Here is a 57,671-nt window from a genome sequence, read left to right on the forward strand (position 1 = left end):
GACTTCGTGGATGTAGAGCCGTTTGGTCTGCCGGTTCATGTCGTCGCCTCGGCGAATTCAGATCACGCCGCGCGCACGCCAGTCGGCGCGTGTCGCGGCGTCGATGCCGAGCGATTCGAGCACCGCGCCCGTATCGGCGCCGAGTGCCGGTGCCGGACGCTCGATGGATCCCGGCGTCGCGCCGAGCTTCGGCACGACGCCCGGCACGAGCACGGGCGTGCCGTCGGGCAGCGCGGCGTCGACGATCATGTCGCGCGCGCGGTAATGCGGGTCGGCCGCGATGTCGGCCACGTCGTAGATGCGCCCGGACGGGATGCGCGCGTCGTTCAGCGCGGCCAGTACGTCGTCGAGGTCGCGCCGCGCGCTCCATTCGCCGATCGCCGCATCGATGCGCGCGACCTGCGCGACACGCCCGTCGTTGTGGGCGAGCGCCGGGTCGTTGCCGAGATCGGGGCGCCCGATCACCTCCATCAGGCGCCGGAAGATGCTGTCGCCATTGCCCGCGATCAGCGCGTACCGGCCGTCCCGACACCGGTACGCGTTGCTCGGGGCGATGCCGGGCAGACTGCTGCCGGCCGCCTGGCGCACCGCGCCGAACGCCGCGTATTCGGGCAGCAGGCTTTCCATCATGTTGAACACCGATTCGTACAGCGCGACGTCGACGACCTGACCGTTGCCGCCCTGCAGATCGCGATGCCGCAGCGCGAGCAGGATGCCGATCACGCCGTGCAGCGCCGACAGCGAATCGCCGAGCGACACGCCGACGCGCACCGGCGTGCGGCCCGGTTCGCCGCTCAGGTGCCGCAGGCCGCCCATTGCCTCCGCGATCACGCCGAAGCCGGGCCGGTCGCGATACGGGCCGGTCTGGCCGAAACCGGACACGCGCAGCATCACCAGGCCGGGGTTGATGTCGGACAGCACGTCCCAGCCGAGCCCCCAGCCCTCCAGCGTGCCCGGGCGGAAATTCTCGATCAGCACGTCCGTTTCGGCGACGAGGCGCCGCACGACGTCCTGCCCTTCGGGCGTGCGCAGGTCGAGCGCGACCGAGCGCTTGTTGCGCGACTGCACAGCCCACCAGACCGACGTGCCGTCGTGCATCAGCCGCCATTTGCGCAGCGGGTCGCCGACGCCGGGCGGCTCGACCTTGATCACGTCCGCGCCGAATTCGGCGAGCATCCGGCCTGCGAACGGCCCGGCGATCAACTGGCCGAGTTCCAGTACGCGGATGCCGTCCAGCGGTCTCGTCATGGCTGTCTCCGATGAAAAAGCGTGTTGTCGATGACGGCGATCATGACGGCGTTCGGAGCCCGCGAAAATCGATCGATGCTCAACCAGCCTTTCCCGGGCGGAAAGGCATGGCGGTTTCACGCGGTCCGGTCGGTCTGTCGCATCCGGCGCTTACCGCGATGCCGCACGTCGTGCGGGCGACTGACGACGCAATGCGGGCGGCTCGATGTCGTCGCCGGAAGATTTGAGGGGCAGCGGCACGCCGGTACGCAGCGGGTGCAGACATGACGGCGTGCCGACGCGCTGCGGACAGGACGCGAGCCGCGATGGAATGGAGGAAAGCGCGGGAGACAGAGCTGGGGCGATGCGGGAGCGGTGCAGCGCTGCGCACCGATGCGCGAGGCGTGGCCCGCGCGAGCGCGGACGCAGGCCGCGCGCGGGGGCAAATCAGTGGTGAGTGGCCTGCGAGGCGGAGTTCAGTAGGCCGACATCTCGACGCAAGGATCGACCTTGGACGGCGAGCAAATGACCGAGTACTTGGCGCTTTCGCGCATCAGCGCTTCGCCTTCGTGCAACGCAATCTTGATCTCCGGGTGGCGCTCGTACGCAAGGAATGCGGAGCACGCGACCGCCGACATCACGACCAGGGAAAACACAAACTTTTCAAGGGATTGGAAACGTTCAGGCATGATTCGACCTTTCTGCTAGGCCGCCATTATACCCGCGAATAAGGGTTTTCCCTATCACCCCGTTCGCATACCGGCCATCACCTGTGGTCGCGCCCTTAAATCGCCGCCGGCCGCCCCGCCGCTGCGCTCGGCCTCAAGCCCGCTCGCGCGGTTCCGGCGCATCGACCGCCCGGAACGGAGTCCGGTGCGAGCCCAAGCGACCCGCGCCCACTCCGATCCCGTGGTTCGGCGAGTCGTGCTCGAATCGCTGGAACGATTCGACGATGTGCTTGTGCAGCAGCGCGACGTCCGATGGCTTGAACAGCAGCTTTTGGACCGGGTCGTCGCCACGGGCGTCGGCGATCGATTGCCCTTCTCCGCAGCTGGACAGCAAAAACCTCACGATGTCCGTGTAGCGCCTTTGCGCGCTGCAGCAGGCCGATTCCGGACACGCGCAGCAGATAGCGGATCCGGTAGCCCGGCAGCTTCCAGCGGATCGGCTCCGACACGAAATCGGTCGCGCCGGCGTCGAACGCACGGGCGATCGATGCGTCGTCGTCATTCCCCCGTGAGCATGACGATGGGCACGCGGTGCCCCTCCGGCAACGCACGCAGCGCGCGGCAACCGTCGAAGCCGTCGCCGCCGGGCATTTCGCGACATCGGGCAGCACGACCGCGGGGCGATGCCGCAGGAACGCGGCGATGCCTTCGTCCGGCTCCGTCGCTTCCTCGACGCGAAAGCCTTCGGGCTCCAGCGTTTTCCACCACCAGCATGCGCGTCATCGCATCGTCGTCGATGATCCGCATGGATGCGCGGAGCCGGCGAAAAATGCCGCCGGCGACTTTACTGCGGCGTCGACGCGCCGCGGGCCGCACTCCCCGGCCACGCGTTGCCGATCTTGTCGATCAGCGACTTCGCGGCACCGGTCGCGATGGCGGCGTCGACGCCGGACGTTTGCCACGACCCGTCGGCGCCCTGCACGAACGTGAGGTTCGCGCGCGACGGCGCATAGTCGGAATTGCGCCACGTGACCACGACGTCGCACGTGTACGTGCGTTCGCGAGCCTTTCGGCAGTCGCCGTCGGGCTTCGCCGAGATCACATCGGCCGATACGGGCAGCGGCTGGCCGAACAGCGCGTTCAGGCCGCCGTGGTTTTCCGCGTCGAGCGCACGGCGCACGGCGGCGTCGACGTCGCTCGAGGCGGGGCCATCGTGGATCAGGTTGCAGGCGGCGAGCAGCGTGGCGGCACAGCCGAGCGTCAGCAGCGTTTGAAGCTTCATGGAATTCCGTGAATCGGTGAACGTCGGGCGGCATGCGGCGATGCGAGGGCGTGCATTGCCAAGCCGGTACGCCGCGTAGTCTGCAACGTCCACGCGCGGTTCGCGGTATCCATTTGTAACCGATTGCACCGCCGGCTACTGCCGCTCCTGTTTCACCCGGCTGACGAGTTGCGTCGGGCTGACGAACTGCAGCGCGATCACGACCCACACGAGCGTGATCGCCATATAGATCATCGCCATCGCGTCGATCGACTGCGGCGCGCGCACGCCGGTCGAGAAGACCGCGTAATACAGCGCGACGACGAGCGTCTGCGTGCTCGGGCCCGCGGTGAAAAACGTCAACTCGAACATCCCGATCGTGCGCACGAGCACGAGCAGCCCCGCCGCGAGCATGCCGGGCACCAGCAACGGCAGCAGGACGTAGCGGAAATAGCGCCACGTGTTCGCGCCGAAGATGCGCGCGGCGGCCTCGAGATTCGGATCGATCTGCTCGATGAACGGCGTCATCACGAGGATCACGAACGGCAGCGCCGGCACGAGGTTTGCCAGGATCACGCCCGGCAGCGTGCCGGCGAGTCCGACCTTGTACATCACGGTCGCCATCGGAATGCCGTAGGTAACGGGCGGCACCATCAACGGCAGCAGGAACACCAGCAGCGCGAACCGCTTGCCGCGGAACTGCACGCGCGCGAGCGCATACGCGGCCGGCACACCGAGCGCGACCGACAGCAGCACCACCGCGCCGACCACCTCGACCGTCACCCACAGCACGCTCGCAAGCTGGAAGTCTTCCCACGCCTTCGCATACCAGTGCAGCGTGAAGCCCTGCGGCAGCGGCGTGCCGAACCAGCGCGTCGCGATCGAGTTCACCGCGACGGTCGCAATCAGCAGCATCACGTTCAGCAGGAAGAACGCCATCAGCCCCCATACGAGCGCCTTCCACGCACGGCCGGCCAAGTTGCCGCGCATCTTTTGCGGCTTCATCGCGTTGACGGGCTGGGCGCCGGGCGGGCTGTGCTTCGGCGGCCACGCCGGCGCTGCGTGATTGTCGGTCGCCATCAGCCCTTGCCTCCCGTGACCGGACCGGTATAGAAAAAGCGGCGTGCGCCGAGCATCGATGCGACCACCAGCAACTGCACGAAGCCCATCACGATCGCGATCGCCGACGCGAGCGAATAGTCGTAGCTCTCGAACGCGGCTTCGGCGGCTGCGATCGAAATCACGCGCGTCGGCCCGGCCGGCGCGCCGAGCAGTACGGCCGACGGGAACACCGAAAACGCCTGCACGAACGACAGGCAGGCGGCCATCGTGAGCCCCGGCACGAGCAGCGGCAAGTAAATCCGCCGGAACTGCTGCCATGGATTCGCACCGAGCGTGGCCGCGGCGCGCGCGAGCGTCGGGTCGATGCCGCTGATGTACGACAGCATCAGCAGGAATGCGAACGGAAACCCAGACACGATCAGTGACAACAGCACGCCCCAGTAGTTGTGCGTGAGGCGCACTTCGTCCGTGTACAGATGCAGCCCCTGCAGCGCTTGCGGGAACCAGCCGTTCGGGCCGAAGTACGTGAGCATCCCGTCCGCGACGAGCACCGTGCCAAGCGTGACCGGAATCACGAGCAATGTCGTCACGAACTTCTGGTACGGCGAATTGCGGCGCAGCGCGAACGCGACGGGCACCGAGATCCCGACGTTGATCAGCGTCGCCGGCACCGCGAGCTTCAGCGTGACGAGCACCGTCGGCCACATCGCGGTGTCGGTGAAGAACTGCACGTAGTTCGCTAGCGCGCCGCCGCCGTTCATCGGCTGGAACGACAGCACGAGACCGTATGCGAACGGGTAGATGAACAGCGCGACGATGAACGCGAGCGCGGGCGTGACGAGCCACGCCTTCGCGTCGCGCGGCGCGCCGCCGGTCGCGAGCGTGCTCATGCGGCCTCCGGGCCGTGCGCCGCCGCGCCCGCCGGGTGGCGCGGGCCGGTCATTGCCCGCCTCCCGGATAGACGAGCGTGCGCGCCGGCGCCACGCGCAGCCGCAGCGGCTCGCCTGGCGAGAATTCGCCAGCCATGCGGGCCCAGATCGCGCCGAACGGCGCGATCGCACGAACCAGCGAGTCGCGGCCGCCGTACTCCACCGTCTCGACGGTCGCATCGAACGCGTTGTCGGCGCCCGGTGCCGCACGCTCGATGTCGTCGGGGCGCAGCGCGACCAGCACGTCCTTGCCGTCGAAGCCGGCCATCGGCACACCGGCGATACGCACACCGGCCGAACCGACGTTCACGTAGTCGCCGGCCATTCCTTCCAGCGTGAACGGCAGCACGTTGCGATAGCCCATGAAGCGCGCGACGTGCAGGTTGTGCGGGCGCGTATATACGTCCTTCGGCGACGCGACCTGCTGTACGACGCCCTCCTTCATCACGACGATCCGGTCGGCCATCGACAGCGCCTCGTCCTGATCGTGCGTGACGTAGATCGTCGCGCGTTCGAGCTGCGTGTGGATGCGTCGGATCTCCGCGCGCATCTCGATGCGCAGCTTCGTGTCGAGGTTCGACAGCGGCTCGTCCATCAGCACCAGCGGCGGCTCGATGACGATCGCACGCGCGATCGCGACGCGCTGCTGCTGGCCGCCCGACAGTTGCCCGGGCAACTTGCCCTCATGGCCGACGAGCTGCACGAGTTCGAGCGCCTGCTGCGCGCGCCGCCGTGTCTCCTGCTTCGGCACGCCGCGCATCTTCAGGCCGAAGCCGACGTTGTCGAGCACCGACATGTGCGGAAACAGCGCGTAGTTCTGGAACACCATCCCGAAGCCGCGGCGCTCGGGCGGCAGCACGTCGATGCGCGTGTCGTCGAGCCAGATGCCGCCGCTCGTGAGCGGCTGCAGCCCGGCGATGCAGTTCAGCGCGGTCGACTTGCCGCAGCCCGACGGGCCGAGCAGCGCGATGAATTCGCCGCGGCGGATGTCGAGATCGAGCCCGTTCAGTGCGGCGACCTGCGCGCCCTCCGCGTTGGTGAAGCTGCGGCACACGCCATCGAGCCGCAACCGTTCGAAACTGTGCTTCATTACGCGAACTCCGTCGGCGCGGGCGCTCGCGCGCCCGCGGGTTCATCCGTCATTTCGACTTCTGCGAACCGATTTCGCGGTCCCACTTCTGGAATGCGGCGACCATCGCCTGCGCGCTGAGCGGTTGCACGTGCGGACGATCCGCGAGGAGTTTCGCGTACTCGGGGCGGCCGAATTTCCTGATCACTTCCTGGCTGTGCGCGGGCGCCATCTCGAGCGTCACGCCCTTCACTGCCGGGCCCGGGTAGAAATAACCGTCGTCGTAGGTCATCGCCTGCTGTGCCGGTTCGAGCAGGAAATTCATCAGCTTGAACAGCACGTCGAGCTTGTCCTTCGGCACGCCCTTCGGGATCACCATGTAGTGGGCGTCGTTGACCCATGTCATGTTGTCGAACGCCTGGACCCGGAAGTCGGCCGGCACGATGCCGAGCGCCCGCGGGTTCAGGTCCCAGCCGGTGACGGTGACGGTCATGTCGCGCGTGCCTTCGCCGAGCTCCTTCATCACCGCCGACGTGCCGCCCGGGTAGTACGGCACGCATTCGTTCAACTGTTTCAGGAACGCCCAGGTCTTGTCCCAGCCGTTGATCGGATCATGCGGATCCTTGTCGCCGAGCACGTATGGCAGCCCCATCAGGAACGTGCGTCCGGGGCCGGAGTTCGCCGGGCGCGCGTAAATGAGCTTGTTCGGATGCGCCTTGCACCACGCGAGCAGCTGGTCGGGCGTCTTCGGCGGATCGCTGACCTTCGCCGGGTTGTATTCGAGCAGCGGGCCGGCCGGCATGTAGGTCACTTCGAGGCCGAACCCCTGCGCGAGATCCTGCATCTTGCGCGGGCCCGGCGCGTACTTGTCGAGCACGCCGGGAAATGCGCTTGCGTTGTCGGGCAGCAGCTTCAGCCACAGGTTCTGTTCGATGCCGGCGGCCAGCGCGTCGGTGCCGGTCAGTACCAGATCGATGTCCGCGCGTCCCGCCGCCTGCATCGCCTTGATCTTGCCCGGCAGCTGCGGCGCGGGCGCGTTCGTGAACGTGACGTTCGCGACGAGATTCGGGTTCTTTTCCTTGAACGCGTCGATGGCCTTCTGCGTGAGCTGCAGGTTGCCCGCGACGTCGACGACGTTCAGCGACACCGACGCCGCGACGGCCGCCGCCGACAGCGTCAGGCCCAGCGCCAGCGCGATCCGGCGGGCGCGGCGCGCGATCGTGGTTGTGTTCATGTCTCCTCGCTTCGGTCGGTGGATGGGACCGTTCTTTCAGGAAATCATGACGGCGTTATACGATGTCGGTCAACAAAAAACCGAGCGGCGCGGGGCGGGAATTTCCCTAACAACAACCTTCCGATTGTCGACGGTTTGGACATCGCGCGATCCCATGGCACGTTCAGCCCGTAATGTGTTAGGACGTCGTATATCGGGGTGCGCCGCAATGCAATCGGTTCACGCGGGCGGCGCCGGCAGTCGTCACCTCCGTGCAGCGCAGTGCGCGCCCAGCATCACCGGTGCACCGGGCGCCGCGACGCCCGCACACGCGTGCATGGCGCCATGACACGACGCGTACACGGCCGCAGCCCGTGGCACGTATCGCCGCCGTCTGCAGCGATCACGGGGATCGGCTACAGTTGGCGTTTTCGGCGCGCCCCGCGTGCCTGCCCTCGCGGTCGCCCCGTCCGCGCTGCCGTCCTGGCCGCGGGCAGTATCGCGCGGCGAGCCGGCGGAGCGCGGATTCTTCACATTGACGAGCGAACCTTCATGCCCGATCTGTCCGCCTTCCCGATCACGAAAAAATGGCCGGCCCAGCATCCCGACCGTCTCCAGCTTTATTCGTTGCCGACGCCGAACGGCGTCAAGGTGTCGATCATGCTCGAGGAGACCGGCCTGCCGTACGAGCCGCACCTCGTGCGCTTCGACACGAACGACCAACTGTCGCCCGAATTCCTGTCGCTGAATCCGAACAACAAGATTCCGGCGATCATCGACCCGAACGGTCCCGACGGCCGGCCGCTGCCGCTGTTCGAATCGGGGGCGATCCTCATCTATCTCGCGGACAAGACTGGCCAGTTGATCCCGAAGGATCTGGCGGGCCGCTACGAGACGATCCAGTGGGTGATGTTCCAGATGGGCGGCATCGGCCCGATGTTCGGCCAGGTCGGCTTCTTCCATAAATTCGCGGGCCGCGACTACGAGGACAAGCGTCCGCGCGACCGCTACGTCGCCGAATCGAAGCGGCTGCTCGGCGTGCTCGACGCGCATCTCGCGAACCGCAACTGGGTGATGGGCGATACGTACACGATCGCCGACATCGCGATCTTCCCGTGGGTGCGCAACCTCGTCGGCTTCTACGAGGCGGGCGATCTCGTCGGCTTCAGCGAGTTCCGGCATGTCGCGCGAGCGCTCGACGCGTTCGTCGCGCGTCCGGCCGTTGCGCGCGGGCTCAATATCCCGGCACGCGACTGACGCGCGACTGTTTCGTGCAGCGGGCGCGGCCCGCTGCCTGCGTGCCCGCCGCATGGCCGTTCAGTGCGGGCCACGGGCGTTCGACGTTCATTCCACAGGCGGCCCGCTGCACCGCGCAGCGGGCCGCTTCCTTCCGTTTTCCGCGTTTTCCGGCGTTTTCCGCTTCTGGCCGCGCGCTGCGTTCGGCGTGATCAGGCGGCCCGGTCATCTTTCGGTCGTCGCCGACGCCGGTCCCGTCAATCCCGCCAGCAGCTTTTCCAGCAGCGCCGACAGTTGCACCTGTTCGGCTTCCGACAGCGAAGCCAGCATCGCGCGCTGATTGTCGACGTGCGCGACCACCGCATCGTCGATCAGCGCGCGGCCGGCGTCGGTCAGCGCGACCAGCGTGCCGCGACCGTCGTCCGGATTCGGCCGGCGTTCGACCCAGCCCGCCTTCTGCAACCGGTCGATGCGCGCGGTCATGCCGCCCGACGACATCATCAGCGCGTCGTATAGCGACGTCGGCGTCAGCGCGAACGGCGCACCGCTGCGCCGCAGCGTCGCCAGCACGTCGAATTCGCCCGGCTGCATCCCGTAGCGCGCGAACAGCGGATTCAGTCCGTCGCGCGCGATGACGAGCGCGGCCTCCTGCAGCCGTCCAATCACCAGCATCGACGATGCATCCAGATCCGGTCGCTCGACGCGCCATTGTGCGAGCGCATGTGCGGCTCGATCCATTAACCCTCCTCGGCCCGGTAGTTATCTTGACGTCGAGATAAATCGCGATTTATCTTGATGTCGAGATACTTTACCTGAAAACGCACTGCGACCGACGGGATGCCGTGCATCGATATCGAGGGCCACTCCAGATGATCTCCTTCACTTCTCCCGGATGGCGGCTTGCCGCGATTGTGCTGGTCGGGCTGAACCTGCGGCCGGCGCTGGCGGCAGTCGGCCCGCTGCTCGACATGATCCAGCGCGCGACGGGCATTGGCGACAGCGCGGCAAGCCTGCTGACTACCATTCCGATTCTGCTGATGGGACTCGGTGCATTGGGCGCGCGCCGGCTGCAACGGATGACGGGCATCGCAGGGGGTGTGTGGGTCGGCGTCGCGCTGATCGGACTTGCGTGCGTGTCGCGCGCCGGCGCGCAGCACGCGTGGCTGCTGCTTGCGAGCGCGTGCTGCGCGGGCCTCGGCATCGCGATGGTGCAGGCGTTACTGCCCGGCTTCGTGAAAGCGCATTTCGCGGCGCGGATCGGCGGCGCGATGGGGGTGTACTCGACGTCGATCATGGGCGGTGCGGTGCTCGCGAGCGTCGTCGCACCGTTGGTCGCGGCGCGCTGGGGCTGGCAGGTGGCGCTGGCGGGCTGGGCGCTGCCGGCCGCTATTGCGGCGGTTGCATGGTCGTTCGCCGGCCGCGGCGGCGACGCGTCGGCACCTACGGCGAGTTCGGCGCTGGCATCGGCGCCGGTGCCGCAGGTCGGGCCGTCACGCTCGCCGCGCGCATGGCGGCTCGCGCTGTTCTTCGGGATCGCGACCGGCGCGTACACGCTCGTGCTGGCATGGTTGCCGCCGTACTACATGCGGCTTGGCTGGTCCGCGACCGCGGCCGGCAGCCTGCTCGGCGGCGTGACGCTCGCGGAAGTCGTCGCGGGCCTGGCAATCTCGGCGACGATCGATCGCTTCCCCGATCGTCGGCCCGCGTTGCACGCGGCGATCGCATCGCTTCTCGCTGGATTGCTGGTGATGTTGGCCGCGCCGCAGGCGCTCGCGTTGCCGGCCGCGTTGCTGCTCGGAGCCGGCATCGGTGCGCTTTTTCCACTGTCGCTGATCGTCACGGTCGATCATGCGGCGACGCCCGCCGATGCGGCATCGCTGACGGGTTTCGTCCAGGGTGTCGGCTATCTGATCGCGGGACTGTTTCCGTTCGCGGCGGGCGTCGTGCGGCAGCAACTCGCTGATTTGTCGCCCGCCTGGATCGCGATGGCCTGCCTCTGTGTCGTACTGTTCGCACTCGCAGCAGGGTTTGCGCCGACGTTCGCGCGGCGCGTTGCGCGCGCGTAGGCAGCGGGCGTTGCGTCAGGCGCCCGCCGCCTGTGCGCCGCCGGTCGGACAGGCGCCGCGGCACACGTGCGCGACGTCGCCGGCGACACATACGCGGACATACGCAGATCGTCACGCGTTGCCGGTGTTTCTTCGGCGCACCGCCGACACGCGCCGGCCGTTCGCTGCTGACTGAACGGGTGACGCGCAGCTCGCGATGCGCTGCGGGGACTGGCCCGGCGTCAGCGCGGGGATGACGTCAACCCGCCTCGCATCCGGTTCCGTCGGTTCCGTTCGCGATCAGCCGGCGCTCGCATACAGCGTCGAATCCGCGAATCCTTGCGCATCCAGCACGCGCCCGATCAGGATCAGCGCGGTACGCTCGATCTGCGTGCCCTGCACCTTGTCGACGATATCGGCGAGCGTCCCGGTCACGCGTTCCTCATCTGGCCAGCTCGCGCGATAGATCACCGCGACCGGGCACTCGGGCCCGTAATGCGGCAGCACTTCGTCGACGATCCGCGCGAGATGCCGCACGCCGAGATGGACCGCGAGCGTCGCGCGATGCGCGGCGAGCGAACCGAGCGCTTCGCCTTCCGGCATCGTCGTCTTGCCTGCGAAGCGCGTGAGAATCACCGTCTGCGCGATGCCGGGCAGCGTCAGCTCGACGCCGAGCGCCGCCGCGCATGCGGCCGTGGCCGTCACGCCCGGCACGATTTCGTATGGAATCCCGAGCGTCTTGAGCCGGCGGATCTGTTCGCCGATCGCGCCATACAACGACGGGTCGCCCGAGTGCACGCGCGCGACGTCCTGCCCTTTCGCATGCGCGTCGGCGAGCAGTGCGACGATCGCATCGAGGTCGAGCTCGGCCGTATTGACGACCTGCTCCGCCCGATGCCCGTCGAGCACGGCGGGCGGCACGAGCGAACCCGCATACAGGATCACCGGGCACGTGCGCACGAGGCGCTGGCCCTTCACCGTGATCAACTCCGGGTCGCCGGGGCCGGCACCGATGAAATACACCGTCATCGAAAATTCTCCGTGAATTCTGGGGGCGGCCGTTCGCGTCGCATCACGCGCGCGCGGCCGGGTCGAGCGCAGCGAGCAGCTCGCTGGGCGAGTCGAATGTGCGATCGGCGTCGGGCAGCGGCGGCCGTTTCAGCATCACGACCGGCAGCCTGCGCTCGCGCGCGACGTCGAGCTTGGCCTCGGTCGCGGCGCCGCCGCTGTTCTTGCTGACGACGACGTCGATGCCCGCGAGCGCGAACAGCGCGCGTTCGCCGTCGAGCGTGAACGGCCCGCGCGCGGCGACGACTTGCGCACGCGCGTTGCCCGGATGCGAATCGAGGCAGCGCACGAGCCAGAACTGGTGCGGCGGGATCGCGTCGAGATGCGCGAGCGGTTCGCGCCCGAGCGTGAACAGCGGCCGCCGGAACGGCGCAAGCGCGGCCTCGATGCCGGCCCAGTCGTCGACCATTCGCCAGTCGTCGCCTGGGCGCGGCGTCCACGGCGCACGGCGCAGCGCCCACAACGGCACGCCCGCGTCGCGTGAGGCGGCCGCGGCGTTCGCGCTGATCCGGGCCGCGTACGGATGCGTTGCGTCGATCACGAGGCCGATGCCGGCGCTGCGCAGGTACGCGGCGAGCGCTGCCGCTCCGCCGAATCCGCCGACGCGTACGCCACAGCGCAAGTCGTCGGGCACCTTGCCGAGGCCCGCGAGGCTATATACGTCGTGCGGTTCGAGCGCACGCGCGACCTTCAGCGCGTCGCCGGTGCCGCCGAGCAACAGGATGCGCGCGCTCATCGTGCGCGTCCGACGAAACGGCCCTGCCGGTCGATCGCGAACATCTCGATCGCGACCGACGCCGGCACGATGTCGCGCGCGATCCGCAGCGCGTGTGCGCACACGATGTCGCCGAGCGGCACGTTTTCCGCGAGCGCGAGCTTCAGCGCTTCCTGGCTGGTGTTCGCCGCGCGCATCGCGGTCTGCAGCGCATCGTTCGCGCCAGCTTCTCCGGCCCACTGCGCGAGCAGCGGCAGGTCGATGCTCGAATGCCGGCTGTGCAGATCGAGATGCCCGGCCGCGAGCTTGCTCAGCTTGCCGAAGCCGCCGCACATCGATACGCGCCCAATCGGCGCCCGGCGCAGGTGCTTGAGCACCGCACCGGCGAAGTCGCCCATTTCGATCAGCGCGATGTCGGGCAGGCCGTAGTGCGCACGCATCGCATCCTCGCTCGCATTGCCGGTGCACGCGGCGATATGCGCGATGCCGTTCGCGCGCGCGACGTCGATGCCCTGGTGGATCGACGCGATATACGCGGAGCACGAGAACGGGCGCACGATGCCGGTCGTGCCGAGGATCGACAATCCGCCGACGATGCCCAGGCGCGGGTTCATCGTCTTCAACGCGAGCGCCTCGCCGCCGTCGACGCCGATCGTCACGTCGAAGCCGCCGCCATAGCCGCATTCGGCGGCGAGCGCGTCGAGGTGCGTGGTCATCATCTGGCGCGGCACCGGATTGATCGCGGGTTCGCCGACCGGCAGCGTGAGCCCCGCGCGCGTGACCGTGCCGACGCCCGGCCCCGCATGAAAACGCACGCCGGGCGCGGCGGCCAGCGCGACGCGCGCGAAAATCAGCGCGCCGTGCGTGACGTCCGGATCGTCGCCGGCATCCTTGATCGTGCCAGCCTCGGCGCCGCCGGCCGTGGTTCGGCAGAACTCGAGCCGCATCATCACGCGCTGCCCTTTCGGCAGTACGATCTCGACCGCATCGCCGGCGTGCCCCGTTAGCAGCAGGCGCGCAGCGGCGAGCGACGTCGCGGTTGCGCAGCTGCCGGTCGTGTAGCCGAAGCGCAGCGGCGCCGGTTGTTCGGGGGTTTCGTCGCGCATCACGCGAATTCCGCGAAGTCCGCTGCGCTGGAATCGGGCTTGCGCACGTCGTACAGCGTGACGGGCAACGGTTGCCGCCACGTGTCGAAGCGGCCGAGCGGCTCGGCATGCGCGAGCGACACGCGCGTGAGCGTGCCGCCGTGCGCATCGCGCCACGCGGCGAGTGCGAGCTCGCCCTGCAGCGTGACCGCATTCGCGACGAGCCTGCCGCCGGGTTTCAGCGCCGACCAGCATGCGTCTAGCACGCCGGCCGCGGTCGCGCCGCCGCCGATGAAGATCGCGTCGGGCGCGGCGAGGCCCGCGAGCGCATCGGGCGCGCGTCCGGCAACGAGTTGCAGGCCCGGCACGCCCAGCGCGTCGCGATTGTGCTCGATGAAGCGCTGCCGCTCCGCGTGCGATTCGATTGCGATTGCCTGGCACGATGGATGCGCACGCATCCATTCGATGCCGACCGAGCCGCTGCCGGCGCCGACGTCCCACAGCAGTTCGCCGGGTGCGGGCGCGAGCCGCCCGAGCGTCAGTGCGCGCATGTCGCGTTTGGTGAGCTGGCCGTCGTGGCGGTACGCGTCGTCGGGCAAGCCGGGCGTCAGCGCGCGGCGCGGCGCATCGGGGCCGGCCGCGCAGTCGAGCGCGACGAGATTGAGCGCGGCGGTCTCGTCGACGTTCCAGTCCTGCGCGAGGCCGTCGATCCGCCGCTCGAGCGGGCCGCCCAGATGTTCGAACACGCTGATGCGTGTCGGGCCGAAACCGCGTGCGGCGAGTTCGGCCGCGACCGTCGCCGGCGTGCGGCCGTCGGCGCTCAGCACGAACAGACGCCGGCCCGGCAGCAGATGCCGCGCGAGCGTCGCGAGCGGCCGGCCGACGAGCGATACCGCGCCGACGTCCTGCAGCGCCCAGCCGAGCCGCGCGGCCGCCAGCGACAGCGACGACGGTGCGGGCAGCACGCGCCATTCGTCCGGCGCAAGCGCGCGAGCGAGCGTCGCGCCGACGCCGAACAGCATCGGGTCGCCGCTCGCGAGCACGCACACGGGCGCGCCGCGGCGCGCGAGCAGGCCGGACACGTCGAACGGCGACGGCCACGCTTCGCGCTCGGCCCGCAACCGCGCGGGCAGCATGTCGAGGTGCCGGCTCGCGCCGACGACCCGCGTCGCATCGAGCAGCGCACGTCGCGCGCTGCGCCCGAGCCCCGCGTAACCGTCGTCGCCGATGCCCACTACCGTCAGCCACGCCGTCATGCACCGTTCCCCATCGTCCGTTTCCATCGAGTCGCGCGCGCCCGCCGTGCCGTGAAGCCGGCGCGGCGCTCCGCATTGCGAAAGTCGGCATGGTACCGTGTTCCCTCGCGCGTTTCATCTGCGGATCCGCCGCGGCCGAGCGGCGCCCCGCCGCGCTCGCGCTGCCCGCTCGACGGTCGCGGAGCGCCGGTGAAATCGGGTATGCTACGGCCGTTCGTTCGCCGGTGCCCTTCGGGGCCGAAGAGGGAACACAGGGCGCGCCGCGCGCCGCTGTGGCTGCCCCCGCAACTGTAGACAGCGAGCCGACTCCCCCTCATGCCACTGGTTTCACCGGGAAGGCCGGGAGCAGGCGTCGACCTGTCAGCCAGGAGACCTGCCGGCCTGAAAGTGCGTGCGTGCCAGTCTGCGTCGGGCGGGGTGTACCGAAGCGTTGGCCGCGGCGCGACACTGCCCCGGTATCCCGTTGAGATCCGCCCCCGATTCGAATCCTGCCTCGCCTGTCGTGCGCCCGTCGGCCTGTCCGGGCCTCGTGCGCGTCGTCGCGGCCGCTGACGGCGGGCTGTGCCGGATCAAGCTGCCCGGCGGCAGCGTCGACGCACGGCAGGCACGCGCGATCGCCGAAGCGGCCCGCATGTACGGCTCCGGCGCGATCGACGCGACCAATCGCGCGAATCTCCAGCTGCGCGGCATCCGGAACGGCGCGGCCGATGCGCTGGCCGACGCGTTGCTCGGTGCGGGGCTCGGCCCGCGTCCGGGCGGCGATGGCGCCGCCGCCAGCCGCGCCGCGCTCGCCGCGACCGACGACGTCCGCAACCTGATGCTCAGCCCGCTCGCGGGGCGCGATCCCCACGCACTGCTCGACACGCGCGCGGTCGCCGCGCCGTTGCTCGACATGCTCGCGCGCGAGCCGCGCCGAGGCGAGCTGTCGCCGAAATTCGCGATCCAGCTCGACGGCGGCGAATCGGTCGCCGCGCTCGACCATCCGCACGACATCTGGCTCGCCGCATGGCGCCGCGGCGACGGCGCGCTGCGACTGGCCGCGGGCCTGGCCGGCTGCCCGCCGGTCGCGCAGGGCGACCGGCCCGCTGCGCTGGACGTCGCGCCGGACCAGGCCGTTGCGCTCGTGCGCGCGTTGCTGCTTGCGTTCCTCGATCTGGCGCCGGCCGACGTGACGCGGATGCGCGCGCTGCTCGCGAGCCGCGCCGAACCGGCATTGCGCGAACGCGCGCAGCAGTACGCGCCCTTCCCGCTCGGAGCCGATCCCGCATTGGCAGGCTGGCGACGGCCGCATGCCGACGCCGCGCTGCGCTTCGGCGCGCGTCCGGTGCGCACCGCGGGCCGCTGCAGCGTCGGCGCGCAGTTCGTGCTCGGCCGGCTCGACGCGACGCAGCTTGAACGGCTCGCTGCACTCGCCGAAAGCGACGGCGACGGCACGCTGACGATGACGCCGTGGCAAGGCGTGTTCGTGCACGGCGTGCGGTGCGAACGCGCGCCAGCCGTGCTCGATGCGCTGGCGGCGCTCGGACTCGTGTGCACGCCGTCCGATCCGTTGGCGGCGCTGGTCGCCTGCACCGGCAGCGCCGGGTGCGCGAAGTCGCGCGCCGATACCAAGCGCGATGCGCTCGCACTGGCCGCGCGCGTCGGCCATCCGCTCGACGTGCACGTGACCGGCTGCGAGCGCCACTGCGCGCTGCCGCATCCCGCGACGCATACGCTCGTCGCGGTCGCGCCCGCGCACTACGACCTTTACCGGCGCGACGCCGGCGCGGGCCTCGGCGCCCCGCTCGCGCGCCATCTGACGATTGACCAGGCCGCGGCCCGACTGACCGGCACGCGGCACAGCCAGGACACCACCGATGCTTGACTACATTCGCGACGGGCAGGAAATCTACCGCCAGTCGTTCGCGACGATCCGCGCCGAGGCCGACCTGTCGCGCATTCCGCCCGATCTGGAGAAACTCGCGGTGCGCGTCATCCATGCGTCCGGGATGGTCGACGTCGTGTACGACCTGCGCTTCTCCGCCGGCGCCGGCACGGCGGGCCGCACCGCGCTCGCGGCCGGCGCGCCGATCCTGTGCGACGCGAAAATGGTCGCCGAAGGCATCACGCGCGCGCGGCTGCCGGCCGGCAATCGCGTGATCTGCACGCTTGGCGAACCGGACGTGCCCGACCTCGCCCGGCAACTCGGCAACACGCGCTCGGCCGCGGCGCTCGAACTGTGGCGGCCGTACCTGGCCGGCAGCGTCGTCGTGATCGGCAATGCACCGACCGCGCTGTTCCATCTGCTCGACATGATCGACGCCGGCGCGCCCCGCCCCGCGCTGATCCTCGGCTTCCCGGTCGGCTTCATCGGCGCGGCCGAGTCGAAGGCGATGCTCGACGCCGACAGCCGCGGCGTGCCGTACGTCGCGCTGCTCGGCCGCCGCGGCGGCAGCGCGATGGCCGCCGCCGCCGTCAACGCCCTCGCGACGGAGGTCGAATGAAAGCCGCGCGCGGACGTCTGTTCGGGGTCGGCGTCGGCCCCGGCGATCCAGAGCTGATGACGATCAAGGCTCTGCGCGTGCTGCAGGCGGCCCCGGTCGTCGCATATTTCGTCGCGAAAGGCAAAAAAGGCAATGCGTACGGGATCGTCGAGGCGCACCTGGCGGATACGCAGACGCAACTGCCGCTCGTCTATCCGGTGACGACCGAGGCGCTGGCGCCGCCGCTCTGCTACGAGACGGTGATCGCCGACTTCTACGACACGGCCGCCGAGATCGTCGCGTCGCACCTCGATGCGGGGCGCGACGTCGCGGTGATCTGCGAAGGCGATCCGTTCTTCTACGGGTCGTACATGTACCTGCACGACCGCCTCGCATCGCGCTACGACACCGAAGTGATTCCCGGCGTGTGCGCGATGCTCGGCGGCACCGCCGTGCTCGGTCAGCCGCTCGTCTATCGGAACCAGAGCCTGTCGGTGCTGTCGGGCGTGTTGCCCGAGCGCGAATTGCGCGCACGGCTCGCGCAGGCCGACGCGGCCGTCGTGATGAAGCTCGGCCGCAACTTCGACAAGGTGCGGCGCGTGCTCGACGAGCTCGGGCTCGCGAAGCGCGCGCTGTACGTCGAGCGCGCGACGATGGCGACCCAGCGCATCGTGCCGCTCGACGAAGTCGATCCGATGGCGTCGCCGTATTTCTCGCTGCTCGTCGTGCCGGGGGAAAAATGGCAAGGATGACGACTCCGCCGGCGATCGTGATTCTCGGCGCGAGCGCGCTTGATACCGCGCGGCGCATCCAGGCGCGCTATCCGGGCGCACTGGTGCACGGCCTCGCATCGCGCGTGGACGCCGACGTGCCGTTTGGCGAACTGGGCGCGCATCTGCGCGAACTCTATGCGCGCGGGCTGCCGATCGTCGCGCTGTGCGCGGCAGGGATCGTGATCCGCTGCATCGCACCCGCACTCGCCGACAAGGGTGTCGAGCCGCCGGTGCTCGCAGTCGCGGAAGACGGCTCGGCCGTCGTGCCGCTGCTCGGCGGATTGACTGGCGTGAACGCGATCGCACGTGAAATCGCCGCGTGCCTCGCGGTCGCACCGGCGATCACGACGAGCGGCGAGCTGCGCTTCGGCGCATGCGTGCTGAACCCGCCCGATGGCTATGCGCTCGCCGATCTGCAGCAAGGCAAGCGCTTCGTGTCGGATCTGCTCGCGGGCGCGGCCACGCGGGTCGACGGCGCGGCGTCGTGGCTCGACGACGTCGCGCTGCCGCGTGACGACGCGGCCGCGCACGCGATCCGCGTAACGCCCGACGCGTGGCGCGGCGCGCGCGACGAGCTCGTGATTCATCCTCGCAGCGTCGTGGTCGGCATCGACGCAAGCAGCGTGTCGGCCGACGCCGAATCATCGCTTGCCGAGCGTATCGGCGCATTGCTCGACGCGCACGGGCTCGCGCGGCTCGCGCTTGCCGCGCTCGTCGCACCGGCCGCGTTGCTCGGCGATCCGCACGTTGAAGCGGCCGCGCTGACGCTCGGCGTGCCGCTGCGGTTCGCCGATTTCGATCGCGATGCAGACGCCGGACACGATCTCGTTGGCGCGTGCGACGCCGCGACGCTGCTCGGCAGCACGTTGCGCATGGCGCACACACTGCACGCAACGTCCGGCGGTCTTGCCTGCGCGGTGGCTGCGCAGCCGGTCGATCCGGCCACCCTTGGCCGCGCGCGCGGCCGCCTGACGGTGCTCGGCCTCGGCCCGGGCGATGTCGCGTGGCTCACGCCCGCCGCGCGCAACGCGCTCGCGGACGCCACCGACATCCTCGGCTATACGACCTACGTGACGATGGCCGGCCCGTTCCGCGCCGACCAGCGCGTGCACGGCACCGACAATCGCGAGGAGATGCAGCGTGCGCGTCATGCGTTCGAGCTCGCTGCCGAGGGCCGGCGTGTGGCGGTCGTGTCGTCGGGCGACCCCGGCGTGTTCGCGATGGCCGCGGCCGTGCTGGAGGCGCTCGACGAAGCACGCGATCCGCAGTGGGCGGCGGTCGAGCTGCGCATCGAGCCGGGCGTATCCGCGTCGCTCGCGACGGCCGCGCAGGCTGGCGCGCCGCTCGGCCACGATTTTTGCGCGATCTCGCTATCGGACAACCTGAAGCCGTGGGACGTGATCGAGACACGGCTGCGGCATGCCGCGCAGGCCGATCTGGTGATGGCGTTCTACAACCCGATTTCGCGTGCACGGCCATGGCAACTCGATCGTGCGCTCGACGTCGTGCGCGCGCATCGCGCGGCCGATACGGTCGTCGTGCTCGGGCGCGACATCGGCCGCCCCGGCGCGACGCTCGCCACGACGACGCTCGGCGCACTGCGCAGCGATCAGGTCGACATGCGCACGATGGTGATCGTCGGTTCGTCGACGACCCGGCGTTTCGCGATCGGTGGCGGCCGAGAGTGGGTGTATACGCCGCGCTGGTATCGCTGAGCGTTATACGGACGAGCGGACCGTCCCGCCTCCGCCGCCGCGCTTCACGGCCCCTGCTGCCCGTGCCCCTGCTCCGTCAGCAACCGCGCTTTCGCATCGACCAGCAGCGCCGCGTGCGCGTCGCAATGCTGACGAATCCGCTCGGCCGGTCCGGCGACCGATAACCCATACCCGTCGCCGTCGGGCGTCGGCGCGACCACGATCTCCGACGCGCAGGCCACGGCCGTAATGTGCTGTGTGATGTCGGCCGGCGCGCATTTCCGAAGGCGATTCCGCCGAGGCCTGGCACACCGCGCCGGCCGGGTCACACCATTTCGTTATCGGCCACGATCGTGCCGCGATCGCGTGGCATCGGCGCGGCAACATGTTGCCGCGCCGATGAATAACGTGCGCATCGTCCGCGCGCTTCGCGGCGCGAACCGTGTCAGCCTTGCGGAATCGTGCCGGGCCGCACGTACGCCAGCATGTGCGGCACGTAGTCGGCCTTGCCGAGTTCGACGCCGTGATGGCGCAGGATCGCGTACGCGGCGATCGAGTGAAAGTAGAACTGCGGCAACGCCCAGTCGCGCGCATACTGCTCGCCGGTCATGTCGAACGCAATGCCGTTCGGCAATTCGAGCGTGATCGGCAACGCGGCGCCGCCATCGAGCGCGTCCGGCGCGAGTTCGCCGAGAAAGGCAATCGTGCCGGCGAGAATGCCTTGCGCGTCGCTCAGCGTGCCGGGCTGCGCATCCGCATGCCAGCCGGCCTCCCGCAACGCGAGCAGCGCATCAGGCAGCGGCTCGCCGCGCAACCGGTGCACGGGCTCCATCGCCTGAAAGCACGAGAACCGCACCTGCGCGGCGAGCGGATACATGTCGGGCGCGAGCTTGAGCATCAGCAGCGCATCGGGCGTGCCGGATGAATCGGACGCGTCGCCCGCGGCCTGCCGATGCGCGACGGCCTTGTCGAGCCACGCGGATTGCGCGCGCAGCATCTGGGTGAAGGTTGGAACGAGAAGTTGGGTCAGCGACATTCATGCCCTCCGATGAGTCGTTCGCACCGCACGATCAATGACGCGGCAGAATCCATATTCTGCCGCAGCAGACGATTCGACGCGAAACCGGTGACGCATCGCCGCGCCGGCCCGCGAGCGCGTCAACGCTTGCCGTGGCGGGCGAGAAACCGGTCGAGCTGCGACGCGAACGCGTTGCCGTCGCGTGCGCTGAACGGCGCCGGGCCGCCCGTGTCGATGCCCGCGCTACGCAGTTGGTCCATCATCGCGCGCGTCGACAGCCGCTCGTCAATGTTCTCGCGGCTGAACCAGTTGCCGCGCGGATCGAGCGCATGCGCGCCCTTGTCGAGCACGGCGGCGGCCAGCGGGATGTCGGCGGTGATCACGAGATCGCCCGCTTCCGCGAGCTCGACGATCCGCGCATCCGCCACGTCGAAGCCGGCCGGCACCTGCACCGCCCTGATGAACGGCGACGGAGGCGTGCGCAGGAACTGGTTCGCGACGAGCGTCACGCAGATCTCGGCACGGCGTGCGGCACGAAACAGCATGTCCTTGATGACCGCGGGACACGCGTCGGCATCAACGAGTATTTGCATGGCAGCGTTCCAGTCGGCAGAAACGGCGATCATAGCGCAGCGCCGGCGCGCGCTCCGCGCAATCGGGCGTTCGATCAGCCGATCAGCCGATCAGCCGGCGAGCCCCGCGCACAGCGCCGCCGCCGTCGTCCATTGCGCGCCCCATGCGTCGGCGAGCCGCCTGCCCTGCCCGACCCGCACGGCGGCGTCATCGAAGTCGACGAACACGACGTGATCGGCATCCACCGGCTTCGGCGGCGTTTCGCGCGTGCGGCCATCGGACAGCACCCACAGCCAGCGCTGCTTGCCCGCGGCCGGCGTGCGTCTTGCGTCGCGCGCAAGCATTTGCGCGGCGGCCGCGATGCCGTCAGCAAGCGGCGTGCCGCCGCCGCCGTCGACCGGTTCGAGCCAGCGCGCATTCCACCAACGCGGCACGGCCGGACCGAAGCGCCGCGCGGCGCCGTCGCCGCCGAAACAGATCAGCGCGGTTTCCGTGCGCTCACGCGCAGCCTGATCGAAATACGCGACGATCAGGCCTTTCGCGAGCGCGAGCCGTTCGTGCGACAGCATCGACGCCGAACAGTCGAGCACGAAGCAATGGAGCGCACGCGGCGCACCGGCCCGTTTGCGAAAGCGCAAATGGCTCGCGTGCAGCGGATCCCCGCGCTTCGCGGCGAGCGTCGGCGGCCACGCAATGGCCGTACCTGCGGGCACCGCACCCGGCACACGTGCCGCAGCGCCTGGCTGCCATCGAGGACCGCGAACGGTGTTCGCGGCGGCGCGGGCTCGATGGCTCAGCGTTTTTTTAGCGGCAACGGCACCACGCTTTTCACGTCACGCAGGCCGGCGGGTTCGGGCGGCAGGTAACCCCAGTCGCCTTGCGAGGCCGCCGCACCGTCCGGTGCCGCGCGTGCTCGATCGCCGGAATGCTCGCGTGCTTCCGGCGGCGAACGGCCGTCGCTGGCGCGGCCGCGTTCGCCGTTCGATTGCGACGCGGGCGACGCCTCCGACGACGGCGGCGTGGGCGCACGGCGCCGATGACGCAGTACCGCATCGGCCACGCGTTCGACATGCGCGATCGTCACCGCGTCGGCGTGCTCGAGTGCCGCGAGCGCGCGCGCGGCGCGCAACATCACGAGATCCGCGCGCAGCCCGTCGACAGCGGCGCCGATGCACAGCGCGCTCACGCGTGCATGAACCGCATCGCCGAAATCCAGCGACGCGAGCCGCGCGCGTGCCGCATCGATCCGCTCGCGCAGTTCGGCCTGCGCGGCCGCATGATGCGCGCGGAACGCATCCGGATCGAGATCGAATGCGAGCCGCGCCTTCACGATCCGCTCGCGCTGTGCGGCGTCGAAGCAGTTCTCGAGTTCGACCATCAAACCGAAGCGGTCGAGCAGTTGCGGGCGCAACTCGCCTTCCTCGGGATTCATCGTGCCGACCAGCACGAAGCGCGCGTCGTGCGCGTGCGACACGCCGTCGCGCTCGACCACGTTCACGCCGCTCGCGGCGACGTCGAGCAGCGTATCGACGAGGCCGTCTGCGAGCAGGTTCACCTCGTCGACATACAGCACGCCGCGATGCGCGCGGGCGAGCAGGCCGGGGCGGAAACGCACGCCGTTGTCGGCGAGCGCATGCGCGAGATCGAGCGTACCGGTGACCTGCTCGTCGCTCGCCGACAGCGGCAGCGTGACGAATTCGCCTTCCGGCAGCAGTTCCGCGAGTGCGCGCGCGGCGGTCGATTTCGCGGTGCCGCGCGGCCCGCTGACGAGCACGCCGCCGAGCGACGGGTCGATCGCCGCGAGCAGCAGCGCCTGCTGCAGCGGCTGCTGTGCGACGAGCGCCGCGAACGGAAATACCGCGCGCGCGCGATGCGTTGTCGGATCGGTCATCGCCGCTTTCCTTCCTGGAGTTGTTCGCTGTCGAGCCAGACCGCTTCGATCCGCTCGCGATAGTCGCCCGGCTGCTGCCACAACCCGCGCTGCATCGCTTCGACGAAGCGTTCGCAGATGCCGTGCAACGCGTTCGGATTGTGGCGTTCGAGGAACGCGCGCGTGTCGGCGTCGAACAGGTACGCGTCGGCAACGAGCGCGTACTGATGATCCGACAACACGCGCGCGGTCGCGTCATAGCCGTACAGGTAATCGACGGTCGCGGCCATTTCGGCGGCCCCCTTGTAGCCGTGGCGCTTCACGCCGTCGAGCCATTTCGGATTCACGACGCGCGAGCGGATCACGCGCGCGATTTCCTCGCGCAGCGTGCGCATCCTCGGCGCGGCCGGATTCGCATGGTCGCCGTGATAAACGCTCGGTTGCCGCCCGGACAGATGGCGCACGGCCGCCGTCATGCCGCCCTGGAACTGGTAATAGTCGTTCGAGTCGAGGATGTCGTGCTCGCGGCTGTCCTGGTTCTGCACGACGACGTCGATCGTCGCGAGCCGCGCGCCGAACACGTCGGGCGCCGCGTCGCCCGCACTGTTCTGCGCGTACGCGTAGCCGCCCCATTGGCGGTACGCGCCGGCGAGATCGGCGTCGGTCTGCCAGCGGCGCTGGTCGATCAGCTCCTGCAGGCCTGCGCCGTAGCTGCCGGGCCGCGCACCGAACACGCGCCAGCCGGCGCGGCGCCGCGCTTCGTCGGGCGCAAGACCTTGCTCGATCCATTTGAGGCGCTCGCGCTCGATGCGCGCCCGGATCGGGTTCAGCTCCTCGGGCTCGTCGAGCGCGGCGACGGCCTGCACCGCCGCGTCGAACAGGTGCATCAGGTTAGGGAACGCGTCGCGGAAGAAGCCCGACACACGCAGCGTCACGTCGATGCGCGGCCGGTCGAAAATCTCGATCGGCAAGATCTCGAAGTCGGTCACGCGATGGCTGCCGTGCGCCCACTTCGGCCGCACGCCGAGCAGCGCGAACGCCTGCGCGATATCGTCGCCGCCAGTGCGCATCGTCGCCGTTCCCCACACCGACAGGCCGATTGCACGCGGATAGTCGCCGTGATCCTGCAGATGGCGCTCGATCAGCTGCTGCGCGGATTTCAGCCCGAGCGACCATGCGGCCTGCGTCGGCACCGCGCGCGTGTCCACCGAATAGAAGTTGCGGCCCGTCGGCAGCACGTCGGGACGGCCGCGCGACGGCGAGCCGCTCGGCCCGGGCGGCACGAAGCGGCCGTCGAGCCCGCGCAGCAACTGGCGCAGCTCCTCGCCGCCGCATGCGTCGAGCGCGGGCATCAGCGTCGTACGCACGCGTTCGATCACTGCAAGCGTGTGCGGCCATTCGCCTTCGGGCGCCGCGCCGCTCGCGACGCCGCCGGCACGATCGCCGTCCGACGCGCACAGGCCATCGAGCCACTGCTGCGCGAGCAGTTCGAGCCGCTCGCGAGTATCGCCCGCATGACGCCACGGCGACGCGTCGAGTGCCTGCAACACGGCCGGCCGCGGCCCCGTCCACGGCGCGGCCCAATCTGCCGCGAGCGGATCGAACGCGTCGCCGAGCGCGAGGTCGCGTGCGAGCGCGCCGATCAGCCCCGCGCGATCGTCCTTGCCGTCGCCGACCGGAAAGCGTGCGAGCGCGAGCAACGTATCGCGCCGCTGCCGACCGGCCGGCGATGCGCCGAACACGTGCAGCCCGTCGCGAATCTGCGCTTCCTTCAATTCGCACAGCCATGCGTCGACGCGCGTGAGCAGCGCATCCTCGTCGCCCGCATCGCGCGGCGGCGACACGCTCAGCTCGTCGTGCAACCGATGCTCGGCGATCGTCGCGAGAATCGTCTTGCGCAGCAGCTTCGCGCGCCGCGCATCGACCATCAATGCTTCATAGTATTCGTCGACCTGCCGCTCGAGATCCTGCAGCGGCCCGTAGTTTTCCGCGCGCGTGAGCGGCGGCATCAGGTGGTCGACGATTACCGCCTGTGCGCGGCGCTTCGCCTGGCTGCCCTCGCCCGGATCGTTGACGATGAACGGATACAGATGCGGCAGCGGCCCGAGCGTCAGATCGGGCCAGCACGCGTCCGACAGTGCGACGCTCTTGCCCGGCAGCCATTCGAGATTGCCGTGCTTGCCGAGATGGATGACAGCATCGATGCCGAACGCATCGCGCAGCCAGAAATAGAATGCGAGATACGCATGCGGGGGCACCAGCTCCGCATCGTGGTAGCTCGCATAGTCGTTGTCGTCGCGCGAGCGCGACGGCTGAATGCCGACGAACACGTTCCCCGCGCGCCAGCCGGCAATCGGAAAGCGCCCGTGCCGCAGTGTCGGATCCGCTTCGGGTGCGCCCCAGCGCGCGTTCAGCGCGTCGCGCACGGCAGCCGGCAGCCGCGCGAAATGCGCGACGTAATCGGTCAGCGCGAAACTCTGGAACGCCGGGCGCAGTGCGCGCTCGGCCGGATCGTTCGTCACGCCTTCGGTGAGCCGCGCGATCAGCGCGTCGCCGTCGGCCGGCAGATCGGCCACCGCATAGCCCGCGTCGCGCAGCGCCGCGAGCACGCGCAGCGCGGACGCCGGCGTATCGAGCCCGACGCCGTTGCCGATTCGCCCGTCGCTTTGCGGATAGTTCGCGAGGATCAGCGCGATCCGCTTGTCGGCATTGTCGAGCGTACGCAACCTGCACCAGCCGCGCGCGAGCGCCGCGACGAACGCAATCCGCTCGGCGTCCGGCTGATAGCGCACGACGTCGACTTCGGTGTGCGGGCAGCGATAGGCGAGCCCCTTGAAACTCACCGCGCGCGTGACGATGCGCCCGTCGACTTCCGGCAGCGCGATGTGCATCGCGATGTCGCGCGCATGCAGCCCCTGGTTGTCGGCCACCCATGCGTCGCGATTGCCGCCGGACAGGATCACCTGAAGCACCGGCGCGTCGCCCGCGAGCACGTCAGGCTCGGGGCTGTCGATCGCTCCGGCCGCGAACGCCGTGGTGTTCAGCACGAGCGCGACGCGCTGCGTGTCGCACAGCTGCGCGATGACTTCTCGGCTCACCGCGTCCTTCAGCGACGTGACGGCGATCGGCAGCGGATTCAGTCCCTCTTGCACGAGTGCATCGGCCAGCGCGTCGAACACGGCCGTATTCGCGGCCTGCCAGTGCGCGCGATAGAACACGATCGCGACGACGGGCGCGCCGGGCGTCCAGCGTGCGCGCCAGTCCTCGACGCTAGCCGGGTCGCGCGCCGGGTGATAGAGCGCGGCGGCCGGCAGCGGCCGCGGCGGCTCGGGTTCGTCGCCGAAGCCGAGCGTATGGAACGCGATGCTTCGCAGCAGCGCTTCCGCGTTGTGCATCCCGCCTTCGCGCAGGTAGCGCCACCACAGCCGGCACAACTGCGGCGCGACCGTGCTCTTCGCGACGAGGTTCGGATCCTCCTGCAGGTCGCCCGAGAACATCGCGAGTTGCTGCCTGCGTTGCGACGCGAGCGACACCGCCTGTTCGATCCCGTACGGCCAGTACGCTTCGCCGCCGAGATGATCGATCACGACCGTCTTCGCGTGACGCAGCACGTCGTCGACGTAGAAGTCGACCGACGCCGGCTGCCGCAGAAACGTGACGTTCGCGAGCCGCACGCTCGGGAACCCTCGCGGCAGCTTCGGCACGATGCTCGCGAGCAGCGACAGCGTCGTGTCGGCCGAGCTCAGGATCACGATGTCGGCCGGCTGCTGGTCGATCCGCACGACACCCTGCGTATCGTCGACGAAGCCGCCCGGCGTGGTGCGCAGCAGGTGCATCGTGCGTCACGCCTGCTGCGTTTGCGCCGCGCACGCGGCGTCGAACGCTCGCTGCAACGCGGCGGCGTCGAGATCTTCGCCGATCAGCACGAAGCGGCTCGCGCGCGGTTCGCCGTCTTGCCAGCGGCGATCGAAATAGCTGTCGAAGCGGCGGCCGACGCCCTGGATCACGAGCCGCATCGGCGCATCGGGCAGCGCGGCGAAGCCTTTCGCACGGTAGATCGTGTGCGTCTCGACCACATGCCGGAGCGCCGCGATCGTCGCATCGCGCGAGCCTGCGTCGCCCGACACCACGACCGAATCGAAATCGTCGTGATGATGGTCGTGATCGCCGTCGTCGGCCGAGCCGTGATGGTCGTGGCGCAGGTGAATCGTTTCCTCCGACGCCGATTCGAGACCGAGCAGCATCGCCAGATCCAGTTCGCCGCGCGTCGCGCGCACGATCTTCACTTGCGGCGGGATCTCGTCGCGGATCGCCGCTTCGATGTCGGCGAATTGCGCGTCGGCGACGAGGTCCGCCTTGTTCACGATCACGAGATCGGCGGACGACAGCTGATCCGCGAACAGCTCGTGCAGCGGCGATTCATGGTCGAGGTTCGGATCGGCGCGACGCTGCGCGTCGACGGCCTGCGGATTCTCCGCGAACTGGCCGCTCGCGGCGGCCGGCCCGTCCACGACGGTCACGACCGCGTCGACCGTGAAGCTGTTGCGGATCGTCGGCCAGTTGAACGCCTGCACGAGCGGCTTCGGCAGCGCGAGGCCCGACGTCTCGATCAGCACGTGATCGATGTCGGCGCGGCGCTCGACGAGCGCTTCCATCACCGGATAGAACTCTTCCTGCACGGTGCAGCACAGGCAGCCGTTTGCGAGTTCGTACAGCTGCCCCGACGCTTCCACCTGCGCGCCGTCCGCGCCCGCGGCGTCGTCGCAGCCGATGCCGCAGCCCTTGAGGATTTCGCCGTCGATGCCGAGTTCGCCGAATTCGTTGACGATCACCGCGATACGGCGGCCTTGCGCGTGCTGGAGGATGTGCCGCATCAGCGTGGTCTTGCCGCTGCCGAGAAAGCCCGTGACGATCGTGACGGGGAGCTTGCGTAGGGTCATGGTAGATCCTGGGTCGAATGAGGGAGTCAGGCCGAGAGCGTCACGTCGATCTCGTCGTAGCGTTTGAGCCGGTAGATCGCGGCCGACACGATCCAGCACGCGACGAACAGGCCGATCACGACGTAGCCGAGCATCCCGAAATGCGATGCGACCATCGTGGAGAACGCCCACACCGGGCCTTCCAGCGACAGCTTGTCGGCGAGCAGCGCGAGCACTTCGATGCCGCCGATCAGCGCGGCGACCAGCACCGACACGAACGTGATCGTCATGTTGTAGTAGATCTTGCGGATCGGCCGCACATACGCCCAGCGATACGCGCCCATCATCAGGATGCCGTCCGTCGTGTCGACGAGCGTCATGCCCGCGGTGAACAGCGCCGGCAGCGCCATCACCGACCAGAACGACATGCCGCCCTGCACCTGCGTCGCCGAAATGCCGAACAGCGCGATTTCGGTCGCGGTATCGAAGCCGAAGCCGAACAGGAAGCCGACCGGATACAGGTGCCAGCTGCGCGACACGAGGCGAAACAGCGGCCGGAACAGGCGCGCGAGCACCCCGCGCCGGTTCATCATCATGTCGAGATCGGCATCGACGATCGCCTCGCCGCGGCGGGCCGCGCGAAACGTCCGGTACACGGAGATCAGGATCAGCAGGTTTGCGGCCGCGAGCACCAGCAGGAAGAATGCCGACACGCTCGTGCTGATCACGCCGCCCCAGGTCTTCATGCTTTCGAAGCGCGCAAGCGACGCCGCAGTCAGCGCAACCGCCACCGACATCACGATCACCACGGTCGAGTGGCCGAGCGAGAAGAACAGGCCCGCGCCGAGCGGGCTGCGGCCTTCCTGCATCAGCTTGCGCGTAACGTTGTCGATCGCGGCGATATGGTCGGCATCGACCGCGTGGCGCAGCCCGAACACGTACGCGAGCAGCGCGGTGCCCAGCAGCACGGGCTGGTCGCGAAACGCGACGAAGGCCCAGATCCACGCGGCGACGTTGAACGTCACGAGCAGCGCGTAGATCGCGACGATTTTGCCGCGCAGCCCGGACGGGCTGTCGTTGAACAGGCGGAAGAACGAGTCGAGCATGATGCTCCTTTGCGAACGGTCGACATGGTGAATGCCAACACGGCTGCCGCGTGCCCTGCCCGCGCCGCCTGCCGCTCGCCGCGCCGGCCCGCGCATGCATGCTGCTGGCGGATCGGCGGACGAAGCGGGAAACGTTCGGACGTCTGGGCGTACTGCGGCCGTGGACGATGCGCCGCCTCCCCGCGGCGCTGAACCCAACGTCCTGGCCGGTATCCGGGCTGACGAACACGCCGCTTCGCCTTCCCGGATGCGCGGCATCCAGTGGCGGTCGTCCGCATGCGGCAGGCATGCGGCGAAGCGGCGCTGCGTCGCGCTGCGCGCGACGCGTTCGCTTACCGTTGCGGGGGCAGCACAGGTTGGCTCGACTGCGGTGCAGGCAGGCTCCCTGTTTCCCGTTTAACTGCGCACGCCGGAGCGGCACGCGCGAGCACCAAAACGCGTGCGAGTGTAGGCGGCGGTGCGGGGAGCGTCAAGGCGCATCGGGCGCCGGCGCGGCGCCCGGCATGGCAGCCCGCCGCGCCGCGGGCCGGCTGCGACGCCCGCGCGGCGGTTCGCGCGGGCCGGACGCTGTGCTATCGTATGCGCCGCGTTCGGTGCTCGCGCCCGCCCTCCGGCGAGCGCAGTTAAACGGGAAACAGGAGGCGGAAAGCCGCCCGGCCTGTGCTGTCCCCGCAACGGTACGCCGCCCGCGCGCCGCGGTTCCCCCGCACGCGCCCAGGCCGCCCGCGATGCCACTGCCCTCCGGGGCGGGAAGGCTGCGGCCTGGCAAGCGGCCAGCCCGGATACCGGCCGACGCAAGGGGCGCGCCAACGGCGCGCCGAACGCCCTGTCCGCGAGGGACGGACAGGGTGCGCATTCCGCCCGCGCGTGCGCGGGTTTCGCCCGATCCGCCATGCCCTGCCTGCCCGCCGGCCGCCGATGTGCCGCTCGCTGTCCCGTTCCCACCGCTACCGCACGGTGCGCGCCGTGCCGCGCCCGATGAGCCGCGCGTGGCTTGTCGGCGCCGGCCCCGGCGACGCCGATCTGCTCACGCTGAAGGCCGTGCGCGCGATCGCCGCGGCCGACGTGCTGCTGGTCGACGATCTCGTGAACCCCGACGTATTGCGCCACGCGCGCGCCGACGCGCGCATCGAACACGTCGGCAAGCGCGGCGGTCATGCGTCGACGCCGCAAGACGCGATCGTCGCCGCGATGCTCGCGCACCTGCGCGCGGGCCGCAGCGTCGCGCGGCTCAAGGGCGGCGACCCGTTCGTGTTCGGCCGCGGCGGCGAAGAATTGCTCGCGCTCGGTGCCGCCGGTTACCCGGTCGAGGTCGTAAACGGCATCACGGCCGGTATCGCCGCACCGGCCGCGCTCGGCATTCCGGTCACGCATCGCGGCGACGCCCAGGGCGTGATCTTCGTCACGGGGCACGGTGCGGGCGCCGACGAACCCGATTGGCGCGCGCTCGCCGCGACGCGAATGACGATCGTGATCTACATGGGCATTCGTCGCCTCGACGCGATCGCGGCGGCGCTGCGCGACGGCGGCATCGCCGGCGACACGCCGTGCGCGGCGATCGAGAATGCGACGCGCGACGGGCAGCGGCACGTGCTCGCGACGCTCGATACGATCGTCGAACGCGTGAGTGCGACCGGCATCGGGTCGCCCGCGATCGTCGTGATCGGCCGCGTTGCCGCGCTCGCCGACGAGCCGGCCGTGCACACCGCGCTCGGCGCGCGTGCATGATGCGCGTCGCGCTCGGCATCGGTTTCCGCGCGAACGCGAGTGCCGCGCAACTCGATGCCGCGATTCGCGCGGCGCTCGCGCAGCATCCGGACGTCGAGCCGGCCATCGTCGCGACGCTCGCCGACAAGGCGCGCGCCCGGGCGCTGCGCACGCTGTGCGCGCGGCGCGGCTGGCCGCTCGTCGCATTCGACGCGGCGCAGCTCGCGCTGTGCGCGTCACCCGCGTTGAGCCGCCCGTCGGCCGCCGCCGTTGCGCGCTTCGGCGTGACCGGCGTGGCCGAGCCGTGCGCGCAGCTCGCGGCGCCGGCCGGCCGGCTGCTCGGCCCCAAATCCATCGTGGGCGGCGTGACGGTCGCGCTCGCCGGCCCGCTCTGAACTTTTGTTTCGCTTTCGACAGGACGACTCCGATGAAGACCGATGCCGAATCCCATCAGCGGATGACCGAGCGCCGCCGCGCCGGCCATGAAAAAAAACAGGCGGCCGCCACTCAGGAAAAGGGCCTGCTGATCGTCAACACCGGCAACGGCAAGGGCAAGAGCACGGCCGCGTTCGGGATGGCCGTGCGCGTGCTCGGCCACGGGATGCGCCTCGGCGTCGTGCAGTTCATCAAGGGCGCGCTGCACACGTCCGAGCGCGACTTCCTCGGCGCGCTTGCGCAATGCGACTTCGTGACGATGGGCGACGGCTACACGTGGAATACGCAGAACCGCGACGCCGACATCGCGACCGCACGCAAGGGCTGGGACGAGGCGCGCCGGATGATCGAAAGCGGCGAGTACCGGATGGTGATCCTCGACGAGCTGAACACCGTGCTGAAGTATGAATACCTGCCGCTCGACGAGGTGCTCGCGACGCTGGTCGCGAGACCGGCGTCGGTGCACGTCGTCGTCACCGGCAGGCATGCGCCCGATGCGCTGATCGACGCGGCCGACCTCGTCACCGAGATGCGGCTCGTCAAGCATCCGTACAAGGAACAAGGCGTGAAAGCACAGCCCGGCGTGGAGTTCTGACCGATGCCGGCCTGCCCCGCGCTGTTCGTGAGCGCGCCCGCGTCCGGCCAGGGCAAGACGTCGATCACGGCCGGCCTCGCGCGGCTGCACCGCCGGCTCGGCCGCCGCGTGCGCGTGTTCAAGACCGGGCCGGACTTTCTCGATCCGATGCTGCTCGAACGCGCAAGCGGCGCGCCCGTGCATGCGCTCGATCTCGGAATGGTCGGTGAAGCCGGCTGCCGCTCGCTCCTTGCCGACGCCGCATACGACGCGGACCTGATCCTGATCGAAGGCGTGATGGGGCTGTTCGACGGCACGCCGAGCAGCGCCGACCTCGCGGTCGCATTCGGCGTGCCGGTCGTCGCGGTCATTTCCGCGAAGGCGATGGCGCAGACGTTCGCGGCGATCGCGTTCGGGCTTGCGCGGTTCCGGCCGGGCCTGCCGTTTCACGGCGTGCTGGCGAACCGCGTCGGCTCGCCGCGCCATGTGCAGCTGTTGCAGCAGGCGTTACCCGGCGACTTGCGCTGGCTCGGGCACGTGCCGGCCGATGCGGGGATCGCGCTGCCGGAACGGCATCTCGGCCTGCACCAGCCGGCCGACATCGCCGACCTCGATGCGCGGCTCGAGCGCGCGGCAGATGTGCTCGCCGGGACGGCGCTCGCCGACTTGCCCCCCGCCGTCACGTTCGCCGAACCGGACGTTGCCGCGCCGCTGCCGCGCGCGCTCGCCGGCAAGCGGATCGCGATCGCGCGGGATGCGGCGTTCTCGTTCATCTATCCGGCGAATCTCGCGCTGCTGGACGCCCTCGGCGCTCGGTTGCAGTTCTTTTCGCCGCTGGCGGACGAGCCCGTGCCCGCCGATTGCGATGCGCTGTTCGTACCCGGCGGGTACCCGGAGCTGCATGCAGCGACGCTCGCGGCGAATGCCGTGACCGCGCGCACGATCCGCGCGCACGCGGCCGCTGGCCGGCCGATCGTCGCGGAATGCGGCGGGATGGTGTACCTGTGCGAATCGCTAGCCGACGCGGATGGCGTGACGACCAAGATGCTCGGGCTGCTGCCGGGCCATGCGACGATGCAGCGCCGGTTCGCGGCGTTGGGGATGCAACAGCTGGAGACGCGCACCGGAACGATGCGCGGTCATACGTTTCATTATTCGCGGCTCGATACGCCGCTGGCGCCGGTGGCGACCGCCGCGCGGCCGGATGGCGAACCGGGCAGCGGCGAAGCCGTATATCGCTCGGGCGCGATCGTCGCGACGTACATGCACATGTACTGGCCGTCGAATCCGCACGCAGCGGCGGCGCTGTTCGGCGGGGGCGCGTTCTAGGTTCGGCGCGTCACACCGGAATCGCGAGACCGCTGATGCGCGATCGCTTGACGCGCTGCCAGCGATGACGAATGCCCGCTCGATGTCGATGCGACGATGCGACGATGCGGAACGCGGACCACACGTTCGCCGTCACTCGCCGTCACACCAGAAACGCCTCCGCGAGCTTCACCCAGTACGATGCGCCGGTCGGCAGCGCCGCGTCGTTGAAGTCGTAGCCGGGGTTGTGCACCATGCAGCCGCCCTCCCCGTCGCCGTTGCCGATGATCAGGTAGCAGCCCGGCCGCGTCTCGAGCAGGAACGCGAAATCCTCGCTGCCGGTGAGCGGCACCATCCCGTCGATCAGGTTCGCTTCGCCGGCCCATTCGCGCGCGACGCCGCGGGCGAACTCGGTCATCCGCTCATCGTTGACGAGCACCGGGTAGCGGCGCTGATAGTCGATCGTCGCGGTCGCGCCGAATACCGCCGCCTGCGCATGGACGACTTCCTTGATGCGCGTCTCCAGCAGATCGCGCACGTCCGGCTTCAGCGCGCGAACGGACAGGCGCATCTGCGCGCGATCGGGAATCACGTTCGGTGCATCGCCTGCATGGATCGCGCCGACCGTAACGATCGCCATGTCGAGCGGCGACACGTTGCGCGACACGATCGTCTGCAGCGCGATGACGATCTGCGCGCATACGACGACCGGGTCGATCGCCTTGTGCGGCACCGCACCGTGGCCGCCGCGACCCTGCACGTCGACGATCACGGTGTCCGACGACGCCATGAACGGCCCCGGCAGGAAGCCGAATTTGCCGGTCGGGAAGCCCGGCATGTTGTGCATCGCGAAGATCGCATCGCACGGGAATTGCTCGAACAGCCCGTCGTCGAGCATTTTCTTCGCGCCGCCGAGGCCCTCCTCGGCCGGCTGGAAAATCAGGTTCAGCGTGCCGGAAAAGCATCGCTCGCGCGCAAGGTGCTTCGCGGCGGCGAGCAGCATCGCCGTATGGCCGTCGTGGCCGCACGCGTGCATCTTGCCGGGGATCGTGCTCTGGTACGGAAGACCGGTCGACTCGTGGATCGGCAGCGCGTCCATGTCGGCGCGCAGGCCGAGGCGCCGCGCGCCGTCGCCGACCTTCAACTGCGCGACCACGCCCGTGCCGCCGAGCCCGCGATGCACGCTATAGCCCCACGCTTGCAGTTGCCCGGCAACGAGGTCGCTCGTCGCGAATTCCTCGAAGCCAAGCTCCGGATGGGCATGAATGCGGCGCCGGATCTGGATCATTTCGTCGGCAAGGCCTGCGGGGATCACGCTGTGCGTCACGGTGACGTCTCCTGTTGCGGGGGATGTGCTGGGAAGGATAGTCCGGCGCGCGGCAACCGGACAGACATAAAGTCGTCGCGGCAGCAACCTGGAGTTGCCGGTCGAGCTTGGTCAGGGCGCAAAAGGATTCGCCGCGCACCTGTCGTGCGTCCGGACGAGCGCCGTGCCGGCTCCGCCTGCGTGACACTATGGGTTCGGTCGCGAATGGGGGACGGAGGAATCATTGATTGAGGCTACGGGAAACAGAATAGTCGCTTTTCATCAACGGGTTGGGTGCATTTGTTCATTTTTTGACGGTTGTACATTTTTTGTGTACGCTGGCAATAAAGTGAACAAGCGAACCGCTCCGATGCCCGACAACGTCACTCTTCCGATAGCGGAACAGCATGTGCTGGACGAAGCATGCGCCGCGTTCGAACGCGCGACGCGCCGCTTCAGCGCACGGCCCGTGCGCGTGCCGGCCGCATACCGGGCGCACGCCGACGCGATGGTCCGTTTCCGTATTGCCGGGCAGACGTTCGAGATGCCGGCGGCCGTGAGCGTCGGCGTCGAATCGGTGCAGGACGCGCGCGCGGCGCTGCGCCGGCACGGCAGTGCGCCCGCGCCCGGCGAGCGGCCGCTGATGCTGGTCGCGCCGTACGTGTCGGCCCAACTGGCGGCCCGGCTCGCCGATGAAGGCATCCCGTTCGTCGACACCGCCGGCAACGCGTGCCTGCTCCAGCCGGAAGCCACCGTGATGATCTCCGGCCGGCCGAAACCGGCCCGCATGCCGCGCCGGCAGGCGTCCCGCGCCACGACGCCGAAGGGACTCGCCGTGATGTTCGCGCTCGCGACGCAACCGGGCCTCGTCGCGCAACCGTACCGCGCGATCGCGGCCGCGTCCGGCGTCGCGCTCGGCACGGTCAACCTCGCGATGGACGATCTGATCGCGCGCGGCCTCGTCGCGCAACGGCGCAACGGCGAACGGCTGATGTCCGACTGGCCGCGCTTCGTGCAGGAATGGGCCGCGCTGTACCCGAGCCGACTGCGCGCGAAACTGCCTGCCCGGCGGTTTGCGGCGCTCGCACCCGACTGGTGGCGCGGCTTCGATTTCGCCGCGTTCGATGCACGCCTCGGCGGCGAAGCGGCGGCCGATCTGCTCACGCACGACCTCAAGCCGGCCGCGATCACCGTCTATACGCACGGCGCCGCATCGAACCGCTTGCTGCTCCAGGCGCGCCTGCGCCCGGACGCGCACGGCGACGTCGAATTGCTCGAAGCGTTCTGGCCGGCGTCGCCGGCACTCGACTGGCGCGAGCACGACGTGCCGCTCGCGCCGCCGCTGTTGATCTACGCGGATCTCGTCTCGTCCGGAGACAGCCGCAATCTTGCCGCCGCCGAACGAATCCATGAACGATACCTCGCCCACCCGCCCGCTTGAAATCGACGCGCGCCGGCCGCTCGAGCCGGCGGCGGTCGCGCTGCTGCAGGCGCTCGGCGCGGCGTGCGCACGACTCGACGCGGCATTCGTCGTTGCCGGCGCGACCGCGCGCGACATCCTGATGTGGCACGTCCACGGCATTCGCCCGGTGCGGGCGACGCGGGACGTCGACGTCGCGGTGTGCGCGGTCAGCTGGCCGTTTCATCAACGGCTCGTCGATGCGCTCGTCGCGACCGGGCAATTCACCCGCGCGCCGAAGCATCAGCAAAAACTGCTGTTCGACAGCGGCGCGCCGGGTTTTCGCACCGAACTCGACCTGGTGCCGTTCGGGCCGCTCGAAACGCCGCCCGGCGAAATCGCATGGCCGCCGGGCGGCGAGTTCGTGCTGAACGTGCTGGGGTTTCAGGAAGCGGTCGATACGGCGCTCGCCGTGTCGATCGGCGGCGGCGTCACGGTGCCGGTGGCGAGCCTGCCGGCGCTCGCGCTGCTGAAGCTGCTCGCGTGGAAGGACCGGCGCGCGCGCCAGAACAGCGACGCGTACGACTTGCTGTTCCTGCTCACGTATTTTCACGATGCAGGCAATCGCGAGCGCATCTGGGACGCCGCGCCTGACCTGCTCGAACGACACGACTTCCAGCCGGCACTCGCGGCAGCGGCCCTGCTCGCGCGCGACGCGAAACGGATCGCGTCGCCGCACACGCACGATGCAATACACGCGCTGCTGTCGGACGACGCGACTTACGCAACGCTCGCGCAGGATCTGCAGGCGCGCGCGTTCGCGCTGTTGCCGGGTGAATTCAATGACGACGCCGACCGGTATCTCGATGCGTTCCGCGGCGGCTTCCTCGCGGATCGGCCCGATCGCCGGGAATGACATGCTGCCGCGCGACGGTCGTGCCGTCGCGCATGCGCTCCCTCACGCCAAAGCCGCCCGGTCTTCGACTGGGTGACCGGCGCGGCCCCGGCCGCGATCGCGTGGCCGGCGATCGATGCATCGTTTGCAAGACCGGCGACCGCTCGCGCATGATGAACGAGCAAATGTTCGTATCGAGCATGCGGCGTGGTCACCGGCCCGGCTCCGTCGGCGCATCGTATTCTTCGCAGCACAGGTCGAAACGACCGGATTCGACTTCGCGCCCGATCCCGTCAAGGCAACCGGAAAGTGTCGAAGAACGTCTCGCGCTCCATCACCGTGAGCGCCGCGCGTTTGTGCGGGAAATCGAACTCCTTCAGCGTGTAGAACCCGAGCCGGTGCATGTACGCGATATGCCGCACGTGATCGACGCGCGGCTCGCCGACGAGCCGCTGCGTGCGCGGTTCGTCGACGAACATGTAATGCAGCACTCCGCTCCACCACGCGTGCAGCTTGCCCGCGCTCTGGAAGCGCGAGTCGCCGATCAGCAGATGCAGCCCGCGATCGTAGTCGTGCGCGTCGTAGAACGGCGCAAGGCGATCCTCCTTCGCCCAGTAGAACTCGAAATAGCCGAACGGCGTGTCGTCGAAATAGCCGATCATCGGATGCATGTGAGGATCGGCGAGCCGCTCCGCGAGATACGCAGCGTGTTCGTCGAGCGTGCCGCGCTGATCCCAGAAATGCGCGACGCGATCGAGGTTCATCCAGCCGCTGAACAACTGCGCATGCGCGTCGATGTCGACGGTGCGCAGGCTGAACGTCATCCCGACCTGCGGCATGTAGCGCGCATAGATCTCGCCGGCCGGCGACGGCGGCCGCACCGGATGCCGGTGCCCGTTCGTGATCGTGTAGCGCAGCGGCATTCCGCCCGACGCACTCGCCTTCAACCACGGCCGCGGGTTCTGCCAGAACGTCGCGCGCGAGGCGGTGAAGCACAGCCGGTCGCCCGCCACCTGCGCGTCGTCGATCACGCCTTCGCGCACCGCACGCGCGACGTACGCTGCGACGGTTGCCGGATCGGCGTCGCCGAGCGGCACCGACAGCGTCGCCGCATCGTGCCGCGTGTCCGTGTTGAACACTGCGACGAATGGCGCGAGCAGCGCGGCCGGCGGCTCGTCGGGCCGCCATGCGTCCAGCGTGCACTCCGCCACCGACGCCGGCTGCGCGCCGGCGCGCGCCCGTGCGGCGCCGTCGAGCGCCGCGGCCGCGTCGCCCTCGACCCGCTCCGCCGTGGCTGCCTTGCAGGCCGCGGCTGCCGGTTGCGTCAGCGTGTCTTCCATCACAGTGCTCCCGCGTCATGGCGGTCGGCGAGGATATGCAGCCCTCGCTCGAGCGCCGGAAACAGGCTGCGCTGGAAGTTGTTCCAGCGCAGTTCGAGAATCGTGTCGTCCGGCGCGATCGGCGTGTCGAGCACGTCGCAGATCACCTCGCCGGAATCGATGCCGTTGTCGACGTAGTGAAACGATGCGCCCGTCATCGTCACGGGTTCGACGTGCGACGTCGTGCCAGTCGCCCAGTCGACCCGTTCGCCGCGCGCGCCGTGCAGCGCATCGAGCGTCGCCCACGCGCCGCGCCGCTGGTACGGCGAATCGTCGGCGGTGATGCCGGGATGGATGTTCGCGATGCGGCGATGGAAGCGCGCGCCGGGGCGCACGAGCTCGTCGAGGATCACGAGCAGCCCGTCGAGCACGACCACGTCGGCGTCGAGTTCGAGCAGGCGTTCGAGCAGGCGGCGCTCGAACGCCTGCTTGCCCGTCACGCGTTCGCGTGCGTCGCGCGGCAGCCGCCGGTACGTCGATGCGATCGTGCAGAACAGGTCGTCGACCGGCCGGCCCTGCACGGTCAGCCCGGCGGGCAGGATCCACGGGCGGCCCGGCGTGCGCGTGAACCCGTAGTCCGCGACCTTCGCGCGGTCGGCCGGCGAACCTTCGTCGTCGTCGACGATCACGCCCTGCAGCGTATAGCGGTCGCCGAGCGCCGAGTCGTTCAGCCGCTCGACGAGGAATTCGAGCGGCGCCTTCATGTAGCGCGTGCCGCCCCGGTAAGCGACCGGCTGGCCGGCGCGATCGGCCGCGCCATTGCGCAGCGACTGGATATAGACGAGATTTTTCTTCGGCATGGAGGCGTCGTGAAAAAAAGCGGACGACGGCGCTGCGGCCCGCCCGCACCGGCCCGGAGGCCGGCCGGCGCGCCGCGGCGCGCGGCGTCACCAGTTGTATTTCGCGGTGGCGATCACCGTGCGGTCGGTCCCGAAAATGCAGACGTTGGTCGACTGGCAACCGCTGATGTAATGGCGGTTGAACAGGTTCGTCGCATTGACCGCAAAGCGCCAGTTGCGCATGTCGTAATGCACGCCCGCGTCGAACAGCGTGTAGCTCGATACCGTCAGCGAGTTGTCGGCCGCGCCGGCCGACGCGCTCTGGTAGCGCACGCCGCCGCCGAGCCCGAAGCCCGCGAGCGGCCCCGTGTGCCACGTCCAGTCGGCCCACAGCGACGCCATCTGGCGCGGCCGCGGAATGTCGACCGGCCAGTTGTTCAGCGACACGTCGTTCGCCTTCACGTTCTTCACGTCCTGATACACGTAAGCGGCGATCAGCGACAGGTTCGGCGTGACCTTGCCGGTCGCGCTCAGCTCGATCCCGCGCGAGCGCACTTCGCCGGTCTGCACCGACTTCGTGCCGGTCGGATCCTGCGTCGGCAGCGCGGTCGTGAGCACGTTGGTCTGGTTGATCTGATAGATCGCCGCGTTCAGCATCAGGTTCTTGCCCGGCGGCTGCCAGCGCAGGCCGGCTTCGATCTGCTTGCCGCGCGTCGGCTGCGGCAGCCCGCCGCCCACCAGATTCACGCCGATCAGCGGATTGAACGACGTCGCATAGCTGACATACGGCGACAGCCCGTAATCGCCCTGATACGTGAGGCCCACACGGCCGGTGAATGCCGTGATGTCGGCCTTCGTCGACGTGCCGGCCGCGCGGTCGTCCTGCCGCATGTTCACCCAGTCCTCGCGGCCGCCGAGCGTCAGCGTCCAGCGGTTCCACTTGACCTGATCCTGCGCGTACAGGCCGAACGTGTTCATCGTCGTGTAGGTGTTCGTGCGGAACGTCGAGTTCGGATCGAACACGGCGGTCGTGACCGGCAGGTAGACCGGGTTGTAGATGTTCAGCGACGGCGCCGCGGCCAGCCATTCGCTGTCGGTCGCGGTCTGCCGGTTGTACTGGAAGCCGAGCAGCAGCGTGTGCTCGAACGGGCCGGTGCCGAAGCGGCCCTCCACGTTGTTGTCGATGTCGAAGCGGCTGTAGTTCATCTGGAATACGCCGGCCCAGCGCGACACGTCGGTTGTGCTGTCGCCGTCGAAACCGTTCGCGAACACCGAGCCGTTGTCGAGCGACAGATGCATCCAGCGCGTGTTCTGCCGGAACGTCCACATCGGGCTCAGCTTCCGCTCGAACTGGTAGCCGAGCGACCACTGCTTTTTGCGGTAGTAGTTGAAGTTGCCGTCGCCTTCGTAGATGTCCTTCGTGATCTGCCCGTTCGGGTTCGGCAGCACCGTGCCCTGCGCCGGCAGGAAGTTCGACGAGATGTCGCCCCAGTCCTGCAGGTAAGTGGCGGACAGCGTCAGCGACGTATCGGCGTCCGGGCGCCAGCGGAACGACGGCGCGAGCGCCACGCGCTGATCGTTGTTCGGGCCGGTCAGCGCGTTGCCGTCGCGCGCGACGCCGACGAACCGGTACGCGTACTTGCCGTCCGGATCGAGCTTGTCGCCGACGTCGATCATGAACTGCTTGCGTGCGTAGTCGCCGATCTGCACGCCGGCTTCGCGCACGCGCTCGCCGTCGGCGAGCTTCGTGTGCACGTCGACGATCGCGCCGGGGTCGCCGGCGCCGTACAGCACCGACGTCGGCCCGCGCAGCACGCTGATGCTGTCGATCATGTACGGATCGACGCGCCAGCTCGCGAGGTTGATCGTGTTCGGCACCTGCAGCCCGTCCACGTACGCGGTCGGCGTGAAGCCGCGCAGCGCCGCGTACCAGTCGGACCGGTTGTCCGAACCGTACGACGAGAAGCCGGGCACGTAGCGCAGCGCCGCGTTCACGTCGGTCGCGCCGGTCATCTCGATCTGCTGCGCGGTGACGACGTTGATCGTCTGCGGAATTTCATTGATCGCCGTATCGGTCTTGGTGCCGGTGCGGCTGCGCTTCGCGACGAGGCCGACCGTGCCGTCTCCTTCCGCGCCCGCGTTGACGTTGATCGCCGGCAGCGTGCCGGTCGACGTGCCGCCCTGCGCGCCGGCCGCATCCGCCGCCTTGGCTGCCGCGCCCGCCGCGCCGTTCTGCGCACCGCTCGCCGATGCCGCGGCGCCCGCGCTCACGGCCGGCGCCGTCTGGGCGTACGCGTGCCCTGCCGCCATCCCGAACGCCACGCTTGCCGCGGCTGCGATCGCACGCACACGCGTGCCTGTTGCCCACTCCATCTTTTTCTACTCCGCTTGTTTCGATGCGGTCTCCGACCGCGCCTTTGTCAAAGAGCGAAAGCCATGCGGCTCGCGCTCGCCCCGTGTTGATGTCGTTGTTCGTGCGCGGTGCGCCCCGCGCCGTCGTCATGGGCGGCGTCGGCGCCTGCTTCGAGCGACGCGCAGATTTCGTCCGCGCGGCGCGCCAGCACCGACAGCAGCGTGTCGGACAGCCCGTGGCTGTCTTCGCAGCAGCCTTGCAGATAGATGCGCGGCGCGAAGTGCTCGGGCGTCGCGAGCAGGTAATCGCGCGTCACGTCGCCGCGCGTGAGCGCATCGCCCAGGTGCGGCGCGAGCCCCTCGAGCAGCGCCGCGTGCGTGTCGCGCCGATAGCCGGTCGCGAGCACCAGTGCGTCGAACCGTTCGACCCGCGTCGCCCCGTTCATCCGGTCGCGCAGCGTCAGCTCGATGCGGCCGTCGCCGCCGCGCACGGCGGCCTCGATCGCGCTGTTCGCGAGCAGCGCGTGGCGCGGCGTGCCGTCAATGCGCTGCAGGTACAGCATTTCGTAGATCTGCTCGATCAGCGGCCGGTCGACCACTGCGTAGTTGGTGTCGCGATAGCGCTCGAGCAATGCACGGCGCGCGTCGTGCGGCTGCGCATAAACGACGTCGGTGAACTCGGGGCTGAAGATCTCGTTGACGAACGGGCTGTCGTCGGCCGGCTTCAGCGCGCCCGCGCGCATCACGAGGCTCGCGTCGACGTGCGGGAAGCGGCGCGCGAGGTCGACGAACACCTCCGCCGCGCTCTGCCCCGCGCCGATTACCGCGACGCGGCGGCGCTCGCCGTCCGGCGCCGCGACCAGCCGGTCGATGTCGGTCAGATACGACGACGAATGGATCACGCGGTCGCGGCCAAGCGCCGCGAACGCGTCCGGCACCGCCGGCGTGCCGCCGACGCCAACCGACAGCGCGCGTGTCACGCGCTGGCGCTCGTGGCCGGCCGCGTCGCGCGACAGCACGCGCAGCGCGTCGATGCGCGCGCCGTCGCCGGACACGGGCTCGATCGCGGTGACGGTCTCGCTGTAATGCACGTGCTCGTCGAACGCATCGGCCACCCAGCTCAGATAATCGTGAAACTCGACGCGGGTCGGGTAGAAGTTCTTCAAATTCACGAATTCGTTCAGTCGGCCGCGCTCGAACAGGTAGTTGATGAACGTGTAGCGGCTCGTCGGATCGCGCATCGTCACGAGATCCTTCAGAAACGAGATCTGCATCCGGCAATCGGCGAGCAGCATCCCGCGGTGCCAGCCGAATTCAGGCTGACGTTCGACGAAGCAATGCGTGAACGGCCGTGCGCCGCCGCGCTCCGCGAGGCGCACGGCCAGCGCCAGGTTCGACGGCCCGAAGCCGACGCCGATCAGGTCGAATACGGTTTCTCTCTGCATGTCTCTCAGCTCCCTTGTCGGTGAAACCGGCGCGTCATACATGACGGCCGGCAAAGAACGTCTCGCGCTGCGTGCACATCCACAGCGGCTGCGCGTCGGCGAGCGCGAGCCGCCGCTGCCGCGTGAAGCCGTGCCGCGCGAGGAGATCGACGACCCGCGTGCGGCCGGCCGGGACCGCGCAGCCGACCACTTCGGTGCGCGGGTCGTCGAGAAACAGGTGATGCACGACGCACGGCAGCCAGCCGGCCACCCAGTGCGGGCCGCGCCAGCGCGACGCGCCGACCAGCATCCGCAGCCCGCGGTCGTAATCGCGCGCGCCGACGTGCGGTGCAAGCGGGTCTTCCTTCAGCCAGAACGCCTCGACATACGCGAACGGTTCGCCGTCGAAGCAGCCGATGAGCGGCGTGACGTGCGGATCGGCATCGGGCGCCGTGCCGTCTGCGCCGGGCCGCGCCCACGGCCAGCCGTCGCGCACGCGCGGCTCGTCGAACCACTGCGCGATGCGCGCCGCGTCTTCGCCCGGCTGCCAGCCGCGCAGCGTGAAGCGCATGCCGAGCGCCGGCAGGTCGCGCGCATACACGTCGCCGCGCGGCGCAGGCGGCCGGCGCGGATGACGCCGGCCGTCGGTGAACATCGGCAGCGTCGCGCACGGCAAGTGCGTGCCGACGCGCCACAGATCGGCCTGCTGTGCCCAGCCTTCGCGCATGCACAGGCCGCCGTCGGCGAGCACGCCGCTCGCGCGCAGCGCGTCGAGCGCGACCGCCGGCCACGCGGCCGGGTCGAGCCTGATCGCCGCGTGGCGCGCCGCATCGGAAAACGCGGCGGCGAGCGCGGCCAGCAGCGCGCGGCGCTGATCGGCCGGCGCCGCGCGATGGTTGTAGGCGACGACGCGCAGCGCGCCGTCGTCGCCGAGTTGCACGCGCAGCAACTGCGCGCCGATGCCGTCGCCCTGCGCGACGCGGATTTCCGTGCCGTCGCGCACGGCGAACAAGCCGTCGGCGAACGCAAGGCGGTACGTGTCGAGCATCGTGAAACCGTCCGGACGCACTTCAGCGAGCATCGCGCACCTCCTGCTCCGCTTCGGCCGCCGCATCGATACGCGCGGCGAGCGCCGCGAGCGTCGTCGCGGCGAACACGTCGGCCACGGTCAGCGCGTGACCGGCACGGGCGGCCGCGTCGACGAAACGCACGACGTCGAACGAGCTCGTACCGGCCTCGAACAGATCGGCATCGGGCGCGGGCGCGGCCGTCGCGAACGTGTCCGACCACACCGCGGCGAGCGCGGCCGCCGTGTGCGGCGCGTGCGACGCGTCGGCGACACGCGGCGCGTGGCTTGCCGGACCGACGGGTTCCGCGACGAACAGCGCATCGGGCGCACCGAGCGCCGCTTCCGGGGCGCCCGCGAACCGCGCGACTTCGTCGTGGTAGACGTCGACGAGCGCATCGACGAAACCGCCGTCGAGCAATTCGTCCGCATACGAGAACGCGGCGCTCACGCGGCCGTCCGGATGCTCGACCACGTCGAGCTCGAGTGTGAACACGACGCGATGGCGCACGTCGTCGAATTCGTCGAGCGACAGGCCGGCCCAGTCGCGCGCGGCAGCACCCGTCGGACGCAGGTAGTTGAACATCACCTGGAACAGCGGATTGGCGTGCGCGGCACGCGGCGCGCGCAGCGCGGCGACGACGTCCGCGAACGGCACGTCGGCATGCGCATACGCGGCGAGCGCCGTGTCGCGCACCTGGCCGAGCACGTCGGCGCGGCGGGCCGCCGGGTCGAGCCGCGTGCGCACCACCACCGAGTTGACGAAGAGCCCGAGCGCATCGCGCGCCGCGTCGCCCGTCAGCGCGCGCGTCGATGCGAGCACGCCGACCGGCTGGTCGACCGCGCCGGTCACGCGGAACAGCGCGGTGTTGAGCGCCGCGTGCAGCACCATCGGCAACGTCGCGTGGGCACGCGACGCGGTGTCGCGCGCGGCGCGAATCAGTGCTGCGTCGAACTCGAACGCGATGCGCGTTGCGCGCCATTGCGGGACGGCCGGCGCGTCCGCGCGTTGCGGCAGCACCGATGACGGCAAGTCGGCGAGCGCGTCGCGCCAGTACGCGACGCGCGACGTGCAGCATGGCGCCGGCAGCACGAGCGACACGCTTTCTGCGGGCGCCGACGACGATGGCGACGACGCGACTTCGCCACGGACCAGCGCGACATAGTGTGCGCGCACCGCATCGAGCCACAGCTCGATCGATTCGCCGTCCGACACGATGTGATGAATCGTCACCGACAGCACGTGATCATGCGCGCCGAGCTTCAGCACGCGCGCACGCCACAGCGGCGCATCGGCGGCGAGATCGAACGGCGCGAGCGCGTCGGCGTCGGTCAGTGCCGCCGCGCGGTCAAGCGCGTCGGACTGCGCGGACAGATCGACGACAGGCAGCGCGACGGCGGCTGAATCGTCGATCCGCTGCCCGGGCAGCGTTCCGTCGCGCAGCACGAGCCGCGTGCGCAGCGCCGGATGCGCGGCGGCCGCAGCCGCGAACGCCGCGCGCAGCGCATCGACGTCGAGCGGGCCGCGCACGCGCAGCGCGACCGGAATGTTGTACGCGGCATTGTCCGGCTGCGCACGCCACAGAAACCACAGGCCCAGCTGCGCGGGCGACAGCGGCCACACGCCGTACGCGTCGGGTTTGACCGCCGCGACGCCGGGCGCCGCCGAGCCGGCGTGCGCGGCGCGCGGCGCATCGGCGACCTGGCGCGCGTACTGCGCGAGCACCGGCGCTTCGAACAGTGCGCGCACCGGCACGTCGCGGCCGAGCCGCTCGGCAACGCGCGTTGCCACGCGCACCGCGGCCAGCGAATGACCGCCGAGCTCGAAGAAGTGATCGCCGCGGCCGACGCGTTCGACGTTCAGCACGTCGCGCCAGATTGCCGCGAGCGCGGCTTCGTCGCCGTCGTGCGGCGCGTCGTAAGCGCGTTCGACGCGCACCGGCGCCGGCAGCCGCGCACGGTCGACCTTGCTGTTCGCGTTGCGCGGCAGCGCGTCCAGCACGATCAGTTGCGCGGGCACCATGTAGTCGGGCAGCGTGCGGCGCAGATGCGCGTCGAGCGTCGCGGCTTCGACCGGCTGCGCGGCGGCCTGCGCGTCGGCGGTCAGTTCGACATACGCGACCAGCTGCGCCTGGGCGCCTTGCCCGTGCACGACCGCGCACGCTTCGCGCACCGCATCGTGCGCTGCCAGTTGCGCCTCGATCTCGCCGAGCTCGATGCGCAGCCCGCGCAGCTTCACCTGATGATCCACGCGGCCGATGAAGTCGAACACGCCGTCCGCGCGGCGCCGCACGAGGTCGCCGGTGCGATACAGGCGTGCGCCCGGTGCGCCGTACGGATCCGGCACGAAGCGCTCGGCCGTCAGCGCCGGGCGATCGAGATAGCCGCGTGCGACGCCGATCCCCTCGCCGCCCAGATACAGTTCGCCGATCACGCCCACCGGCAGCGGATGCAGCCGCGCATCGAGCACGTGCGCGGTGCGCGCGCCGACCAGCGTGCCGATCGGCAGATACGCGGCATCGCCGAGTTTCGCAGGATCGTCGCCGGGGCGGAACATCCACAGCGTCGGCGTGATCACGGTTTCGGTCGGGCCGTAGCCGTTGACGACGCGCACGTTCGGCATCGCGCGGCGCAGCATCGCGAATGCTTCGCGCGACGTCGCTTCGCCGCCGACCGTCAGCGAACGCAGCGTCGGCGGCGCGCCGTGCGCGAGCGCCCACTCGGCAAGCTGCGCGGCGCAGCCGGGCGGCACGTAGGTCATCGTCACGCCGTCGCGGTTCATCATCGCGCAGGTTTGCGCCGGCGGCCACAGCACGTCGGCCGTCACCGACACGGCGGCGCCCGACAGGTATTGCGAAAACCAGCCTTCGTGCGCGCCGTCGAAGTTGACGGACTGGAACAGCAGGAACACGTCGTTCTCGGTTACGCCGTAACGCTGCGCGATCGCCACGCAATGTCGCGCGAACGCCGCATGGTCGACGATCACGCCCTTCGGCTTGCCGGTCGAACCCGACGTGTAGATCGCATACGCGGCGTGACCGGGCAACACGTCGGGCAGCGCGACGTCCGCGGCGTCGCCGAGCGCGTCGACCTGATCCGCACGCCAGATGCGCAGGCCGGGCCCCGCCGGCAGCGATCCGGCGCTCGCGCCGTCGGTCAGCACGTGCGCGATCGCCGCGTCGTCGACGATCTGCGCGAGCCGCTCGCGCGGGTGCGCAGGATCGAGCGGTACGAACGCCGCGCCCGACTTCAGCACCGCGATCAGCGCGACCAGCAGGTCGACCGAGCGCTGCAACGCGACGCCGACGCGCATTTCCGGCCGCACGCCGGCCGCGACGAGATTGCGCGCGATGCGGGCCGCACGCGCGTCGACCTCGCCGCGCGTCAGCGCGCGATCGACGTCGGCGACACCGCGCGCGTCGGGGCGCGCGCGCGCATGAGCGGCGATCCGCACATGCACCGGGATGAACGGCTCCGCTTGCGCGGCGCCCGCCGGCGCGTTCCATCCGGCCAATTGCGCACGTTCGTCGGCCGGCAGCCAGTCGAGATCGCCGATCGGCAACCCGGGGCGCGCGAGCGCGTCGCCGAGCAGCGTGACGAAACGCGCGGCAAGCCGCGCGATCGCATCGGCATCGAACAGATCGAGCGCGTAGATGAACGCGGCGTCGAACGTGCCGTCGGGCGTCGCCTCGACGGCGAGCGTCAGGTCGAATTTCGCGGACGGCGTGCCGGACGGCAGCAACGTGGCCGCTGCCGCGCCGAGCGTCGGCAACGCGCGGCGCTCGCCATATGCGGCCATTACCTGGAACAGCGGATGGTGGCTCGCGCTGCGCGGCACGCCGAGCGCGTCGACGACCTGATCGAACGGTACGTCCTGGTGCATCTGCGCATCCACGAGCGCGCGCTGCGTGCGCGCGACCAGCGACGCGAAATCGCCGTGCGCGGGCACGTCGACGTCGATCGCGAGCGTGTTCACGAAGAAGCCGATCAGCCCGGCGGTTTCCGCACGCTCGCGGTTCGCGGCCGGCACGCCGACACAGATCCGCGCATCGCCGGTCGCGCGCGCGAGCAGCGCGTCGAGCGCCGAGAGCAGCACGGCGAACGGCGTCGCGCCCGCCGCGGCCGCGAACGCGCGCAGTTGCGCACCGGTGCGCGCGTCGAGCGAAAACACGTGACGCGCGCCGCGCGCGCTGCGGCGGGCCGGCCGAGCGGCCGCACCGGGCAGCGTGATCACGCCGCGCTGCGGATCGATGCGTTCGCGCCAAAACGCAAGCTGCCGCTCGCGCTCGCCCGCGTCGAGCCAGCGGCGCTGCCACAGTGCGTAGTCCGCGTACTGGATCGGCAACGGCGCGAGCGGCACCGGCTCGCCGGACGCGTAAGCGCGGTAGAACGCCGCGAGTTCGTACAGCATCACGTCCGACGACCAGCCGTCCGACACGATGTGGTGAACGGTCAGCGCGAGCCAGTGGTGCGTCGCGTCGAAGCGGATCAGATGCGCGCGCATGAGCGGCGCGGTGCCGAGATCGAATGCGGCGGCTTCATCCGTCGACGCGACGGTTTCCGCGCGGGCGGTGCGCTGCGCGTCGGGCACCGCGTCGAGATCGGTCTCGCGCCACGGGCAGCGCAGCGGCGGATGAATCGTCTGCGCGACGCCGTCCTCCGCTTCGTCGAACGTCGTGCGCAGCGCCTCATGACGCGCGATCATCGCATCGCATGCGAGCCGCAGCGCGTGTACGTCGAGCGGGCCAGACAGCGCGAGCCGCTCGGTGATGTGATACGCGGCGGGCGCATCGATCAGCCGCGCATGCAGCCACAGCCGCGTCTGCGCGAACGACGCCGGCACACGGTCGCTACGCGGCGTGCGCGGCGGGATCGGCAGCATGCGAAAGTCGATGCCGGCCGCGCCGAGCTTGTCGAGGAACACCGCGCGCTGCGCGTCGGGCAGTTGCGCGAAACGCGTCGCGAGCGCGAGCCAGTCGGGTTGGGCCTTCGTCATCCGTCGTCCTTATTGGGTTTCCAGTTCGCCGAGCAGCGCGTCGATCGCGCTCGCCGCGTCGGTGTCGCCACGGGCCGCACAGGCCGCATCGATCGCCTGCGCGCAACGCGCGAGCGTGCGGGTGTCGAACAGCGTGCGCAGCGGCAGCGCGAGGCCCCAGTGCAGGTTCGCCTGCGCATGGGCCTGCGTCGCGAGCAGCGAGTGGCCGCCGAGCAGGAAAAAGTCGTCGTCGCGGCCGATCGCATCCACGCGCAACACCCGCTGCCAGATCGCCGCAAGCGTGCGCTCCGTGTCGGTCGCGAGGTCCGCGGCCGCGACTGCGTTCCGTGCCGGTGCGGGCAACGCATGGCGGTCGCACTTGCCGTTCGGCGTGACCGGCAGCGCGTCGAGCTCGATCAGCTGCGACGGCACCATGTACGACGGCAGTTGCGCGCGCAGCGCATCCAGCAGTGCGGTGCGATCGAGCGGACCCGCGTCGCCGCGTGCGACATAGCCGATCAGCCGTTCGTCGCGCACGATCACGACCGCGTCGTGCACGCCCGGCGCCGCACGCAGCAGCGCCTCGATCTCGCCCGGCTCGATCCGCTGCCCGCGCAGCTTCACCTGCGTGTCGACGCGGCCGAGATAGTCGAGCGCACCGTCCGCGCGGCGCCGTGCGAGGTCGCCGGTGCGGTACATGCGCGCACCGGGCATGAACGGATCGGGCACGAAACGCTCGGCGGTCAGCGCCGGGCGGCCGAAGTAGCCGCGCGCGAGGCCCGCGCCCGCGAGATACAGCTCGCCGGTCGCGCCGGCCGGCACCGGCTGCCAGGCCGCGTCGAGCACATGCAACCGCAGGTTTGCGATCGGATGGCCAATCGGCACCGCGACGGCGTTCGCGTCGTCGGGGCCGCAGGTCCAGTGCGACACGTCGATCGCGGCTTCGGTCGGCCCGTACAGGTTCACGAGCGTCGCGTTCGGCAACAGCCGCGCGACCTTCGCGACGAGCTCGGGCGCAAGCGCCTCGCCGCTCGCGACGATCAGGCGCACGCTGTCGCATTGCGCGGCCGCCGAGAAATCGTCGAGATACGCGGCGAACGCGGCGAGCATCGACGGCACGAAGTGCAGCACCGTCACGCCGTGTGCGTGGATCGCGGCCGCGAGACGGGCCGGATCGCGGTGGTCGCCCGGCGCCGCGATCGCGAGCTTCGCGCCGATCGCGAGCGGCCACACGAATTCCCATACCGACACGTCGAAGCCGAACGGCGTCTTGTGCAGCACGACGTCATCGCGCGTGAGACGGTACGCGTGCTGCATCCATGCGATCCGGTTCGCGAGCGCGCCATGCGAGTTGCCCGCGCCCTTCGGCTTGCCGGTCGACCCCGACGTATAGATCAGATACGCGAGCTGTGCATCGTCGATGATGTCGGCCGCGCCGTCAGCGGCCGTCGCGGACGCGCCGTCGTCGAGCAGATCGGCGAGCGTCAGCAGTTGCGTCGTCGTTTCATCGCCGAGCGCGGCCGCCACCCGTTCGCGCAGATGCGGTTGCGTGATCGCGACCGCGGGCCGCGCATCGCGCAGCAGATACGCGATGCGCTCGGCCGGATAGTCGGGATCGACCGGCAGATACGCGGCGCCGGCCTTCAGCACGCCGACGAGCGCCGTCACCATCTCGAACGAGCGCTCGACGCACAGGGCAACCGGCGTGTCGGGGCGCACGCCGCGACGGCGCAGTGCTGCCGCGACGCGCGTTGTGTTGTCGTCGAGTTCGCGATAGGTCGCGCGCTGTACGTCGCCGTGAACGTCCGCATACTCGAGCGCAATCGCATCGGGCGTCGCGTGCGCGGCTTGCGCGAATTGCAGATGCAGCGGCTGACGCTGCGCGTCCGGCCACGTCAATGCGGTGTCCTGCGCGCGCGCCAGTGCGTCGCGCGTCGCTGCATCGGCGATCGACAGCGTGCCCAGCAGCGCGTGCGGCGCGCGAGCCAGTGCATCGAGCGCGCATGCAAACGCGCGGTGCCACGTCTCGACCTGGTGCGCATCGACGCGTGCCGCGTCATAGCCGTAGTCGATCGTCAGTTCCGCGCCGCTTTCGATCACGAGCGTCAGCGCGAAATCCGTCGCTTCGATGCTGCGCACGTCGGTAAGCGACAGCGCGCGCGGATCGGCGTCGTGCGCCGTGTCGCCGACCGGATAGTTCTCGAATACGACCAGCGTGTCGAACAATGCGCCGCCGGCGCCGCGCGCCCAGCGCTGGATGTCCGCAAGCGGCGTATGCGCATGTTCGGCCGCCGCCGCGTTCTCGCGCTGCAGCGCCTGCAGCCAGTCGGCCGCCCGTTGCTGGGGCGCGGGGGCGGTGATCACCGGCAGCGTGTTGATGAAGAGGCCGAGCACCGTGTCGACGTCCGCGAGCACATCGGGACGGCCGGCGACGGTCGCGCCGAACGCGACGGCCGGCTGATGCGTCATCCGCTGAAGCGCGAGCGCCCACGCGCCCTGCACCAGCGTGTTGACGGTCAGCTTCAGCGTGCGCGCCGTCTGCGCGACGCGCGCCAACGCTTCCGCGCCGATGGTTGCGCGCCACGTGACCATCTCGGCGTCCGCGCGGTCCGCGTTGCGCTCCGCGATCAGCGTCGGCGCATCGAGGCGCGCGAGCCGTTCGGTCCAGAAGCGCTCGTCCGCGTCGCGGTCGCGCGTAGCGAGCCACGCGATGAAGTCGCGATAGCGCAGTGACGGGCGGCTCGCGAACGGCGACGCCGCGTCGGGATCGCGATAATCGCGCAGCACGTCGGCAAGCAGGCGCGCGGTGCTCCAGCCGTCGAGCAATACGTGGTGGCGCGTCCACACGACGCGCCACGCGTCGTCGGTCACGCGAATCAGCGTGAGCCGCATCAGCGGCGGTTCGCGCCAGTCGAAGCCGCGCGCGCGGTCGGCCGCGAGCCACGCATCGAAATCGGCATCCAGCGTGTCGCCGCGCATGCGCCAGTCGAGCTGCTCGACCGGCATTCGCGCATGGCGATGCACGCATTGCAGCGGCGCGGCCTCGTCCGGGATCACGCTGGTGCGCAGGATGTCGTGCCGTGCGATCGATGCGGCGAACGCGGCTGCGAGCCGCTCGGCGTCGAGCGCCGTCGCGGTCGCGACGAGCTGGTTCACGTAGCTCGCGTGACCGGGCGCGAACAGCGCATGGAACAGGATCCCCTGCTGCATCGGCGACAGCGGATACACGTCGTCGATCGCGCGCCAGTCGAGCGGTGCGCGCTCGATCGCGGCCTGCGTGAGGCCGGCCGCCTGCGCGAGCGGAAAATCGCCCGGCGTCGCGCCGCCGCCGCGAAGCGCGATACGCGACGTGCACGCGTCGGCGAGTTCGCGAAGCGCGGTCTCGAAGCGTTGCGCGAACGCGTCGATCGTCGCGCGCTCGAACTGCGGCGCACCGTACACCCAGTGAACCTTCAGCGTGCGCGCACCGTCGCGGTCGGTGTCGAGGTATGCATGGATCGCGAGCGCGTTGCCGAGCGGGCCATGCGGATCGCGTTCGACGCCGGTGCCGCCGAAGCGCGGCACGAGCATCGCGTCGCGCGGTGCGTCGAACTGGCCGAGATAGTTGAACGTGACGCGCGGACGCGGCACGGCGGCCAGCGCCGCACGCGTCGCGGCGTCGCCGTAATGCGCGAGCACGCCGAATCCGAGCCCCTTGTGCGGCACCGCGCGCAGCGCGTCCTTGACCGCGCACAGCGTGTCGCGCGCGGTGCGTTCGACCGGCAACGTGACCGGATAGTGGCTCGTCAGCCAGCCGATCGTGCGGCTCGCGTCCGCATCGTCGAATAGCGGCTCCCGGCCGTGCCCTTCGAGTTCGACGCGGCACGACGCGGCAGCGCCGTTACCGGTCAGTGCCAGCGCGAGCGCCGCGCCGAGCAGTTCGATCGTCTGCGTTCGGTACGCGGCGTGCGCGTCGGTCAGCGCCGCGCGAGTCAACGCCGCATCGATCGTCTGCACGACGACGGCCGCGTCGGCATTCGTCGCCGGGGCATCCGGATGATCGGGCGCGATGTCGTCTCCCTGCGCCATGCCGGCCCAGTACGCGACTTCGCCGGCGAACGGCGATGCCGGTTCGATCGCGGCGCGCGCGAGCCGGGCAGCCCACGCGTCCGCGCGCAGGCCCGGCTGCGACAGGCGCACCGGCGAACCCTCGCATGCGGCGCGATACGCAGCATCGAGATCGTCGAGCAGGATGCGCCACGACACACCATCAACGATCGCGTGATGAATCGCGAGATACAGCCGCGTCGAACCGTCCGGCAGCCGCGCCGCGCACGCACAGGCCAGCGGGCCGCGGCCGAGATCGAGGCGGCGCTGCACTGCGTCGAAGCGTGCGACTGCGTCGGCTTCGTCGCGTGCGGCGACGTCGACGAACGGCAGCGCGTCGTACGGCTTCGCCGCGTCGCTTGCTTGCCAGCGGCCGTCCGCGGCGCGCGCGAAGCGTTGGCGGAACGCGTCGTGATGCGTCAGCACCGCGTCGAACGCACGTACGAATGCATCCGCGTCGAACGTGCCGCGCACGTCGAATGCAACCGACTGGTTCCAGTGGCCCGGATGCGGCACGTCGAGCGCGAAGAAGCGCTGCTGCGCCGGCGTCAGCCGGGCCGCTGCGCTCCCAGCGGGTGCGGACTCAGGCACGGAAGCGGCCGCTGCCGGCGTGGCGGCGGCGACCTCCTCGGTCTTCGCGATGCGTGCGAGTTCGGCAATCGTCGGCCCGTCGAACAACTGCTTCGGCGTAAAGCGCACGCCGCGCTTGCGCGCCCGCGCGATCACCTGCAGCACGAGGATCGAATCGCCGCCGAGTTCGAAGAAGTTGTCGTCGCGGCCGACGCGCGGCGCCTTCAGCACTGCTTGCCACACTTCCGCGAGCGCCGTCTCCACCGGGCCTTGCGGTGCATCGCCGGCAGTCGCCGCCGCCGGCGCGACGGCCAGCTCGCGCAGCGCCGCACGATCGATCTTGCCGTTCGCCGTGACCGGCAGGCGCGCGAGCACGACGAACTGCGCGGGCACCATGTAATCGGGCAGCGTCGCGCCGAGCGCGATGCGCACACCGGCTTCATCGAAGGCGGCGCCGTCGCGCATCACGACGAACGTCGCGAGCCTCAGGCGGCCGTCCGTTTCGATCGCGAGCGTCGCGGCCTGCATGATCGGCCCGGCCGCGCGCACCGCCGCACTGACCTCGCCCGGTTCGACGCGATAGCCGCGGATCTTCACCTGGTCGTCGATACGGCCGACGAACGCAAGACGGCCGTCCGCGCGCAGCCGCACGCGGTCGCCGGTCCGATACAGCCGCGCGCCGCGCGCGAACGGATCGGGCACGAACCGCTCGGCCGTCTGCGCGGGCCGGTTCAGGTAGCCGCGCGCGACGCCCGGCCCGCCGAGGTACAGCTCGCCCGTCGCACCGGCGGGCACGCACGCGCCGAGCGCGTCGAGCACCAGTGCGCGCGCATTCGGCAGCGGCCGGCCGAGCGGCACGCCGCTCGCGGCGTCGCGCGCGTCGGCGGCAACCAACGCGGTGTCGCACACGATCGCGCCGACGGTCGCTTCGGTCGGCCCGTAATGGTTGATCACGCGGCAGGCCGGTGCGAGCGCGGCGATGCGCGCGACGAGCGCCCACGTGAGCGTTTCGCCGCCGGTCACGAGCGCATGGCGCGGCAGCACGTCGGCGGGCGCGCGTGCGTCCAGCAGCGCCTGCAGGTGGCTCGGCACGATTTTCAGCACGCCGACGTCGCGGCGACGCATTTCGTCGGCGAACAGGTCCGGATCGAACGCACACGCAGCCGGCAGCAAATGCAGCGTGCGGCCCGCGTAAAGCGCGCCGAACAGCGTCGTGTGGCCGAGGTCGGCCGCCACGGTCGATACCATCGCGAACGACGCGTCCGGTGCGAACGCGAGTTCGTCGAGCATGCCTTGCACATAGTCAGCGAGCGCGCCGTGGGACACGACGACACCCTTCGGCGTGCCCGTCGAACCCGACGTGTAGATCAGATAGGCGCCCTGCTCCGGATGCGGCGCGACGCGCACGCCGGCCGCGTGCGCGAGCGTCGCATCCTGTGCGAGCGCGTCGACGTCGAGCGGCTGCGCATCGCCGGCGGCCGGCCACGCGGCCGCATCCGCGACGAGCGCCCAGCGCGCACCGCAATCGGCGGCAGCGGCCGCAATACGGCCGGCCGGCTGTGCCGGATCGAGCAGAACGGCCAGTGCGCCCGCCTTCAGCGCTCCGAGCAGCGCGACGACGAAGCGCGCCGACCGCTCGATGCAGACAATCACGGGCGTTTCGGCCGTCGTGCCGCGCCGTGCCAGCGCATGCGCGATCCGGTTCGACGCATCGTCGAGTTCGGCGAACGTGAGCGACACCGCCGCATCGGCGAGCGCGACGCGATGCGGATATGCAGCCGCCTGCCGCACGAACGCGGCGACGATGTCGGCATGCTCGGCTTGCAGCGCGCGGCCATCGCGCGGCTGGCGCGTGGCCGGCGACGCATCGCAGCGCAGCGTGGCCGTCGGCCGATGCGGCTCGCCTGCGGCGGACGCGACGAGCGCCGCATAGCTGTCGAGCCATGCGCGCGCGGTATCGTCGTCGATGCAGTCGGTTGCATAGGCTGCGACGAGTTCGATTCCGCTCGCATCGTCGGTAAAGTCCAATGCGAAGTCGAAGCGCGCGGCGAGATCGGGGCCGGGCGTCGCGACGGCCGTCGCACCCGGCAACACGCTGTCGTGCCGCGCGTCGAACTGCTGCGCGAACTTCACGCGCAGCCATTCGTCGCCGCGCTTCACGGGCGGCTTCACCGCATCGACGACGCGCTCGAACGGCACGTCCTGGTGCGCGACCGCGCCGAGTGCCGCCGTGCGCGCCGCGTCCACGAGCGCGCAAAACGGCAGCGTCGGCGCGACGCGCACGCGCAATGCAACCGTGTTCAGGAACAGGCCGAGCAGCGCGTGGGTTTCCGCGCGCTGGCGGTGCGCCACCGGCACGGCGACGACGATGTCCGTCTCGCCGGTCGCGCGCGACAGCCATGCGTCGAGTGCGGCAAGCAGCACCGTGAAGACTGTCGCCTGGGCATCGCGGGCGAGACGCCGCACGTCGGCCGCGACGGCGTCGGGCAACCGGAGCGATACGCGTGCACCGCGTAGCGAGCGCGTCGCGCCCGGCTGACGGTCGACCGGCAGCGCAAGCGGGCCGGGCACGTCGCGCAATGCATCGCGCCAATAGTTGAGCTGACGTTCGCCTTCGCCACCGGCAAGCAGGTCGCGCTGCCAGTCCGCGTAGTCCGCATACTGAATCGGCAGCGCCGGCAGCGACGGCTCGCGCCCTTGCGCATACGCACGGTACGCGGCCGCCAGTTCGTCGAACGCGCAGCGTGAGCTCCAGCCGTCGGTAATCGCGTGATGCGCGGTCAGCAGCAGCCGGTGCCGGGTGTCTCCGAGGACGACGAGTGTCGCGCGAAGCAGCGGCCCGCGCGACAGATCGAACGGCGCGAGCGCATCGCGCTCGGCAATGCGCGCAGCCTGCGCATCGCGTGCGGCCGGCGGCTGGTCGCGCAGGTCGACCGTTGCGATCGCAACCGGCAGCGTCTTGTGGATGCGCTGCATCACGATGCCGTCGTCGTTGTCGACGAGGGTCGTGCGCCACGCCTCGTGCCGCTCGATCACATGATCGAGTGCGCGCTGCAGTGCGGCACGGTCGAGCGCGCCGTCGATCGTCCAGTGTGCGGCGATGTGATACGCGGCGCTCGCATCGCGCGTTTGCGCGAGCACCCAGAAACGTTGCTGCGCGAGCGACGCCGCACGATCGACATGCGGCGCAGTCGACGCAGCGGCATCGGCCGCCGTCCGGCGCGCCGGAATCGCTGCAAGCGGCGCGCCCGTTTCCCGCTCCGCACGATCGACGTGCGCGGCCAGCTCGGCCAGCGCCGGATCGGCGAACAGCGTGTCGAGACGCAGGTTCACGCGCAACGCGGCGCGAATCGCGCCCTGCAGTTGCATCGCCGCGAGCGAATCGGCGCCCAGCGCGAAGAAGCGATCGTCGCGCGCCGGCACCGCATCGAGGCCGAGCAGCGTCTGCCAGAAACCGGCAATCTGCCGTTCGGTCGGCGTGCGCGGCGCATCGCCCGCCGATGATTCATTGTTGCGCGCCGCGGCGATGCGCTCGCACAACGCCGCACGGTCGAGCTTGCCGTTCAGCGTATACGGCAGCGCATCGCAGCGCACGAACCGGTGCGGCTGCCACGCGGCCGGCAACTGCGCGCCCACGTGCGCCTTCAGCACCGCATCGTCGGCCGTCGCACGCAGCGCGATGCATGCGATCAATCGCGTCGGCCCGTTGCCGGTTTCGGCGATCACAGCCGCGTCGGCCACTGCCGGATGCGTGCGAAGGCATGCGGCAATTTCAGCGGGCTCCACACGCACGCCGCGCACCTGGACCTGATCGTCGAGCCGGCCGAGATAATCGAATGCGCCGTCGGCGCGTAGCCGTGCGAGGTCGCCGGTGCGGTACACGCGCGCACCGGGCTCGCCGTTCGCATCGGGAATGAAGCGTTCGGCCGTCAACGCCGGGCGGCCGTGATAGCCGCGTGCGATACATGCGCCGCCGAGCAGCAGCTCGCCGGCGTCTGCCGTGTCATCCGCCGCGCGTTGCGCGTCGCGATCGATGCGCGCGACACGCGGACCGATCGCACGGCCGATCGGCAGCGACGCATAGGCGTCGCCCTCGGCGAGCGCAGGCATCTCGCCCGGCTCGACGGGCCACAGCATCGGCGAGATCACGGCTTCGGTCGGCCCGTA

The 57,671-nt window shown here is 70.1% G+C and carries 41 protein-coding genes, 1 pseudogene and 3 riboswitches (2 of these 45 running past the window's edge); of the genes and pseudogenes, 12 read left to right on the top strand and 30 right to left on the bottom strand.

What is annotated here, in order from left to right:
* The 9 genes from KDW55_RS12095 to KDW55_RS12135 all read right to left on the bottom strand — a co-directional run.
* Nucleotides 1–39, bottom strand: the 5' portion of a protein-coding gene (locus KDW55_RS12095) for a hydroxymethylglutaryl-CoA lyase (protein ID WP_052111042.1). The gene continues 954 nt to the left of window position 1, outside the view; only the first 39 of its 993 coding nucleotides appear in the window; the start codon lies at nucleotides 37–39; its stop codon lies beyond the left edge, outside the window.
* A gap of 18 nt (nucleotides 40–57) precedes the next feature.
* Nucleotides 58–1,248 carry a CaiB/BaiF CoA-transferase family protein gene (locus tag KDW55_RS12100; RefSeq protein ID WP_069241959.1) on the bottom strand — a complete coding sequence of 397 codons (1,191 nt, stop codon included), beginning with the start codon at nucleotides 1,246–1,248 and terminating at the stop codon, nucleotides 58–60.
* A 455-nt stretch (nucleotides 1,249–1,703) separates the two neighbouring features.
* Nucleotides 1,704–1,916: a hypothetical protein gene (locus KDW55_RS12105; protein WP_040144202.1), complete on the bottom strand. Its 213-nt coding sequence runs from the start codon at nucleotides 1,914–1,916 to the stop codon at nucleotides 1,704–1,706.
* A 133-nt stretch (nucleotides 1,917–2,049) separates the two neighbouring features.
* Nucleotides 2,050–2,289, bottom strand: a complete 240-nt coding sequence (locus KDW55_RS12110) for a hypothetical protein (protein ID WP_212160627.1) — start codon at nucleotides 2,287–2,289, stop codon at nucleotides 2,050–2,052.
* 450 nt (nucleotides 2,290–2,739) lie between these two features.
* Entirely contained in the window at nucleotides 2,740–3,177 is a 438-nt protein-coding gene (locus tag KDW55_RS12115; RefSeq protein WP_212160628.1) for a hypothetical protein, read from the bottom strand.
* A gap of 135 nt (nucleotides 3,178–3,312) precedes the next feature.
* Complete coding sequence (locus tag KDW55_RS12120; RefSeq protein WP_059544105.1) at nucleotides 3,313–4,236, bottom strand: ABC transporter permease; 924 nt, start codon at nucleotides 4,234–4,236, stop codon at nucleotides 3,313–3,315.
* Nucleotides 4,236–5,108, bottom strand: coding sequence for a sugar ABC transporter permease (locus tag KDW55_RS12125; RefSeq protein WP_040144198.1), 873 nt, complete (start codon nucleotides 5,106–5,108; stop codon nucleotides 4,236–4,238). Before KDW55_RS12125 ends, KDW55_RS12120 begins: the two co-directional genes overlap by 1 nt.
* A gap of 49 nt (nucleotides 5,109–5,157) precedes the next feature.
* Nucleotides 5,158–6,237 carry an ABC transporter ATP-binding protein gene (locus tag KDW55_RS12130; RefSeq protein ID WP_040144197.1) on the bottom strand — a complete coding sequence of 360 codons (1,080 nt, stop codon included), beginning with the start codon at nucleotides 6,235–6,237 and terminating at the stop codon, nucleotides 5,158–5,160.
* A gap of 49 nt (nucleotides 6,238–6,286) precedes the next feature.
* Nucleotides 6,287–7,450 (bottom strand): extracellular solute-binding protein, encoded by a 1,164-nt coding sequence (locus tag KDW55_RS12135; RefSeq protein WP_212160629.1) that lies wholly within the window; start codon nucleotides 7,448–7,450, stop codon nucleotides 6,287–6,289.
* Nucleotides 7,451–7,981: 531 nt separating this feature from the next.
* Between KDW55_RS12135 and KDW55_RS12140 the strand changes: the two genes are divergently transcribed.
* Nucleotides 7,982–8,686 carry a glutathione S-transferase N-terminal domain-containing protein gene (locus KDW55_RS12140; RefSeq protein WP_069241402.1) on the top strand — a complete coding sequence of 235 codons (705 nt, stop codon included), beginning with the start codon at nucleotides 7,982–7,984 and terminating at the stop codon, nucleotides 8,684–8,686.
* Between the two features lie 204 nt (nucleotides 8,687–8,890).
* On the opposite strand, the gene KDW55_RS12145 is transcribed toward KDW55_RS12140, so the two are convergent.
* Nucleotides 8,891–9,403, bottom strand: coding sequence for a MarR family transcriptional regulator (locus KDW55_RS12145; protein WP_040144194.1), 513 nt, complete (start codon nucleotides 9,401–9,403; stop codon nucleotides 8,891–8,893).
* Between the two features lie 131 nt (nucleotides 9,404–9,534).
* Here KDW55_RS12145 and KDW55_RS12150 point away from each other — a divergent pair, with 131 nt between their 5' ends.
* Complete coding sequence (locus tag KDW55_RS12150; protein WP_040144193.1) at nucleotides 9,535–10,731, top strand: MFS transporter; 1,197 nt, start codon at nucleotides 9,535–9,537, stop codon at nucleotides 10,729–10,731.
* 279 nt (nucleotides 10,732–11,010) lie between these two features.
* Here KDW55_RS12150 and cobM read toward each other — a convergent pair whose 3' ends face one another.
* From cobM to cbiE, 4 genes are read right to left on the bottom strand one after another with little or no spacing between them, the layout of a single operon-like run.
* Nucleotides 11,011–11,739: a precorrin-4 C(11)-methyltransferase gene (cobM, locus tag KDW55_RS12155; RefSeq protein WP_069241399.1), complete on the bottom strand. Its 729-nt coding sequence runs from the start codon at nucleotides 11,737–11,739 to the stop codon at nucleotides 11,011–11,013.
* A 43-nt stretch (nucleotides 11,740–11,782) separates the two neighbouring features.
* Nucleotides 11,783–12,514, bottom strand: a complete 732-nt coding sequence (locus tag KDW55_RS12160; RefSeq protein WP_212160630.1) for a cobalt-precorrin-6A reductase — start codon at nucleotides 12,512–12,514, stop codon at nucleotides 11,783–11,785.
* The gene (locus KDW55_RS12165; protein ID WP_040144190.1) at nucleotides 12,511–13,599 is read right to left on the bottom strand and encodes a cobalt-precorrin-5B (C(1))-methyltransferase; all 1,089 of its coding nucleotides are present in this window, start codon (nucleotides 13,597–13,599) and stop codon (nucleotides 12,511–12,513) included. Before KDW55_RS12165 ends, KDW55_RS12160 begins: the two co-directional genes overlap by 4 nt.
* Nucleotides 13,599–14,834 carry a precorrin-6y C5,15-methyltransferase (decarboxylating) subunit CbiE gene (cbiE, locus tag KDW55_RS12170; protein WP_209824293.1) on the bottom strand — a complete coding sequence of 412 codons (1,236 nt, stop codon included), beginning with the start codon at nucleotides 14,832–14,834 and terminating at the stop codon, nucleotides 13,599–13,601. Before cbiE ends, KDW55_RS12165 begins: the two co-directional genes overlap by 1 nt.
* 205 nt (nucleotides 14,835–15,039) lie before the next feature.
* Nucleotides 15,040–15,230: riboswitch (cobalamin riboswitch) on the top strand.
* Nucleotides 15,231–15,336: 106 nt separating this feature from the next.
* Here cbiE and cobG point away from each other — a divergent pair.
* Genes cobG through cobJ form a run of 4 tightly spaced genes read left to right on the top strand, consistent with a single transcriptional unit; the run spans nucleotide 15,337 to nucleotide 19,784 of the window.
* Nucleotides 15,337–16,698, top strand: coding sequence for a precorrin-3B synthase (gene cobG, locus KDW55_RS12175; RefSeq protein ID WP_280902803.1), 1,362 nt, complete (start codon nucleotides 15,337–15,339; stop codon nucleotides 16,696–16,698).
* On the top strand, nucleotides 16,691–17,317 hold the full coding sequence (locus tag KDW55_RS12180) for a precorrin-8X methylmutase (protein WP_209821053.1): 627 nt from the start codon (nucleotides 16,691–16,693) through the stop codon (nucleotides 17,315–17,317). The genes cobG and KDW55_RS12180 overlap by 8 nt, the downstream gene beginning before the upstream one ends.
* Entirely contained in the window at nucleotides 17,314–18,048 is a 735-nt protein-coding gene (locus KDW55_RS12185) for a precorrin-2 C(20)-methyltransferase (protein WP_069241394.1), read from the top strand. The genes KDW55_RS12180 and KDW55_RS12185 overlap by 4 nt, the downstream gene beginning before the upstream one ends.
* Nucleotides 18,045–19,784, top strand: a complete 1,740-nt coding sequence (gene cobJ / locus KDW55_RS12190; protein WP_209824292.1) for a precorrin-3B C(17)-methyltransferase — start codon at nucleotides 18,045–18,047, stop codon at nucleotides 19,782–19,784. Before KDW55_RS12185 ends, cobJ begins: the two co-directional genes overlap by 4 nt.
* A 44-nt stretch (nucleotides 19,785–19,828) precedes the next feature.
* Here the strand turns inward: cobJ and KDW55_RS12195 are convergent.
* The 8 genes and pseudogenes from KDW55_RS12195 to KDW55_RS12230 all read right to left on the bottom strand — a co-directional run.
* Nucleotides 19,829–19,981 (bottom strand): annotated as a pseudogene (locus tag KDW55_RS12195) (IclR family transcriptional regulator); the annotation flags it as partial.
* A gap of 227 nt (nucleotides 19,982–20,208) precedes the next feature.
* Nucleotides 20,209–20,799 (bottom strand): DUF1993 domain-containing protein, encoded by a 591-nt coding sequence (locus KDW55_RS12200; protein WP_209824291.1) that lies wholly within the window; start codon nucleotides 20,797–20,799, stop codon nucleotides 20,209–20,211.
* Between the two features lie 122 nt (nucleotides 20,800–20,921).
* On the bottom strand, nucleotides 20,922–21,374 hold the full coding sequence (locus KDW55_RS12205; protein ID WP_040144949.1) for a YaiI/YqxD family protein: 453 nt from the start codon (nucleotides 21,372–21,374) through the stop codon (nucleotides 20,922–20,924).
* Between the two features lie 90 nt (nucleotides 21,375–21,464).
* Complete coding sequence (locus KDW55_RS12210; RefSeq protein ID WP_040144184.1) at nucleotides 21,465–22,079, bottom strand: VWA domain-containing protein; 615 nt, start codon at nucleotides 22,077–22,079, stop codon at nucleotides 21,465–21,467.
* A 68-nt stretch (nucleotides 22,080–22,147) separates the two neighbouring features.
* A complete protein-coding gene (locus tag KDW55_RS12215; RefSeq protein WP_209821055.1) occupies nucleotides 22,148–23,245 on the bottom strand; it encodes an ATP-binding protein in 1,098 nt (365 codons plus the stop codon).
* On the bottom strand, nucleotides 23,242–27,060 hold the full coding sequence (cobN, locus tag KDW55_RS12220) for a cobaltochelatase subunit CobN (protein ID WP_212160632.1): 3,819 nt from the start codon (nucleotides 27,058–27,060) through the stop codon (nucleotides 23,242–23,244). Before cobN ends, KDW55_RS12215 begins: the two co-directional genes overlap by 4 nt.
* Before the next feature lie 6 nt (nucleotides 27,061–27,066).
* Nucleotides 27,067–28,164 (bottom strand): cobalamin biosynthesis protein CobW, encoded by a 1,098-nt coding sequence (cobW, locus tag KDW55_RS12225; RefSeq protein ID WP_040144181.1) that lies wholly within the window; start codon nucleotides 28,162–28,164, stop codon nucleotides 27,067–27,069.
* 26 nt (nucleotides 28,165–28,190) lie between these two features.
* Nucleotides 28,191–29,249: a HoxN/HupN/NixA family nickel/cobalt transporter gene (locus KDW55_RS12230; RefSeq protein WP_040144180.1), complete on the bottom strand. Its 1,059-nt coding sequence runs from the start codon at nucleotides 29,247–29,249 to the stop codon at nucleotides 28,191–28,193.
* Nucleotides 29,250–29,435: 186 nt separating this feature from the next.
* A riboswitch (cobalamin riboswitch) is annotated at nucleotides 29,436–29,699 on the bottom strand.
* 173 nt (nucleotides 29,700–29,872) lie between these two features.
* Nucleotides 29,873–30,037: riboswitch (cobalamin riboswitch) on the top strand.
* Nucleotides 30,038–30,227: 190 nt separating this feature from the next.
* On the opposite strand from KDW55_RS12230, the gene cobA reads away from it, so the two are divergent.
* From cobA to KDW55_RS12250, 4 genes are read left to right on the top strand one after another with little or no spacing between them, the layout of a single operon-like run.
* Nucleotides 30,228–30,977, top strand: coding sequence for a uroporphyrinogen-III C-methyltransferase (cobA, locus tag KDW55_RS12235; protein ID WP_212160634.1), 750 nt, complete (start codon nucleotides 30,228–30,230; stop codon nucleotides 30,975–30,977).
* Nucleotides 30,974–31,351, top strand: a complete 378-nt coding sequence (locus tag KDW55_RS12240; protein WP_069241390.1) for a cobalamin biosynthesis protein — start codon at nucleotides 30,974–30,976, stop codon at nucleotides 31,349–31,351. The genes cobA and KDW55_RS12240 overlap by 4 nt, the downstream gene beginning before the upstream one ends.
* 32 nt (nucleotides 31,352–31,383) lie before the next feature.
* Nucleotides 31,384–31,986: a cob(I)yrinic acid a,c-diamide adenosyltransferase gene (gene cobO / locus KDW55_RS12245; RefSeq protein ID WP_040144178.1), complete on the top strand. Its 603-nt coding sequence runs from the start codon at nucleotides 31,384–31,386 to the stop codon at nucleotides 31,984–31,986.
* Nucleotides 31,987–31,989: 3 nt separating this feature from the next.
* Nucleotides 31,990–33,294: a cobyrinate a,c-diamide synthase gene (locus KDW55_RS12250; protein WP_212160635.1), complete on the top strand. Its 1,305-nt coding sequence runs from the start codon at nucleotides 31,990–31,992 to the stop codon at nucleotides 33,292–33,294.
* A 142-nt stretch (nucleotides 33,295–33,436) separates the two neighbouring features.
* On the opposite strand, the gene KDW55_RS12255 is transcribed toward KDW55_RS12250, so the two are convergent.
* Nucleotides 33,437–34,600 carry a M20 aminoacylase family protein gene (locus tag KDW55_RS12255; protein WP_212160636.1) on the bottom strand — a complete coding sequence of 388 codons (1,164 nt, stop codon included), beginning with the start codon at nucleotides 34,598–34,600 and terminating at the stop codon, nucleotides 33,437–33,439.
* A gap of 349 nt (nucleotides 34,601–34,949) precedes the next feature.
* Here KDW55_RS12255 and KDW55_RS12260 point away from each other — a divergent pair, with 349 nt between their 5' ends.
* Together KDW55_RS12260 and KDW55_RS12265 are read left to right on the top strand one after the other, a co-directional pair.
* Complete coding sequence (locus tag KDW55_RS12260) at nucleotides 34,950–36,020, top strand: type IV toxin-antitoxin system AbiEi family antitoxin (protein ID WP_212160637.1); 1,071 nt, start codon at nucleotides 34,950–34,952, stop codon at nucleotides 36,018–36,020.
* Nucleotides 35,989–36,894 carry a nucleotidyl transferase AbiEii/AbiGii toxin family protein gene (locus KDW55_RS12265; protein WP_212148652.1) on the top strand — a complete coding sequence of 302 codons (906 nt, stop codon included), beginning with the start codon at nucleotides 35,989–35,991 and terminating at the stop codon, nucleotides 36,892–36,894. Before KDW55_RS12260 ends, KDW55_RS12265 begins: the two co-directional genes overlap by 32 nt.
* A 272-nt stretch (nucleotides 36,895–37,166) precedes the next feature.
* On the opposite strand, the gene KDW55_RS12270 is transcribed toward KDW55_RS12265, so the two are convergent.
* From KDW55_RS12270 to KDW55_RS12300, 7 genes are all read right to left on the bottom strand, one after another.
* Complete coding sequence (locus KDW55_RS12270) at nucleotides 37,167–38,213, bottom strand: GNAT family N-acetyltransferase (RefSeq protein ID WP_069241386.1); 1,047 nt, start codon at nucleotides 38,211–38,213, stop codon at nucleotides 37,167–37,169.
* Nucleotides 38,213–39,052, bottom strand: coding sequence for a formyltransferase family protein (locus tag KDW55_RS12275; RefSeq protein WP_209821060.1), 840 nt, complete (start codon nucleotides 39,050–39,052; stop codon nucleotides 38,213–38,215). The genes KDW55_RS12270 and KDW55_RS12275 overlap by 1 nt, the downstream gene beginning before the upstream one ends.
* A gap of 87 nt (nucleotides 39,053–39,139) precedes the next feature.
* Nucleotides 39,140–41,404 carry a TonB-dependent siderophore receptor gene (locus KDW55_RS12280; RefSeq protein WP_209821061.1) on the bottom strand — a complete coding sequence of 755 codons (2,265 nt, stop codon included), beginning with the start codon at nucleotides 41,402–41,404 and terminating at the stop codon, nucleotides 39,140–39,142.
* 47 nt (nucleotides 41,405–41,451) lie between these two features.
* Entirely contained in the window at nucleotides 41,452–42,828 is a 1,377-nt protein-coding gene (locus KDW55_RS12285; RefSeq protein WP_212148651.1) for a lysine N(6)-hydroxylase/L-ornithine N(5)-oxygenase family protein, read from the bottom strand.
* Nucleotides 42,829–42,862: 34 nt separating this feature from the next.
* A complete protein-coding gene (locus KDW55_RS12290; RefSeq protein ID WP_209821063.1) occupies nucleotides 42,863–43,888 on the bottom strand; it encodes a GNAT family N-acetyltransferase in 1,026 nt (341 codons plus the stop codon).
* Nucleotides 43,878–48,869 carry a non-ribosomal peptide synthetase gene (locus tag KDW55_RS12295; protein WP_212160639.1) on the bottom strand — a complete coding sequence of 1,664 codons (4,992 nt, stop codon included), beginning with the start codon at nucleotides 48,867–48,869 and terminating at the stop codon, nucleotides 43,878–43,880. The genes KDW55_RS12290 and KDW55_RS12295 overlap by 11 nt, the downstream gene beginning before the upstream one ends.
* A 9-nt stretch (nucleotides 48,870–48,878) precedes the next feature.
* A protein-coding gene (locus KDW55_RS12300; protein ID WP_212160640.1) for a non-ribosomal peptide synthetase crosses the window boundary here: on the bottom strand, nucleotides 48,879–57,671 show its 3' portion. Its footprint extends 903 nt past the window's final position; 8,793 of the gene's 9,696 nt are visible here — the last part of the coding sequence; the start codon falls outside the window, past its right edge; its stop codon occupies nucleotides 48,879–48,881.

The sequence above is a fragment of the Burkholderia sp. AU19243 genome (genome assembly GCF_018148075.1).
Lineage (GTDB): Bacteria > Pseudomonadota > Gammaproteobacteria > Burkholderiales > Burkholderiaceae > Burkholderia > Burkholderia latens_A.

Coding starts and splice junctions, on each gene's coding strand:
- KDW55_RS12230 (WP_040144180.1), bottom strand. CDS start 29,249: ATGCTCGACTCGTTCTTCCGCCTGTTCAACGACAGCCCGTCCGGGCTG.
- KDW55_RS12100 (WP_069241959.1), bottom strand. CDS start 1,248: ATGACGAGACCGCTGGACGGCATCCGCGTACTGGAACTCGGCCAGTTG.
- KDW55_RS12295 (WP_212160639.1), bottom strand. CDS start 48,869: ATGACGAAGGCCCAACCCGACTGGCTCGCGCTCGCGACGCGTTTCGCG.
- KDW55_RS12135 (WP_212160629.1), bottom strand. CDS start 7,450: ATGAACACAACCACGATCGCGCGCCGCGCCCGCCGGATCGCGCTGGCG.
- KDW55_RS12285 (WP_212148651.1), bottom strand. CDS start 42,828: ATGCAGAGAGAAACCGTATTCGACCTGATCGGCGTCGGCTTCGGGCCG.
- KDW55_RS12200 (WP_209824291.1), bottom strand. CDS start 20,799: ATGTCGCTGACCCAACTTCTCGTTCCAACCTTCACCCAGATGCTGCGC.
- KDW55_RS12125 (WP_040144198.1), bottom strand. CDS start 5,108: ATGAGCACGCTCGCGACCGGCGGCGCGCCGCGCGACGCGAAGGCGTGG.
- KDW55_RS12115 (WP_212160628.1), bottom strand. CDS start 3,177: ATGAAGCTTCAAACGCTGCTGACGCTCGGCTGTGCCGCCACGCTGCTC.
- cobO (WP_040144178.1), top strand. CDS start 31,384: ATGAAGACCGATGCCGAATCCCATCAGCGGATGACCGAGCGCCGCCGC.
- KDW55_RS12130 (WP_040144197.1), bottom strand. CDS start 6,237: ATGAAGCACAGTTTCGAACGGTTGCGGCTCGATGGCGTGTGCCGCAGC.
- KDW55_RS12275 (WP_209821060.1), bottom strand. CDS start 39,052: ATGCCGAAGAAAAATCTCGTCTATATCCAGTCGCTGCGCAATGGCGCG.
- KDW55_RS12270 (WP_069241386.1), bottom strand. CDS start 38,213: ATGGAAGACACGCTGACGCAACCGGCAGCCGCGGCCTGCAAGGCAGCC.
- KDW55_RS12215 (WP_209821055.1), bottom strand. CDS start 23,245: ATGACCGATCCGACAACGCATCGCGCGCGCGCGGTATTTCCGTTCGCG.
- KDW55_RS12240 (WP_069241390.1), top strand. CDS start 30,974: ATGATGCGCGTCGCGCTCGGCATCGGTTTCCGCGCGAACGCGAGTGCC.
- KDW55_RS12205 (WP_040144949.1), bottom strand. CDS start 21,374: ATGCAAATACTCGTTGATGCCGACGCGTGTCCCGCGGTCATCAAGGAC.
- KDW55_RS12260 (WP_212160637.1), top strand. CDS start 34,950: ATGCCCGACAACGTCACTCTTCCGATAGCGGAACAGCATGTGCTGGAC.
- KDW55_RS12280 (WP_209821061.1), bottom strand. CDS start 41,404: ATGGAGTGGGCAACAGGCACGCGTGTGCGTGCGATCGCAGCCGCGGCA.
- KDW55_RS12140 (WP_069241402.1), top strand. CDS start 7,982: ATGCCCGATCTGTCCGCCTTCCCGATCACGAAAAAATGGCCGGCCCAG.
- KDW55_RS12150 (WP_040144193.1), top strand. CDS start 9,535: ATGATCTCCTTCACTTCTCCCGGATGGCGGCTTGCCGCGATTGTGCTG.
- cobA (WP_212160634.1), top strand. CDS start 30,228: ATGAGCCGCGCGTGGCTTGTCGGCGCCGGCCCCGGCGACGCCGATCTG.
- KDW55_RS12290 (WP_209821063.1), bottom strand. CDS start 43,888: ATGCTCGCTGAAGTGCGTCCGGACGGTTTCACGATGCTCGACACGTAC.
- KDW55_RS12145 (WP_040144194.1), bottom strand. CDS start 9,403: ATGGATCGAGCCGCACATGCGCTCGCACAATGGCGCGTCGAGCGACCG.
- cbiE (WP_209824293.1), bottom strand. CDS start 14,834: ATGACGGCGTGGCTGACGGTAGTGGGCATCGGCGACGACGGTTACGCG.
- cobN (WP_212160632.1), bottom strand. CDS start 27,060: ATGCACCTGCTGCGCACCACGCCGGGCGGCTTCGTCGACGATACGCAG.
- cobW (WP_040144181.1), bottom strand. CDS start 28,164: ATGACCCTACGCAAGCTCCCCGTCACGATCGTCACGGGCTTTCTCGGC.
- KDW55_RS12120 (WP_059544105.1), bottom strand. CDS start 4,236: ATGGCGACCGACAATCACGCAGCGCCGGCGTGGCCGCCGAAGCACAGC.
- KDW55_RS12250 (WP_212160635.1), top strand. CDS start 31,990: ATGCCGGCCTGCCCCGCGCTGTTCGTGAGCGCGCCCGCGTCCGGCCAG.
- KDW55_RS12180 (WP_209821053.1), top strand. CDS start 16,691: ATGCTTGACTACATTCGCGACGGGCAGGAAATCTACCGCCAGTCGTTC.
- KDW55_RS12185 (WP_069241394.1), top strand. CDS start 17,314: ATGAAAGCCGCGCGCGGACGTCTGTTCGGGGTCGGCGTCGGCCCCGGC.
- KDW55_RS12160 (WP_212160630.1), bottom strand. CDS start 12,514: ATGAGCGCGCGCATCCTGTTGCTCGGCGGCACCGGCGACGCGCTGAAG.
- cobM (WP_069241399.1), bottom strand. CDS start 11,739: ATGACGGTGTATTTCATCGGTGCCGGCCCCGGCGACCCGGAGTTGATC.
- KDW55_RS12265 (WP_212148652.1), top strand. CDS start 35,989: ATGAACGATACCTCGCCCACCCGCCCGCTTGAAATCGACGCGCGCCGG.
- KDW55_RS12105 (WP_040144202.1), bottom strand. CDS start 1,916: ATGCCTGAACGTTTCCAATCCCTTGAAAAGTTTGTGTTTTCCCTGGTC.
- KDW55_RS12165 (WP_040144190.1), bottom strand. CDS start 13,599: ATGCGCGACGAAACCCCCGAACAACCGGCGCCGCTGCGCTTCGGCTAC.
- cobJ (WP_209824292.1), top strand. CDS start 18,045: ATGACGACTCCGCCGGCGATCGTGATTCTCGGCGCGAGCGCGCTTGAT.